The following is a 57,671-nucleotide window of genomic DNA, read 5'->3' on the forward strand; positions in this document are numbered from 1 at the left end:
GCGGTTTCAACCGCTGGAACACAAAGAGATTAACGGGCTATATTAAAAACTATAGAATTTAAACATGAATAAATTACCAGGCCAAGGAGGAATTACCAAAAAAATAACCATAGCAAAAGGAAAAGTAAATCGTAAAAAGTTTGCCAGACAAGTAGCAATAGGATTATATCATTTGGTAAACCAAGTCAGTAAAAAAAAAACTATTGAAATGGAGGTTGCCAGTTTCTCCTCATTCAATGATTTTCATGAGCAGGTCTTGTCTGTTTTATCTTTTATTCGCTACGTAGGAAAACCAATTAAATGGACACTTTATTCAGACGGTACACATACTCAGGCACAAATAAACCAACTCGAAAGCAATTTTGATTTCCTTAAAGTAGCCGAAGGACTCGACTGGAGCGAAATAGAATCCTTAAAAGGTTTATGCAAAGAAGAATTAGAACCTTATGAAAACTACCTAATCGATTATGCAAAAAAATATCCATTAGGAAAAAAACTGTTTTACTATTTAAATCATCCAATCGAAAAACCAACACTATTTATAGACTCAGATATTTTGTTTTATGAACACGCCAATGTTTTAAAACTGATACTAACAGAAAAACCCAAAGCAAACGGCTGGTATATGCCAGATGTAAGCTGGGGTTGTTTAGACAGCCGTTACAAAGCCCTAAATTCAGAACAAATATATCAGGTAAACTCCGGTTTTATTTTTGCCAATGAAGCTTTTAAGAACATAAAAGAATCCTTAGATTTTTTTAAAACCTATAATTTCACCTACGAATATTTTAGCGAACAAACTGTGTACCATCATTTGCTAAAAAATAATTCCTATATGCCTTTGACACCTAAAACCTTCATTTTAGACTCAGGCGATCAATTTGATTTTTCCTATTTATTCAGTCCAAAACAAATGGCCGTTCGGCATTATACAGGACCCGTTCGCCATAAAATGTGGCAGAAAAATTATAAATGGCATTTAAGCTTATAAACCGATATAGATGAAAAAAGGTATTGTTTTAGTGGCCAATTTAAAAAGTCAGTGGTACAGCGAAAACCTAATTTATTCCATTAGAAAAAGTGGCTGTACATTACCAATTCGGTTAATTCATTTTGGAGGAGAAAAAGTAAATTCTCAATACATCTTAAACGAAGTTGAATTTTTAACCGTAGAAGATTTTTCGGAAGAAGCCAGAAGTTTTATAAAAAACCTGAGAAGCGTTTTAACAGAATGCCCAATGGGATTTTTGTACCGCTTTTTAGCATTCTTTTCCGATTGGGACGAATTTATTTATACCGATAATGATATCGTGGCGCTAATGAATTGGGAACGTTTGTTTGAATTTGCAAACGGACATGATTTAGTTCACGCCGATACAGAATATACAACCTGCGGCATACACAATTATTTGCAGCCCGAAAAAGTAAAAGAAAATTTCGGAAAAGACAGTTTAAATTCAGCCATTACAGCCGGACACATATTAGTAAGAACAAGTTCAAAAATGATTGCCGATATGAACGCCGCTGTAGAATGGTTCAAGCAGCATCCAGAAATTCCAAAAAAACACGACCAATCTTTATTGCATATTGCTTCATTATTAGGAGATTGGAAATTACTCAATTTATGTAAACCTCCATACAATTGGCTCAGTTCATGGTCTGGAGATTATACCAATAGTTTAGATTTAATTCATGCCATTCAGGGCGGATACAAACAAAACACAGACTCGTACAAAATTTGGTATTCGCAATTGTCTGAAGAATCTAAAACAGTCGTTAACAAACAATCTTCTTTCCGAGCTTTAAATGTACCAATCAGTCATTTGCATTATTCCGGTAGAGGCCGTCTGGGAGCAGAATCAATCGACGAATTAATGTATTCCAGCCAGACGGATAAAGAGCGAATGATGAGTTTATACAAAGTACAAAGCTCTGATTTGTTTTGTATTACCTATATCAAACATCAATCAAAACGAGTTACAAGAAGACTTAAACGCATCTTAAATTTATAATACTATATGATGAATGCAGCAGTTTGCACTATTTTCGAGGGTCACTACCATTTTGGAGTAGCTGCACTTTCTAATTCACTATATCAAAATGGATTTAGAGGCAATATTTATGTAGGTTATCGAGGCAGATTACCCAAATGGGTATTAAGAGGCGAAAAGGAAACAATTGGCAAATGGAAAGAAGCCATTGTCCTAACTCCCGTGCAGGAAATAAAACTAATTTTTCTGCCAATTGTGACCAACTATAATATGGCAAACTACAAGCCGGATTTTATGCTCGAACTATGGGAAGGCCCGGCAAAAGAAGCAGATGCCATGTTTTATTTTGACCCCGATATTGTAATAAACGATTCATGGGCGTGCTATGAACAATGGATAAACTGCGGCGTTGCACTTTGCGAAGATGTTAATTCACCTTTGCAGGAATTTCATCCCCGGCGGCAAGGCTGGAAAAACTATTACAAACACTACCATATCGATTTACACTTTAAAAACGCCATTTATGTAAATGCCGGTTTTGTTGGACTTCTTAAAAAAAACAGCTCCTTTTTAAATCTATGGGTTCAGATGCAGGAACTTATGGGACCTGCAATTGGAGGTTTGGAGAATTCTATTTTTCTAAACCAATCCTATAATTCAACGGTTTTAAAAAGAGAAGGATTCCAGATTTTTGATAAACCAGATCAGGATGCTTTAAATGTAGCGATTGAAGTTTATAATGACCCTGTAAGTTATATTGGAAAAGAAGGAATGGGTTTTTCTGAAGGTGATTCAACAATGTCACACGGAATGGGAAGTCCAAAACCTTGGAAAGCACACCATTTATTAAGAGCCGCTCAGGGAAAAATCCCTAGAAATTTAGATGTTATTTATTGGAAATATTGCAGTGAACCCATATTGGCACATTCTAAATGGGAAATTACACGAAAATTAATAGGCATTAAAATAGCCAAAGTTATTGGAAGATTCTATAAAGTGTAAATTTTTTTAAAACGGATAAAAAATTATGATTCCAAAAACAATTCATATTTGCTGGTTTAGTGGTGAAGATTATACGCCATTTATAAAAGAATGTATGGCTACATGGAAAATTCACCTGCCTGAATTTGAGTTACGAATATGGAATAAAGATAGTTTTGATTTTGATTCGATTCCTTTTGTAAAAGAAGCTTTTCAGGCAAAGAAATGGGCCTTTGCAGCAGATTACGTTCGTTTATATGCCTTATATACCGAAGGCGGTTTATATTTAGATTCGGATGTTAAAATACTGAAACCATTTAAGGAAACTTGGTTTGATTATGATTTTTTCAGCGCGCACGAAATACATCCGGGTTTGTTTGAAGATGCAGGCGGACTTAAACAATTAAACGCTTCTTATTTACCTGTAAACGGGGAAACTATTACAGGATTTGCAGTTCAGGGAGCAATTTTTGCGTCGGTACCAAATCACCCGTATGTCAAAGATTGTTTAGAACAATATAAAAACCTGCAGTTATTTGGTGAGGACGGAACTATGAATTTAAAAAAAGTCATAATAGGTTCTGTAATAACTCCGGTTGCCGAAAAATACGGTTATACGTACCAAAATAAAGAACAGATTTTAAGAGAAAATATGCTGATTCTTCCGGCTAATATTCTAGTAGGAAATTCTATTTATTTAGACAGAAGATCCTACGCTATTCATTTAATAAACGGAAGCTGGCGCGGAAAAAAAGGCATTGAAAAATTCCTGCATTTAGTCCGGAACCATTACCCCAGATTATTTCCCGTCGTCAATTTTATTGATAAAAGCGTTAAAAAAACCTATCGTACATCAAAATATCTCAAAACAATTATAACAAAACATACATCCATCTGATTGACGAGAAACTAAAAAAACTCCCTATAAAATTCAATAATTAAATCACGAAATGGAAATACTCTTCATATGCGGCTCTGCAGAAATTGGTAACGATGGAGTAGGCGATTATACCCGCCGCTTATGTGGTAAACTTATAAAATCCGGCCACGATGCACAGATTTTATCTTTATGCGATCACGAAGCAGTTTCATTTACCAGTGAAACTCAGGTTGTAGAAGAAACTCCCGTAATCGTACATAGAATCCCAGTTGCTTCGCCAAACGACCAGCGTTTAATTTGGCTGCAAAAAATCCTGAAAGATTTTGAACCCGACTGGATTTCGCTGCAATACGTTCCGTACAGCTTCAACCCAAAAGGATTGCCGTTTTGGCTTCCTTCATACTTAAAAAAAATTAGAGGAAATCATAAATGGCATATTATGTTTCATGAATTATGGCTGGGAATTGATACCGAATCTTCCATTAAGCACAAATGCATTGGAAAATTACAGCAGGTAATTGCTAAAAAAATAGTTCACAATACAAAAACACATTCCATAAATACCCAAAATAAATTATACCAATTCTTTCTTCAATCTCAAAATATCAAAGCAGAAGTTTTGCCTATTTGCGGTAATATTCCGTTAACAGCGGTGAAAAAAGAACCAATAGAATTTGCTCAGTTTGTATTATTTGGCACCATTCATAACGGAGCTCCTTTTGAGGATTTTATCAAAGATTTAAGCAATAATGCTGATAAGTTTGAAAAACCTATAAAATTTGTTTTCATCGGCAAAAACGGCCCTGAACTTACAAATTACACAACGATATTAGAAAAATACAATATCACTTATGAAGTTCTGGGCATACAATCAGAAAATATAATATCTCAGGTTTTGAGAGACAGCGATTTTGGAATATCAACAACTCCGTATTTTCAAACAGAAAAAAGCGGTGTTTTTGCAGCGTACAAAGAACATCAAATCAATACGATTTGTGTTTCAAGAAATTGGACTCCAACAAAAGGACAATATGTGATTCCGCAGATTATTAAATACGAAAAAAACAATCTGAATATAACACCGCAAAATGTTGAGGTTTCAGACATAAATGGAATTGCTGCGCAGTTTATCAATTCAATTTCTGCAGTATGAAATTATTGGTTTCACATCCAACTTTAAACGCCAATTCAAAAAATCTCGTAACAGGTTTATTGAAAGAACAGCAGCTTTTTAAACTGTTTACTTCAATTGCTATATTTCCCGGACAGCTGTTATTTAAACTTGGAAATAATCCGAAATTAAAAGATTTAAAAAGAAGAAGTTTAGACGAAACCTGGCAGCCTTACACACGATCAAAATCCTTTTTTGAATTGGGACGTTTGCTGACTTCAAAATTCAAATTAGATTTTTTAATAACACACGAAAAAGGTTTTTTCTGTATTGACAAAGTCTACCAAAAACATGACAAATGGGTTGCAGATAATTTAGCCGAATTAAAAAAAGAAGGCCTTTTAGGCGTTTATGCATACGAAGACGGCGCTTTATCAACGTTTAAAGCAGCAAAACAATTAGGACTTTACTGCATTTACGATTTACCAATTGGGTATTGGAAAAGCGCCCGATTATTAATGCAGAAAGAATTTGACATTAATCCGGCTTGGTCAGATACGCTTATAGGCTTCAATGATTCACTAGGGAAACTGAGTAAAAAAGATGAAGAATTAGCTCTCGCAGATGTAATTTTTGTCGCCAGTAGTTTTACCAAAAAAACATTAGAAAACTACAAAGGAAACCTGCCCGAAATAAAAGTAATTCCATACGGATTTCCGGCAGTTACCAGAAAAAAATACTACGAACCTCTTTTCGATAGAAAGCTTAAAATTTTATTCATTGGCGGTTTATCACAGCGAAAAGGAATTTCCTATTTATTTGATGCAGTCGAAAAAATGGAAGACAAAGTTGAGCTGACCATTGTGGGACATAAAGCAGTATCAAATTGCGAAGCATTGAATCAGGCTTTAGAAAAACACAACTGGATTCCGTCATTATCTCACGATCAGGTTTTAGAGTGTATGTACGAACATGACGTATTTGTTTTTCCGTCTCTTTTTGAAGGTTTTGGACTCGTAATTACCGAAGCCATGTCGCAGGGAATTCCGGTTATTACAACCAATCGTACCGCTGGCCCGGATTTAATAGAACACGAAAAAGATGGATGGATTGTTCCCGCCGGATCTTCAAAAGCCATAAAAGAAGTTATTACTCAAATACTCGAAAAACCCGAAATATTGGAACAATTTGGATTTGCCGCTCAAAACAAAGCACAAACCAGACCGTGGTCAGTTTATGGAAAAGAAATGGCAGATGCACTTTCTTCATTAAAAGATTTTGTAAACAATTAGAAAAATGGACACCCCAAAAGAACAAGATTTAGAACAATCTTATAAAACCTTAAAAATCGCTATTTGGCTGTATTTTTTACTTTGGGTTTTTGAAGGCGCTCTCCGCAAATGGATTCTGCCAAGTCTGGCTACGCCGCTTTTAATTGTGCGTGACCCAATTGCAATTTTCATCATTATAAGAGCTTTTTATCTCGATGTAAAATTTATAAACGGCTATGTCGTTTTAAGCGCCATTTTTACCTTATTAGGTTTAGCAATTACGCTTACTTTCGGGCACGGAAATCTATTTGTAGGCCTTTATGGAGCAAGAATTATGTTGATTCATTTTCCGCTGATTTTTATAATTGGAGCTGTATTTAAAAAAGAAGATGTTCTTAAAATGGGACGTGTCATGCTGGCTACCAATATTTTAATGACCATCATTATTTATCTTCAGTTTACAAGTCCGCAGACTGCTTATATCAATACAGGTTTGGGCGGAGAAGGAAGCGCAGGTTTTGATGGCGCAATGGGATATTTCAGACCATCGGGAACATTTTCGTTTACCACAGGATTATCTGCTTATTATATTTTAGTTTCAGTATTTGTGTTTTATTTCTGGCTATCAAAAGAAGCCTGTTCTAAACTTTTACTTATTTCCAGTACTATCGCCTTAATAATTGCTTTACCGCTAACCGTGAGCAGAACAGCCGTATTAGGCGTTTTACTAGTTGGATTTTTTGCTTTTGCAGGATCTACAACCAGTGTGAAATCATTAATACGATTAATATCGACCGTTTTAGTAATTGTAGTTTTATTTATGGTTTTACAAAAAACAACTTCCATTTTCAATTTAGGAACTCAGGTTTTTATGAGCCGTGTTGATACTGCAAAAGGACAAGAAGGAGGATCTATTGTAATGCGAACCATAAGCGGATTTACAGAACCGATCACAACATTATTAAAAGCTCCTTTATTTGAAGGCAATTTAGGAATGGGAACCAATGCAGGCGCACAACTTTTAACAGGCCAAAGAAAATTTTTAGTTTCAGAAGGCGAATTAAATCGTGTGGGCGGAGAACAGGGACTTATTTTAGGCGGCGGTCTTGTCGTTTTGAGATTAGTTTTAGCCTTTGGACTTTTTTTTAGTTCTATAAAATTACCCGGAAACTATAAACTACTGCCTTTAACATTTTGCGGAACGGCTTTGTTTTTAATCACCCAAGGTCAGTGGGCACAGCCAAGTATGCTAGGCTGCGCGGTGCTTGCCACAGGTTTATTACTGGCTGGTATGAACATCAATTTGAAAACAGAATGATGAAAATTGTCCTTTTTACGCATCCTTCCTTTACAGCTCATCAAAGCATGCCGCGCTATGCCAATATGCTGCTGAACGGAATGAAAGAAAGAGGACATGAAGTAGCAGTCTGGAGTCCGAAAGCGAGATTTTACAAACTTCCTATAATGAAATCATTTAAAAAATGGCTGGGTTATGTGGATCAGTATTTTGTGTTTCCATTAGAAGTAAAAATAAAATTACGCAATTCATCAGAAGATACTCTATTTGTGTTTGCAGATCAGGCGCTTGGGCCATGGGTTCCGCTGGTAAAAAACAGAAAACATGTGGTACACTGCCATGATTTTTTAGCCTTAAAATCGGCATTAGGAATGGTGCCTGAAAACCCGACATCGTTTACCGGAAAGCTGTATCAAATTTATATTAGAAGAGGTTTTTCAAAAGGAAAAAATTTCATTTCCATTTCAAAAAAAACACGACAAGATTTACACCAATTGCATTTGGGAGAAATTACCAATTCAAAAGTATGTTACAACGGATTAAGCCGTCCGTTTTTTTCTCTGCCAAGAGAATCTTCACGAGATTTATTAGAGTCAAAGTTCAATATACTTTTATCTCAGGGTTATATCATGCATATTGGCGGCAACCAATATTATAAAAACCGACAAGGTGTTTTGGAGATTTACGAAACCTGGAGAAACTTGTACAATACAAATATACCTTTGGTTTTAATTGGTGAAGAACCATCAGAAGAATTAAATCTTCTGCACAAAAAATCACCATTCAAAAACGATATTCATTTCATCACAAACCTATCAGATGAACATGTTAATAATGCTTATTCCGGAGCAATTTGTTTATTGTTTCCGTCATTAGATGAAGGTTTTGGCTGGCCTATTATTGAAGCAATGGCTTCTGGATGTCCGGTAATCACAACCAATAAAGCTCCAATGAACGAAGTAGGCGGAATGGCTGCTTTTTACATTGAGAAAAAACCAGCAGATCCTGCACAATGGCAGCAATGGAAAGAGGAAGGCGCAAAAACAATCGAAAAAGTATTGAAATTAAGCCGGCCTCAGCAAACGGAAACAATTGAAAGATCATTTACCCAGTCGCAAAAATTTACTACTGAATATTTCCTTGATGCTGTCGAAGTTATTTACAAAGAAATAAATCAAATTGTATGAAAGTAATCCATTTTATTGCGGGGATTGATAAAGGCGGCGGAGGAACTACGGAATATATGCGATTATTAAGCACAGCTTTATCAAAACATATGGAAATAGTGGTGGCAACAAAAAAATCGGCTCATCCTATAGATATTCCGGGTATTCGAATCAAATTTTTTGAAGGCGGTATTTTGAGATGGTTTGATATGCTCGAAGATTTTAGAATTTTTTTACAAGCAGAAAAACCGGATATCGTTCATATCAACGGAATCTGGAGTCCGCAAAATTGGGGTTTTCAAAAAGTAGCTCAGGAAGAAGGCATCAAAATAGTACTTTCTCCACACGGAATGTTAGAACCCTGGATAATGGGGCATAACCCTTGGAAGAAAAGATTAGGATTGTTTTTATATCAAAAAAAAGCGATTCAAAGTGTTTCATTTTTACATACAACTGCCGAAATGGAAGCGCTCAATATTCAGTATTTAGGATTTAAACCGCCCATTTCTATAATTCCAAATGGTATTGATTTAAATGATATTAAAGGAATTAAAGAATGTTACGGAACAAAAAAAATGGTATTTATATCCAGAATTCATCCCAAAAAAGGAATTGAATTATTGCTTGAAGCCTGGCGTCATTGCAATACTAAAGATTGGTCTCTTGAAATTGCCGGAAATGGAGATAAAAATTATATAACACATTTAAGTAACAGTGCCAGAGATCTTAAAAATGTAAATTTTGTAGGCGCAAAATACGGTAACGAAAAATGGGATTTTTTACGATCTGCGGATGTTATGGTGCTGCCAACGCACAGCGAAAATTTTGGAATTGTAATTGCAGAAGCACTGGCTCTTGGAGTTCCGGTAATTACAACACAGGGCACGCCGTGGGAAGATTTAGAAATACACGAATGCGGCTGGTGGATAAATTTATCGGTTCCTAATCTCGAAAAAATCATTACGCAAGTATTGAATACAGCAGCTTACGAATTAGAAAGTATGGGCAGAAAAGGAAGAAGACTTGTGGCAGAAAAATATGAAATTAAAGCTGTTGCCAATCAAATGAACGACTTGTATAAAAAAATACTTAATTAATTACAGTTTTGGATTTATCTACTTATAGTCATTCTTTTAGCTTAAAAAACAAAATTTCAAGATTGATCTGGAATTTTGCACGACTGATTATATTTCGCCCATTTGCTTCCCGTTTTTTTAAAACATGGAGAGTTTTGGTGCTGAAATGTTTCGGTGCAAAAATAGATTGGTCGGCGCATGTGTATGCCTCCGTAAAAGTATGGGCTCCGTGGAATTTAGAATTGGGCAAAAATTCCAGTTTAGGCCCTAAAGTCGATTGTTATAATCAGGGGAAAATAAGTATTGGCGATAATACCATAATATCACAAAAAGCCTATTTATGCGCCTCTACCCATGATTATACTAAAAAAGATTTTCCTTTAATATTAAAACCAATCACAATAGGAAACGGCGTATGGATTGCTGCCGATGCTTTTATTGCGCCGGGAGTTTCTGTAGAAAATTATGCTGTTGTAGCCGCCCGTTCTGTAGTGATTAAAGATGTTGAGGAAAATTCCATAGTAGGAGGAAATCCTTCCAAATTAATAAAATTTAGAAGCTTTGAATAAAATTCCAATTTCCGTAATCGTTTCTGTCAAAAACGAAGCTCAGAATTTACCCTCATGTCTGGATAAATTAAAGCGATTTTCCCAACTAATTGTGGTCGATTCAGGAAGTACTGATGATACTATAATTATTGCAAAAGCAATGGGAGCCGAAGTATTGCAATTTCAATGGAATGGTAAATTTCCTAAAAAACGCAATTGGGCACTGCAAAATGCAAATCTTCTTAACGAATGGATTTTGTTTCTCGATGCTGATGAATTTGTTACCGATGAATTTGTCAACGAAATAGAACATAAAATCCAGGATCCCATTTATAACGGTTTCACGATTCGTTTTGAAAACTATTTTATGGGAAGAAAACTCAAGTACGGATACGGGTTTCAAAAATCGGCACTTTTTAAGAAATCAAAAGGAGCTTACGAAAAAATAGAAGAAGATTTATGGAGCCATCTAGATATGGAAGTACACGAACATCCTATTATCGAAGGCAAAGTAGGTGTTATCAAAGCAAAAGTGGTGCATAAAGATTTTAAAAATCTGGAACATTATATAGACAAACACAATGCTTATTCTAGTTGGGAAGCCCAGAGATATTTACAAATCAAGAAATCGAATAACACGCTTTTATCCTTAAATCAAAAAATTAAATACGGACTTCTTAATACAGGATTGCTTCCTGCGGTTTATTTTTTTGGAGCTTACTTTTTAAAGCTGGGTTTTTTAGATGGAAAAGAAGGATTTTATCTGGCACGTTTTAAGTCACATTACTTTTTTCAAATTCAAACAAAAATTGATTTAATCAAAAATAAATAGAATTATCATGAAAAGAATTTTGATAACGGGAGGAGCCGGATTTGTAGGTTCACATTTATGTAAAAGATTATTGAATGAAGGAAACGAAGTAATTTGTCTCGATAATTACTTTACCGGAACCAAATCGAATATTATTGATTTAATCGATAATCCGTATTTTGAAATGGTACGTCACGACATCACAGAACCTTATTATGCTGAGGTCGACGAGATTTACAATTTGGCTTGTCCGGCATCTCCGGTACATTATCAGTATAACCCAATAAAAACCATAAAAACATCGGTTATGGGCGCAATCAATGTATTGGGATTAGCAAAACGCGTTAAAGCCAAAGTTTTACAGGCGAGTACAAGTGAAGTTTACGGCGATCCTTTGGTACATCCGCAAACCGAAAGTTATTGGGGACACGTAAACCCAATTGGAATTCGCTCTTGTTATGATGAAGGAAAACGCTGTGCCGAGACTTTGTTTATGGATTATCACAACCAGAATAAAGTGGCCATTAAAATAATCAGAATTTTTAATACTTACGGCCCAAACATGAATCCCGCAGACGGCAGAGTGGTTTCTAACTTTATTGTTCAGGCTTTGCAGGGAAAAGATATTACCATTTTTGGAGACGGTTTGCAAACTCGTTCTTTTCAGTATGTCGATGATTTAGTCGAAGGTATGATTAGAATGATGGCTTCAGATCGTGATTTTTTAGGCCCGGTAAATCTCGGAAACCCAAACGAATTTACGATGCTTGAACTGGCGCAGGCCATTATTGAATTAACAGGTTCATCATCAAAAATCATTCATCTTGGTTTACCGCAGGACGATCCCAAACAAAGACAGCCGGATATTTCTCTAGCGCATAATAAATTAAATGGCTGGAAACCTCAAATAGAATTACGAGAAGGTTTGACTGCTACAATCGAATATTTTGACCAATTATTGCTAAATCAGGCAAAGCCTTCTTTTTCACAATTTCCTTATTAAGGAAATAATATAAATAATTTTCAACTTAAAACTTTGACTTTTAGGGGTTTTAACGACAATTGAGGCGGTTCATCGAGAACTTTTTTTAGTAGAAATCTTTTGTTTTAGTTTTATATGGAAATTATGTAACATTTTTATCCTAAAGTATAATTACTGATGAAAATTACCATAATTACAGTGTGTTACAATCGTAAAGGCACGATTGAAAAAGCGATTCAAAGTGTGCTTTCACAAAATTATCTTGATATCGAATACATCATTATCGATGGTAATTCTAAAGATGGAACGCAGGAGATTATAGAATCTTATAAAGATCGAATCTCCTACTATATTTCAGAACCTGATAAAGGTATGTACGATGCCATTAACAAAGGTTTTAAACTGGCAACTGGAGATGTAATTGGTTTAATGCATTCTGATGATGAGTTTTACGATCGAAAAGCGATTTCAAGAATTGCAGCTCGTTTTGAAAATGATAATACTATCGACGGAGTTTACGGTGACGGAATTTATGTTTCCAATGATAAAGAGGAACGTTTAATCCGCGATAGAATAGGAGGCGTTTTTAGTCTCAAAAGAGTGAAAAAAGGATGGCTGCCCCTTCATCCAACGGTTTATTTAAAAAAAACTGTAATTGATAAACACGGTTTATACAACCTTGATTTTAAAATAGCATCAGATACCGAGTTTCTGCTTCGCTATTTGTACAAGCACAAAATTAATATGAGTTACATCGATGCCTATATCGTAAAAATGAGAATGGGCGGCATGAGTACCAGTTTAAAACGTGCTTTTGAGGTTTTATACGAAGATTATAAGATTTATAAGTTTCACGGTCTGGCAGCAATATTTGTTGTCTTTCTTAAAAAAAGCATCGCTCTGAGGCAGTATATAGTTCATTAATAAAAAGATAAATATTGATTGGTCAGTATTTTCTTCATCATAGTGAACATAGGTCTTAAGCAGATTTATTTCAATAGAATTTAGAGTAATTAAAAACACTAAAATATACTACGATGAACATGAAGAAAATTTTACTTCCGATATTTTTATTGCTTTTATTAATGCTTCAGTCTTGTACCACAAAGAAAGAAATGCTGTATTTACAAGATTTAGACAGCTATGCAAACTCGACCTTAGTTTATACATCGACCAAAATACAGCCCAACGATATTTTAAAAATTGATGTAGGAGATCTTAATCCTGTGGTAGCGGCACCTTTTAATATGAATGTGGGAACTACCAACGGACAAACTTCTGTAGAAATGATGAAATTATCAGGTTATTTAGTGACTCCGCAGGGAAATATCATGATGCCTATTTTAAATGAAGTGAAAGTAGGCGGTTTAACGCCAACTAGTGTAGAACAAAAAATAAAAGAACGCTTAATAGGCGAAGGTTACTTAGTAAATCCTACCGTTCAGGTTAGAGTGCTCAATAATAAATTTACCATTTTGGGAGAAGTAAATTCACCCGGCGTAATTCCTTTTAGCGAAGAATCTATCAGCCTGCTCGATGCCATAGGACTGGCAAAAGATTTAACCTATTCAGCCGTTCGAAAAGATATAAAACTAATCAGGGAAGTGGACGGAAAACGTTTGGTTTTTCATATTGATCTAACCACAGCTTCCTGGATGAACAATCCAAATTTCAGAATCAGGCAGAATGATGTTATTGTGGTTGAGCCTAATAAATTAAAAGCAAACAGCGGCGGTTTAATCAAAGATCCTATACAGGTTTTGGGGATAACAGCTTCTCTTTTAGCTGTCGTTTTACTTATTGCGCAGTGATAAAGAAAAAAACAGCTTGAAATTATGTGTTATGAATACTGTTGTATAATTAATTGAATAATTATGGATTTTAAAAAAGAATTTTTAAAGTATCTCAAGTTTTGGCCTTGGTTCCTGCTTAGTTTAATTTTATGCGTAGGTGCAGCATTCATTTTTATCAAAATAGTGCCGCCAACGTACCAGACTTCGGCTATGATTTTTTTGGATAAAAAACAAGAAGACAAAACGAAAATAATAACGATTAGTACTGATCAAAAAAATAACGAAGATAATTTAGACGACGAAATCAGATTGATTACATCCAATGAGTTTTTGCTGGGTGTAGTAAAGAATTTGAAACTAAATGTGAGTTATTTTGAAAAAGTATATACGACACAAAATAATGCTGTAAACGAAGTTCCCTTTGTTTTAAAACTAACGGTTTCCAGAGATTCTTTACCTCAGGTTTCGTATGAAATTAAAGTAGATAAAGGCGGATTTATTATAACTGATCCTGTTGCAGAAAAAAAATTCCGCGTGAATGGATATGATGGAAAAGAAGCGGTAAACGGTCTGCCATTTAAAATTAGATTAGCCTCAAAAGCAAAGAAAAACGCATCGTATTATTTTGATAAAGAATATAAAGTAAATCTGGAACCCACAGATGCTGCTTTAAAAGAATTGAAATCATCGCTTATCGTTTTATCCGATGAAAAATCAAAAGGAACAATCGAACTAAACCATATTAGTTCTGATCCTGTACGTTCCAGAAAAATATTAAATGAAATTATCGTTTTGCTGGATAAAAGCATTGTAATCAACAAACAAAAAACGTTTACCAATACGGTTACTTATTTAAATCAAAGAATAAAAAGTTTTACCAGAGAAAAAGATTCTATCGAAAGTGTAAAAGAAAGATACCTGCAAAACAATGAAATAGGCGTAATGGACAATTATATTGCCGAAAAAACCGCCGACAGAAGCCAGAAAACGGAAAGTTCTTTACTCAACGAAAAACAAATTTCACTTGCCAATTATGCCATTAACGACATTAGAAAAAGAGACGCCGGCCAGACTTTAGGCACCAATTATAATTTAGAATCATCGATTGTCAATCAAATGCTTTTAAATTACAATACAAAGCTCATGGATAGTGAATTAATCTTGCAGAGAGCACAAAAAAACAATCCGGCCTATATTACTTTAATGACGCAGTTAAGGGTTTCAAAACAAGAAATATTGAATTCTTTAGAAGGCTATTTAAACTTTCTGAATCAAAATAATATTGTCAATAAAACTCAGGAAACTATTGCGGCTTCAAAAATCAAAAACATACCTACACAAGATAAAATATTGGGTAACATCAATAGCAATCTTAGTATGAAGGAAGAAACTTATGTGGCATTGTTACAAAAAAAGGAAGAAGCAGTTTTGAACGGAGCAATTCTGGAATCCAACTTAAAAACCTTAAACGCACCAGAAACGAATTATTCAGCCATTTTTCCTCAGCCTAAATCCTTTATGCTTGGAGCGTTTCTGTTTGGTTTACTGCTTCCTTTCGGGATAATATACGTTCGTTTATACCTTGATACCAAAGTACATAACGAAGAAGACATTCAAAAAGTCATTGCCAATATTCCTATTCTGGGACATATTCCTAAAATAAATACCACCGAAAAGTTAGAAAACACAGCGACTTCTCATTCCTTAATTGCAGAGGCAACGCGTACTTTAGTTTCAAATATTCGTTACCTGCTGCACAAAAAAAAGGAAGACAAAGGAAATATAATCTTGTTTACGTCTTGTATTCAGGGAGAAGGAAAATCCTTTTGTGCCTTTCATAATGCGGTAACCATTAGTAACCTTAATAAAAAAGTATTGCTGATTGGAGTTGATTTAAGAAATCCTCAATTGCATGAATATTTCAACATCAATAAAAATGTATCAGGTCTTACCAATTATCTGGCGAATAAAAATGATGACTGGAAAGAATTTCTGCAAAAAGACACTAATTATTCTAAAAACCTTGATATTCTGCTCGCCGGTGAAGTTCCTCCAAATCCCTCTCAATTAATAACCAATTCTAATTTTGAAGCCCTAATTGAAGAAGCAAAAGATCTCTATGACTTTATAATATTAGATACCGCCCCGGTACAAATAGTGTCTGATACGCTCAATTTTAGTCATTTGGCAGATGTTACCGTATTTGTTGTAAAATACGATTATACAGATAAGAGCAATTTAGTTCAGGTAAATAATTTTATTAAAAAAGAGCAACTAAAGAATGTTGGTATTTTGATCAATGCCGTAAATATGAAAACGGCATACGGATATGGTTATGGCCGAAACTACGGTTATCAGTATCAGGAATTGAAAATAAAGAGACCCTGGTACAAAAGAAGTCTTAGAATAAAAGAAGCCTAAGTTTATATTTTTCCCCGCCGCAAATTCACCCCAAATACTAAAAGCACATTTACTAAAAAATTAAAGAGTGAACAATGTTTCAAAAAATAGTTCTGTTGATATTGCTTTTCGTTATTGGTGTTGTTTTCTATTTTTCCTGGCTCCCCGATCCCAGTTTAAGAACCGAAAGTTATTTGCCAAGATGGCTTTTAAACTGGAGTAATCATTATTACAATCTGCGTACTGCTGTTCCTTTTTTAGCCGTTGGTTTTCTGTTAGAAGCATATGTACAGCAAAAGAGTTCAAATGAAATAAATCAAAGCAAAAATTTAAACTTTATACAAAACATAGGCATCGCCGCCATAATTGTTTGTATAGCCGAAGGAGGGCAGTTTATAGTTCAAAAAAGAAACCCCGATATCATGGATGTTTTTTATGGAATTATAGGAAGTATAGCAGGAGGATTGTTTTACAATTTATTCAAAAAATTTAAAAAATGCGAAACAGACATAAATTTACCTTCATAATTTGCTGTGCAATTGCAGACATGATCGCTATGATACTTGGTACTATAGTGTTTTTGAATTTTGCAAATGAAGAAAAGATTGGCTGGAATGCTTTGTTTCTGGATAAGATGATTCCAATTACAATTTTAAGCTGGTTATTCTCGGTAACTTATTTTCAATTGTATAGAATCGATGTTCTATTTAGTTTAGAATATTTTTTCCGCAACAGCTGGCGTGCCTTTTTTACACAAAGAATCTTGTGGCATAGTTATATTTTTATTTTTCAGGACAACGTTCTTTACTTTTTTGGAAGCCGGGCAAACCTGTTTCAATTGAGTTTTTTGCTGTTCTATTTTCTGCTGTCCAGAATTTTATTTACGCTGGTAATAGGAGAAATTAAAGGATGGGTTTTTAAACAATATACAGTTGCCATATGGGGATTTAATAAAACCAGTATTGAGTTAGCCTCACATCTGGAAACGAATTCTTTTTTTATTCAATTTGTGGGTATTATAAACGAAAATGCCCCCGCAGATTATAAAAGCAATGAAGAATTTAGCGAAGCGCTTTCTGAAGCCATTCATAACGCATCCAGAGATAATATTAATGAATTGTACATTGTATCGAAGCCTGATTTTATTTCAGATTTAAACTATTTTTTTGAGCTGGGTGACAAATATTGCATGCGTTTAAAATTTGTTCCTGACTTTTCATCCATATCAAAGAAACATTTTAACTCCAGCCATTTAAACAATTTTCATGTTATAAAGCCCCGCTTTGAACCGTTACAAAATGCTTATAATCGATTGATTAAAAGAATATTTGATATTATTTTCAGCCTTATGGTGATTGTTTTTATCATGTCTTGGCTTTATCCTTTATTAGCCATTTTGATTAAAAGACAAAGCAAAGGCCCAGTTTTATTCAGACAAATGCGAACAGGTAAAAAGAACGAACCCTTTTGGTGTTATAAATTCCGAAGTATGTATATGAATTGTGGTGACGAAAGCCAGCAGGCCAGAAAAGGAGATTCGAGAGTTACGCCAATTGGTAAGTTTCTACGAAGGACAAGCTTAGACGAAATGCCTCAGTTTTTTAATGTTTTGATGGGAAATATGAGCATTGTTGGGCCGCGCCCGCATATGATAAAACACACAACAGATTACAATTGTCATATCAATAATTTCATGGTTCGCCATTTTGTTAAACCAGGAATTACAGGATTAGCTCAGGTTTCGGGACTTAGGGGAGAAACCAAAAGGGTAGTCGACATGAAACGCCGCGTTACTACAGACATACAATACCTGCAGCGCTGGAGTTTAATTACAGATATTAAAATTTGCCTATTAACCGTTATTGTGACTCTGAAAGGAGATAAAAATGCTTTTTAACTTAAAAAATAGAAATTATGGATATTACTAATTACTTTATAGGTGTACTCACAGGAGTTTCTGTGACAACCTTTTTTATTGGAAAAGAATGGTATAAATACTATACTAAATACACCATTCAGCAAAAACAACTCGACCGGGTTTTAAAACTGAATGATAAAATAAAAAAGCTAAAAAGCTTAAGTACCGGAGAAACGCCAAAGCTTAACGCTGGTATTTAAGATTTTTTATAATTTACAATTTAACTCAAACACTTACTTACAGCATAAAAAGAAACCAACAAACCTGTTTTTTTCATAAAAACGAAAACGTTGATTTTTTTGATTCTTTACTAATATTTTCACCAAGAACACCTACAAATAAACTGCACTCAAAAGTTTACACGATTTATAACCAAATAAGATAAAAATGAGCTCGATATATATTGAGCTCATTTCCTTTTACATTTATCTTAATTCCTCATTGTTGTACTACCTTTAGACACTCTTTAATTTCTTGTTTTAAATATCCTTTATCTTTTAAATTTCATGATATAAAAAGGCTCTGATTTTATATTCCAAAGAAATTTTCTATCACTGTATTATTAAAATATAATTTATTTATAAGAAAAGTTAAATGCTAATTCTTAAGAGATGATCAGAAAAAAAAGAGTTTTAGTTAGGGACAATAAAGGGATTTTTTTAAAAATGTTTAAAAGAAAATTTAAAAATGACTTTGAATTTTCTGAAGACTCTTTTTTATTGAAAAACGAGAATAAATCAAACCAATACGATTATTCTGTATTTGTAATCTATGAGTATTCGGAACTCGTAGAATTTTTCAAATTAGAAAGTATAAAAGCAAATTTTATGGTTTGCCTATTTAGTAAACACCTTTACAACAGCATGTCGCTGATAGGCGAAATCAAAGGTTTATTTTTAATAGATGCCTCAAAAACCAAAATAGAAGTTTTGCAGGATTTAAAATTCAATTTTAAGAAATCCTCCAGCCTCATTCCAAAATTACCGGATAAGAAATTTGTAATATCCAGTATGATCGAAAAACAGCTCGAAATACTGCAAAGAGCCCTGTATTTTATGATGTAAATAAAACCACTAAAAGCTAAAAACCATCCGCCGACGCAGATGGTTTTTATTTTTTATAACAACAATTTTTAACTAATTATTTACGCTTCGCCATTTGCTATTGCAGTAAGTGCCGAAATAGAAGGAAGAAGCAAATATGCCGTTCCGCGTGTCACAACAAATTGAGGCAGTGGCCCATCAATAACAATGTTGTTTCCATCTTCCATAGGAATCGTAAAATCAGGATCAATATTGTCAGGTAAAGGCGTAATACGATTAGCAACTAAAGGATCTTGAGGCGTGTTTGCTGCAGGATCAAAAACATCACTAAAATTATTCTGGTTAATCCAGCTGTAAAGCGTTTCAAACTGACTGCTTATATCTCCGCAAAGAAATAAACCTATCAACCCGCGGTCTGCTTTAGGATCAAGTGAAAAAGGCGGACCATACGGCATTCCTCGTCTTATAATACGCGGCACAATACCTGAACTTGCGGCATCCACTCCTTCATCACGCGGATTTGCTACTCTGGTATGTGCAGAAAACGGACATTTAAGCCCTTGCATATCATCTTTTAAATAACCAAAATCAGTAGCTTTAGAAGTATCATGTTCTGGTTTGTCTGGCGAAAGTACCAGCGGAGAACCATTTCTCCATCTTCCGCACATTTTTGCCGCAAGCCATTCAGCTGCATACTCCGGCGTGTTTTTAATTTTTGGTGCAATTGCTTTAGACTGTGTATCAAGAAACTTATTAAATGCATCAACATCCTGATAAAGAATTCTAAACGCATTATAACAGCCGTTTTTAGCAAACGCAGCTTCAGGGCCGGAAAGAGGACCCGGAGTAGGATTTGGAAGCGTGCTGTAACCTATCAAAAAGTTGTTGAGGTCTTGCTGGTCATTGCCCGCAGGATTATCATTCAAATTAGGTTCATCAATCGAATCGCGGTAACTAAAATGAATATAATCTGACGGGACTAACAAATATTGCTCTAACCTCCCGCTTTTTGATTTTAATGGTTTTAGCTCCTTAACCATTCCGTTACTTTTCAAGGCAGCATCATTTACAATGCCTACAATTTTTTCCTGTGCAGTTGGGTTCATGGCATAAACATGCACAACACAATGGATATCATCATTGGTAAATTTTTTATTCCACCATTTATCAGGAGAACCCTTCGTACCCACATCTCCCAGAGATACCTGCGCACTATTTACATCTTGGGGACCTGTTTTAAATGTAGAAGGAAAACTGGAGTTTGGTACATCGAGATTTGGTTTTACAATACCAATTCCGTCAGCACTAAGACCAATATTCAGCATGATTTCCGGCTTTAAGGCGCCCCAGTCTTCTGCACTTTGCAGATACGGAAGCAAATCCTTAAAAAATCCCTGAATATACTTCAAATTAGAAATGCCCTTATCAAATTTAAAAAGCATATGTACAGAACACGGATGCGTATAACCATTTATAATAAGCCCTTGTATATCGCTTAATTCTGGTGTTGCAGTTTGAGGTGTTTGTGTATAATTCATAAGATTAAGTTTTTAATTAAAGAAAAAAACAGCCGAATCTAATGACACAGCTGTTATTGTTTATACTTTTTCTTATTTCTTATTTTTTAGAAAATTTAGCCACAATTTGCTTTACCGATTGTGGATAAGCAGCGTAAAGATCTTTAACCTGGCTTACATTACGCTCGTTAATGAAATTAGAGAAAATTGTAAACGTAATATCTTTAGGGTCAGTTGGAAAATCTTTTGGTTTATTAGCCCATAAACTAATAACACCAATAAAAGCAGCCTTAATAGTAGGCGAATTATCGTAAAAAGTCTTTAAGTACGAATTCATATTTCCGTCAAATTCTGTAATAACTAAAATTCCGGCAATACCTTTTCCGTCAGTATTTGGTACAAGAGCAATTCTGGCATAATGCACAATTGCCAATTTATCTAAAGCAGCCTTAGTCAATTTATTATTAAAATTTTGATAAGCTGCTTGTGCTGTTGCCTGTGCTTCATCAGTTTGATAAATAGGAACATACATGGTTAATGGATTTGCGGTTGGCATAATAGATTCTGTTTTTGGATTTTGCTTACTCTTTGTTCCCGTTTTCAGCATCGCGGGTAATTTAGTTGATTGAAACCGAAATTAATCGAGATATAAAACGCATTAGGAAAAAATGACACCAAGCGGAAATTATCAGTCATAAAAGAGGATAATTTTAAGAATATGTAAGAAGTTTAGAATAGTTTTTTAATCGAAAGTTATTGAGTTAACTCTTGTTTTGATTGCGTTAATATCATCCATTTGAGGAATGTACATTTAAGAATTAATTAAAGTAAAAGTTTAAAATAAGCCCCAACTTAAAATCTAAGAATGTATTCGAAATACCTATTCCTTTGGTTGATTTTATTTTCGATCAAAACCAATTCACAAATTGTAGAAGAAAAAAAGAATTTCCGCGCCGCAGATTCACTGTTGAAAGAATCCAGTTTTTCTGTTCACAGAGACAATTATTTTTTAACGGGAGTACCCGTAAATGAAGCAATTACCCGCAATTCTGCCGACGTAAAATACCAGATCAGTTTTAAACTGCGATTAACATCAAAACCCTGGGTAGGCGGTTTTTTTCCTTATTTGATGTACACTCAAAAAGCATTTTGGGATATTTACGCCAACTCAAAACCATTTTCTGAAATCAATTTTAATCCCGGTTTTGCCGTTGTACGTCCGTTTTATTTAAAAGGAGGAAGATTAACTTACGGAACAATTTCCTTAGAACACGAATCAAACGGAAGAGATTCTATTTATTCCAGAACCTGGAATATGCTTGCTTTTTCCTTAAAATCACAGGTTTCTCCACGATGGACAGTCGGAATCAGAGGTTGGATTCCGCTTGTTGATAAAGAAGATAATCCCGAACTGACCAAATATGTGGGTTACGGCGAAGCCAGCGCAACGTATCAAATACAACCCGGACGCTGGAGTGCCGATATTTTGTTTAGAAAAGGCAGCGGTCTTATCAATTACGGATCTTTGCAGACACAGGTAAACTGGAAACCATTTAAACATGAAAATTATTATCTCACGCTGCAATGGTTTGTAGGTTTTACCGAAAGTTTAATTGATTATCAGGAACACAAAAGTATGGTGCGTTTAGGCTTTACGATTAAACCTGAAAATATGGGAATTTTTTAAAGCAAAAGAATTATCATTTTTTACTCGCTGCCCAAAAAATAGAGTTTCTTAAAAGAGTAGTGTAAGCTTCATTTTCAAACAATTCAGGAGAATGTCCCATGAAAATATAAACATTTCGGGATTTAAAATGATCGTTTGTCCAGACAACCGGATGGTCTCCCATTTTTATTTTGGAATCAGGTTCATACGTAGTTTCATCTACCGAAGCCAATACATGAACATTTGGGCGAGGACTTTTATCATAAGTATACCATTCTTCTTTTTTGATCAAAAATTCAGATGAAATTCCTTTAGTTACCGGATGCGATTTATCTTCAATATTTACTTTCGCATTTGCAAAAGTGGCAATGTAATTTTCAAAACGTATTCCGCCCATAAAATCAGAAAACCATTTCCACATTGGGTAACCGTCAAATTCGCCCAGTAAAGTAGCGTGATGCAAACCAACCAATCCGCCTTTGCCATCGTTCATGTATTTTTCAAATGCTTTCATAGATTCCTCGCTCCAGGTATATGGAGGATAATCCAGCTGAATAAAAACCTTATATTGTTTTAAAAAAGCATCATTAATTTTTGTCGTGTTTTCAATGTAATCAATAGTAAAACTGCTGTCGGCTGCCAGTTTATTAAGCCAAGGTTTTGCAGCTTTAGAAAAGGCCAAATGATGCCCGCCGTTTTCATACAAAACCAAAACTTTGAATTTTGATTTTTTTGATTTCTGAGCGGTACAATCTACCTGAAAAACGAAGATTGTTATAAATAGGATTAGAATATTTTTCATCTAATAATTGAATTTTTTATCTAAATTTTATTTGTCTGCCAAAGCTGTAATGGCCTGTAAAAACCACGCTGAATGCGGAATCCATTGTTCTGTCCAGCGCCATTCATCATTGCCGTCAACATCCATTTTAAAATCAATTCCGGAGCCGTCTGGATTTCCTTCTTTACCCGTAATTCCGTTAGAAATGCCGCCCTTTTCAGATCCGTGACCATAATTAGAATGCATGTACGGAACATTGGTTTCTCCAAATTCATATAAAAAACATACTGAATACGGATTGCAGCCTAAAATCCATGATAATTGCTGCGAAGCATATAAATCAAGCGGTTTTTTCTCAGCCCCATTATTTTTTACAGCAACTACTTTTCCGCCTTCAATTGCCGCTGTAGCCAGCGATGCTAATCGGGCGTTTTCTCCCTGCCACCACCAGCCGGTTTCATTATCATGCGGAATAAAAAAGCCATCTTGAACTTTGCCATTAAACAAGAAACTTTGGCGTGCATAACCAAACGGATTTTCTACATTATTGGTAACGGCTAAATTATATTCTAAAGCCTTTTTGATAACATTTTTAGCCTTCTTTATCTCGTTGCTGTCGGTTTCTTTTTTCAGATATCTTGTCAGTGAAACTATTGGTAAACCTGCATCTGCAGCATGCCAAAACGGACGATTTCCGTCATTACTTCTAAACCAGCCTTGATCGGTCATTCGGTTTTCGAGATTGTGCGCCCATTTTCTGGCTTCGTCTTTATAGAAATTATCGTTGGTCGCAATCCATAATTCCGTTGCCGCCATTAAAGCGCAATAATCATCAATAATATTTTCTTTTCCGTCATCATCATATTTAGTATTATTTACTAAAAGATGCGCATAAGCACGTTTTGCTCCATCTAAATATTGTTGAGAGGTAAAATCACCGTTTTTTTTCCATTGTGAAATTCTGGCTAATGAAGCAATTGCCATTCCTGCGCCTTCGCGAAAAGCACTTTGATATTCGTCTGTAGTAACACTATTTGCCTTTAAACCTACAATTCTTCGGGCAGCAGGATTTTTATCAAAATAACTAAAAACAATCATGTAAAAATAGTCCTCATTTGATAAACAGCGCATCATATAATCTGCTCCCCAAATGGCTTCATTATCTAGCGAATCTTTTATTTTCCATTGCGTCAACTGTTTCGGAATTGTTTCAGAAGTATTAATAAGCGACCAAGTTACTAAAGCCGTTTGCTGCGGAGATACAAAATTAGCATAAGCCAAATGCGAAAAATATTTACTAACATCGCCAGAGGCGTCGCACCATCCGCCGCGAACATCTGCTGTTTTTGTACTGCCGTATAAAATTATGTTTTTGTCGGCTTCGAGTTCTTCGGGCGTATTGGCTCTTTGTTTATTGTAATAATGAACAATCGAAGAAATAACTCGTTTTGCCAGTATATTTTCTTCAATCGAAAAACTGGCAGAAGTATAAATTTGATCTGCAATTTGAAAAGTGATTTTATAAGTTCCCGGTTTTTGAAAAGAGGAGAAATCAGCCTTATAAAACTTTTCATCAAGCTTCCAGTCGTCCACATTTTGCGGTTTTCCTACTAATGCCGTAAATACGGTTTTACGCGTTTGAGTATCAACGATATTAAAAGATAGATTTTCAGGAGGATTACCAGGATATGCTATAATGGCTATTTTGGGGCTTTTCGGATCAAAACCAACCTGATTTACATAGATTATGGTTTTACTATAAGCCATTACAGAAAGAAACAGCACTATTATGAGATATCTTAGTTGTTGATTGCGTTTTAGCATAGTTTATTTTTTATAAAGCAAATTACAAAAAAGTGAAAGTTTATATGGCTTTTCTTTTCTTCTAAATTTCATTAATAAAGTCAAGAATACTTTGGTAAACTTATTTTTACTGCGATTGTAAGTAAAATCAAGATAAAAATGATGTGTATTTGATGTGCTTTTTATTACAAACAATAAACTGAGATATAATTTCTCATGGAAAAACTTCTGTCATTTATTTTGTTTGTAATGTTTTGAAATCGTGAGTTTTAACTTTTTTTATTAAATTTGATATGACAATTTCTAGCAATAGTGATTATGGAAAAATTAAAACGCCCGGTTTATCTTAGAGCTGGTACTGATGATTTTTTTAGAAAAATGCGCAACGAAGTCACCGAAACGGTATTGCAAAATTCATCATTGTACCTTTTAAATGTTGTAAAGTCCTTAGGTCTTTTGGTTTTGTTTTTTTTATTTTATGGCGGTATTTTGTTTTTTGGAAACAGCACGCCTTTACTTTTCCTTTTTTATATTCTGTGTGGTTTTACCATGATTGTGCTTTTTATAAATGCCTTTCATGACGCTGCACACGGAGCTTTATTTAAAAAAGCAAAACACAACGAATGGTTTTTGTATGTTTTAGAACTTTTTGGAAGCAATCATTGGCTCTGGATGCGCCGCCATATTAATCTGCATCATGCTTACCCAAACGTTCCCGATTGGGATATTGATATCAAGCAAAGCGATATTATCAGGATTTTTCCAAACAGTCCTGTGCTTAAATATCATAAATACCAGCACATTTATATGTGGTTCATTTATCCGTTTTATAGTTTAAACTGGATTTACATTCGGGATTTTAAAGATTTTTTTGGAACGAAAAACAATTATGTCAAAAAGATTGTGGACAACATTCCGCGAAAGCAGCTATTTTTATTATTTACTGCAAAAATCATTAACCTGTTTTATATCCTTTTTATTCCGATGATTTTGCTTAATCAGCCTTGGTATTTAGTTTTATCAGGATGGTTTGCCATGCATTTATCCGGAAGCGTTTTAGGAGTTGTAGCATTAGTTTCTACGCATGTTGATGAAGACGCTAATTTTCCAGGAACAGACGAAGACGGAAATCTCTCAGCGACCTGGGCTTTACATCAAATGATTGTAACCAAAGATTTTAGTACTAACAGCAAACTTGCCAATTTTTTATACGGAGGTTTTACGCATCATGTGGCGCATCATCTTTTTCCGGGTGTTGGTCATACTTATTACCCCTATATTACGCCAATCATAATAAAATATGCCGAAGAATATAATCTTCCGTATACTTCCTATCCTTTTTATCATGCGGTTCGCTCGCATTTCAGGATGCTGAAAAATAAAGGTGTTAAGGAAAATATTTTAATGACGGGAGAGATTTAAAAAAATAACCCCAAAAATGATTTTTTGGGGTTAAATAAAAATGAAGTATTATTATACTTGTTTGTAGTCACTATGCCATACAGCTTCTTCCGGACCATCTCCTTTATGTCCGTCTAATTGAATCACGAAACTTTTAGCCGGGAAATAAGGCGTAATATGAATATCTAATAAGATTCTGTCTTTTTGAGTTTTATCCTGCTCAATTTTCATCACAGTAAATTTTTCAATAAGATTTGAAGGCCCTTTAATTCCGTCTAAGAACTTAATAATCTGGCTTCTTAAATCAGCTTCTGTTCTTGTAGTCCAGTTTTCAAAAGCTCTTCTGTTTAAGAAATCAAAGAGTACTTTTGTAATATGGTCAAATACCCTAACTACAGAATATGTTTGTAAACCTAAGTTGTCTCCGTTAAATAATGTTTTAGCAGAGAAAGCCATAATTTTACTGTATTCGTTTACCATTGGTACAAGACCCATTTTTTCAAGTTCCGAAATTTCGCTTTTTTTCAAATCAAAACGAACATTTTCTACTTCATTTAGGCCTCCAAATTTTTTACCTGCTACAACCTGAGACATTAAAGTTCTGTATATTTTTCCTGCCAATGAAGTTGATGGCGGAACATATAAATTATCTTCTTCTCCAACTTCATCATATTTACTTCTTCCTAATAAATAATTACAAGTCATGATTGTATTTGATTTATATACATCACCGCCTGTGTGGTTGGCATTAAAGAAAATATCTATAACATCATCTGGTGTTTCAAGATCTTGAAAATCAGTCAATAAAACCGCTTTGTTATCGTGCGCTATTTTAGACCATTTATCTAAAACAGCATTAGATCCTAAATAGCCTGGTACAGAAAGGATAGAATAGTTTTTTCTTAAATCTAATCGGTCAAAATTCTGTTTTAATTCATTAGAAACATAATCAAAGAACAATGTGTTATCTAAATCTTTCAATTGCGATATATCGGCATTTAAGATGGTAACATTTTTAATTTTATCGCTTTCCGTATTCTTGTAGAATAAAGCAATACTTCTGTATGATGTTTCTAATTCTCTCGAAATATTAAGAGCATATTTTAAATTTCTGTTTAAAGTTTGATTTGCAGCAGTAGCTTTTGCATCGGCCACTTCAATCATTGATTCAACAGAATTATTGCCTTTTAATAACTCCAGCCACAAGTCGAGTTTGTTGGTAAGGTTTGTTCTTTCACTTTCCCATTGCACATCATTAAGAAAAATGTTTTTTCTGGCTTTTCTTGTAGGGTTTAAATTTGACAAACCATCAATAATGTTTTCTAAAAAGGCAAAACCTCCGTATTCGTTTAATACATTTATCTTACTAGCAGGAGATTGGTGCACCAATTGTTCTGTTGATGAAACTTGGTTTTTTTGTTCTTTAGTTTGAGAAGTAGCCATATTTATTGTTTGTTGTTATTGATTTCACTTTTTGCATTTTCAAGCAATTCTATAATTGCATCTTTAACAGCCGGATCCTGAATAGCTTTTATTAAAGCTCTGTTGCTGGAAAGCTGTCTTACAATTTTGTAAGCCTGATCTTTCTCTGTGCTTAATTTGTTTAAAAAAGGGCTGTTTTCTTTAATTGATTTTGCACCAAAATCTCCTAAATTTTTAAATGTCATCGATTCATTTAAATCTGAACCGTCTTCAGTCGTAAATTCTAAATCTACACTAGGCTTAAATTTTTCAAAAACCGCTTCTACCGTATGAAGATCATATACGGCTTCAGGAGCAACAGGCTGCTCATTTGTAAGTTTCTGAATTAATAATGTTCTGTTAGATGGAATTTCTAAAATTGCTTCATTAGCATCAACTTTTACTTCATTTCCACCAATACCGTAATTAAACATGCTCATAATTTTATAAGATTATTCGTTAATTTTGTAAAAATAGTAAAAAAATACTTTCAAATAATATTGTTTTGTAAGTTTTTTATTATGATTTTGTAATGACATGAAAAACGAGTTTTGAAGCGGCTCAGATGCCATTATAGAAATTTTAAGAATGAAATACCTAAAATATCCCATCAATTTTAAATCGCTGCTTAAAGGTTCGCAGGAGAATTTTTGTAAGATCGAAGAGTCTATTGCTTATAATATAATGATGATCGTGACAACTTCTTTTGGAGAAATACCCGAAACCCCAAAATACGGTACAATCATATGGGATTTAGAATTTAACCAGCATATTAGAAAAAGAGACTGGGAGAATTTGGTTCAAAAATCACTGCAGGAATCCATCTCTCAATATGAGAAAAGATTAATTCTGGAAGAAGTTGCAGTTTCTTTAGATGAAATCGATGATAAAGAGTTGCGTTCCAGCATCAGAAGAAAAGCAGATATCATCGTAAAAGGACAAATTATAGAAAGTTTAATGCCTTTTAACTTTCACACAAAATTAAATATAAGCCCAATTTCTCAATAATATAAGCCATGAATGATATCAAGTTTATCGAAATAAAAAACCGCATACAAAAGAAGTGTCTGGAAATTTGGGAAATTGAAGATATAAACAGAGCAGACCCATTAGTAATGATGCTGTTAGATGTTTTTATTCATGAAATTTATTATTTGTATCAGGAAGGAATAGAATCTGACGGAAAAATTATTGAACGTATTGCTCAGGAAGTTGTACCAAGTCAATGGAACCTGCCAATGCCGGCTCATGCTTTAGTAAGTACAACAGCTGCAAATGGCATTGCACAATTAAAAAACGACACTGAATTTGTAGTAAAAACAGGTGTGGTCAATACTCTTGATACTGATATTTATTTTACACCATTTACTAATGAAAATATTATTGAAGGTGAAATTAGTTTTCAAATACATGACTCATTTTTAAAAGATTCTTTAAAGAATGTCATATATCTTTCTCCAAAACATAAAATTGCTGAGCATCGCATATGCGTAGGGTTAGATATTTCTAAAGAAAATCTGGAAAAACTCAATTCGTTGAAATTTACATTTATAACGAACAATTCAGCATTAGATTCCTTTTTGAAGTTTGTAACGGTCAAAGATGCTGATGGAAATATTCTTGAAGTCGAAAATGAAACATTTAATGAAGTTGAGGATAATAAACATTATAGTGAAACCATAAAATCGTTTTATAAAAATTTTATTTATAAAGTAAAACTTCATGCAGAAAATTTAAAATATGAATCTCTGTTAGACAGATTTCAAATCGATAAAGAAGATATAAAATCAGGTACAAAAAACACTAAATTAATTTGGCTGGAATTTATATTTCCTGAAATTTTTTCTAAAGAAGAACTGGATAAAATCCAAATAAAGATTAACACTTTTCCAGTTATCAATAGAAAAATAAATCACCGCGTTCATAATGCTCAGATCGAAGGAAGACTCTTTCCAATGAAGGCTGAAAGAAATACTCATTTTCTAGACGTTATGAAGATTTATAACGAAAAAAATATACACTTTATCAATGGTATAAAGCAGCCTAATTTTCTCAGTTCAAACACTTTTACTCTTTTTTATGGCGGACTGGAAAATTATGACTCACGAAATGCTAAGTTTTTCCTTAAAAAACTAGCCCGTGCCTTAAGAGAGGATATTAGTACTTTTTCGAGTATCAATGCCGATTATATTGATGCAACCATGACTAAAATTAATGAAGAAATTAATTCAATTGAAAATAAAATCAGCAATAATTATAGTCAGATAAATCAAGAAGAAGATGTGTTTGCCTTAATTCATGAAACCGAAAAATCTAAAATTTTGTATTGTTCGTATTGGACGTCAAACGGGCAGAGTGCTAATAATATAAGAAAAGGAACCGTCTTAAAACCAGCCGTTTTATCAGAACTGGTTCAGGACGCTACTGCTTTTGTAACCAATTCGCTGGGAGGAATTTACAGAAACAATACTGCCGAAAAACTAATTAATCTTCGATATGGTTTTTTAGCCCGCGAACGGTTGGTAACCAAACAAGATATAAAAGCTGCGGTTCAATATCATTTAAGAAATATTACCAAAGAAATTTTAATAACGGATGGTGCAGGAATTAGTAATCAACGAAAACAAGGAGTATTTAGAACTATTGATATCAACATTATTTTACAGGAAAAATATGTGTTGGAAATTGAAAATAAGCAAAAAATAGGACTGTTTTTAAAAGAGACATTAGAAAAACAATCTGTTATGAATATTCCATTTCAAATTACAATTAACTAAACTTATGAACGAATTAGATTATAGTCCAAGCTTATTATCTGCAATTAAATCTGCAAAATCATTAGCTATACAAGATGGACACAGTACATATGGTGTTGCGCATTTGGCTTATGCATTATTATTTGAACCAACAGGATTAGCAGAAGTTTTAAAAACGCTTTCAAAAGATATTGATTATATAAGAGAATGGTTTGATGTGCGAAAAGAAGTTTATACTTCTTCTCAAAACAATGATAATAACCTAACAGCTGATACTGAAGTTGAACATGTTTTTACCGAATCAAATTTCAATAAAATTAGATTAGGCTCTGATTATATCGACGCATTTTGTGTATTTATAGCCATTATTAAACCCGGATTAGTTTATAGTGATAAACAAATCGAGGGACTAAACTTAAGCAATAAAGAGCTTTTAAAGCATTTTGGTCTGCGCAATACACAAAAAAGCTTTAGTCTGGTTGAGGATGGAGAAGAACAAACGATAGAAATTAATTACTGCGATACTTTATACAAAAAAAATATCATTGAAGAAGGAAGCAGTATTATAGGCAGAAATAAAGAAGTAAGGTTAATTCTTGAAAACATAGAGCGCTATGAAAATCATGGTATTTTACTGATTGGTGAGTCTGGTATTGGAAAAACCAGCATCATCAAAAATCTCATTTATCATTTGCATGAAACAGATCCTAACTTTTTTGAGCAGACACTTGTATTGTCTTTAAATTCAGCCAAACTTACAGCCAATTGTGCCAGCGAAAATGAAATTTCAAAAAAGCTGATTGAAATTTTTGAGAGTGTAGCCAAAAACGGAAAAAGCATTCTTTTTATTGATGATATACAAGTATTGTTAAATTCTTCAAACTCAAAATCAAATGCTGTAATCAATATTATAAACACACAGCTAACAGAAGGAAACATCAATATTATTGGCTCAATTGATTCTGATTCCTACAGAAAATCAATTGAAGGAACGGCTATTAATGGCAAGTTTGAAAATATTTTTATAGAAGAATTAGACCATACTTTATTACTCGAATGTTTGGATATCTATAAAAATAAATTAGAAAAACATTATAAAATTGCCATAAACAAAGAGGTAATCTATGAAGCGATGCATTTGTCAAAAAGGTTTTATAAAGAAAAAAAACTGCCTTATGGAGCTATTGATTTGTTAGACAGAACAGCTTCTTCTGTTGTTGTTTCTAATGCAAATTCGCTTGTTGAAATTGTAAAAATACAAGAAGAGATAAAAGAATGCGATCCTGTGGATGAATCAAAAATAAGTTTATTAAAAAAAGATATATACAACCGAATAAGCTGCATTGTAACTAGCAAAACTGAAACAGCCGAAAAGTCAAAAACTTCTAAAAATGAAGTAGTAACATATGCTGATATCGAAAAATTAGCTGCAAATATTGAAGCAATAGCCAAAGAAAAAATAACAGAAGTTACAAAATCAGAAATTTTAGCCGTTGTTTCTAATGCTACAGGAATTCCATTAGGAAAAATAAGTGCAGGCGAAAAAGAAAAATTGCTCACCATTGAAGACAAATTACAACAAAGAGTAAAAGGGCAGTCGCATGCCATAAAAACACTTTCAGAAGCCATTATTGAATCCCGAAGCGGTTTGAGCAATCCTAAACAGCCCATAGGGTCTTTCTTTTTTCTAGGTCCAACGGGAACCGGAAAAACAGAATTAACTAAATCATTAGCAGAACTTCTTTTTGATGATGAAAATGCTATGATCCGATTTGATATGTCAGAGTTTAAAGAAGAACATTCAGCCGCATTATTATACGGTGCTCCTCCAGGTTATGTAGGTTATGAAGAAGGAGGGATGCTGGTCAATAAAATCAGGCAGAAACCTTATTCTGTTGTACTATTTGATGAAATCGAAAAGGCACATGCCTCTGTTTATGATGTGTTTTTACAAATTATGGACGAAGGAAAAGTTCATGATAAACTAGGGAGAGAAGGTGATTTTTCTAATGCTATAATAATATTTACATCGAACATAGGCAGTCAATGGATTCAGGAGCAAATAGAAAGCGGTCATCTGCCAACTTCCAATCAATTGATTGAAATAATGAGTCAGCATTTTAGACCTGAATTTTTAGGACGTTTGACAGAAGTTGTGCCCTTTGCTCCTATCAATATAGAAGTGGCCAAAGCGATTTTTAAACTACACCTGAACCGTCTTCAGGAACAGTTAATAAACATAAAAAATATTTCATTTGATTTATCAGACAATGCTTTAGAATATTTAACGAATAAAGGATTTTCTAAAAAATACGGTGCAAGACCAATTGCAGGAACTCCTGAAGAAATAGAGGCGCTTAGCAGTTTTTTAGAAGCAATTGGTGTGGCGTACCAAATAATGGATGATGTACTGAATTTGCAAGGGTATGAAAATAATCTTAAAGATAAAGGAGAAGATATTACAGCCGGAAAAATAACCATGCCGGTGGCAAAAGCGATGGGTTTAATGCCTTTAAATCAGCGCGAATATGTATGGGAAACCATTCAGACACTGCCAACAGACAGAGCGGTAATAGCTTCTGTAATTCATTTACTGCAAGATTGCGGTGCCATTGAAGCCTGCAGACAAGAAGCCGACGAACTTGTAGAAGCCGCATGGGAAAAACTCGATAAACTCCTGCCAGATTCCTTTTTTAAAGTTAGATTACGGGCTTTTGGCTGGTATGCCTTAAAAAAGGAATAATTTTAAAATTTGATTCATTTCAAAACAGGAATTTTCACAAAACTATCATTATACCATTTTATTTGCAAAGGTACTTTTGCGTCCAGAATAGTTTCATCACTTACTTCTTTTCCAGTTCCATAATTTAACTGTGAAAAAGGATTTTTATTTACATTCACAGAAACCAATAAACGGCTTCCTTTACTTAGTTGTTTACTCACGAAATGCGTATTGGTAAAGGAAATTGTTTCTATTTTATTAGGCTCTAAAAGCTGTCTTTTTTCAATATCTTTTGCATAACTGGCGCGGCCTATGTAATACGATAAATGAAAATATTCGCCATTTGGAGTAACCTCATAAAGTGTTACGCCCAGATCCATATCTTTTTTGTTGATGTTGCATTTGATTTCTCCCCAAAAAGACCCATTTACAATTAAAGGTTCTTTTAATGGTTCACTTATAAAAAAGTAGCCATCATATTTGCTGACTTCTTTTTGAATAATCGGGCTGGGATAATAATTGTTATTGCTCGTTTGTCGGTCTGCAAAATCAACTTCCTGCGATAGGAATTCTTTTTTTTTAGGTTTTTGAGAATCGGCTAAGTGGAAATCTCCGGATTTATTTGCTGTTAAATAGAAAGTCAGGAAACCATTGTGCATTTTTTCAAATGAGGGAGCACTTTTCCATTCATTCGCACCCATAACTTCGTAATTGATTTTATCTTTTAAAATTTCAGGTTTAGTGCCTTTTTTCAAAATAAAATCAAACCATTGATAGGTAATTTTTTTAATATCGATTAAAGCATTGGAGTCAACTTTGTAATCATTTAAAATGGCTTCGCCGCCTATTTGAGTTCCAAAATGTCCATAAGGTCCAATTACAAGATAAAAAGGCGTTTTCGGACTGTACTTTTGAAGTTCTTTCAAATAATATAAACTAGAGTTTTGAGAATCATTATAATAACCATCAAAAGCTAAAACAGGAATATTAATTTGCGAAAAATCATTTTTATAAGGCGCCATTTTTTGCCAATAATCATCAAATGACGGATGTTTTATCCATTTTTGAAACCATCGGTTTGGCTCACCGTCAATACTGTCTAATGTTTTATATGCTGTTCCGGCTTCCCACCATCTAAACTTTAATCCTCTAAAACGAGGCCTGTTATTATTGGTAACCGTATCAAGATATTTATTGTTTCCCACATAAAACGCCCATTCATAGTTTGGGTTTACAAAAACATTATTTTCCATTGGCAATCCCATTCCGGGTCTGTTGGCAACGTAAGGAACAATTGTTTTAAGCGCCGGATGCATCTTTTTACAAGCCGCCCATTGTGTAAAACCGTTATAACTTCCGCCATACATTCCAACGCTTCCGTTACACCATTTTTGTTTGCTGATCCAGTCTATTGCGTCATAAGCATCGCTGGCTTCATTTTCATACGGATCAATTTCGTTTGGGCTGAAACGCTTTCCACGCGAATAAACAATAACGCCTGTATATCCCTTATCAACAGATTCTTTTATCGTTTTAAGATCTCTGCCTTTGTCCCGAACATAAATAGTGTATTGTAGAATTACAGGTTTTGCATCGGTATCATTCTTTTTTCTGGCAACCATTGCAGATAATATCGCACCGTCTCGTGTTGTAACCGAAACACTGTCCTGAATATCGTAATCACTTTCGTTACTTGCTAATTTTGTGGCTTTTGTCTGTTGGGCAGAAACCCCGCAGATTGTAAAAAATAAACTCAGAAATAAAAACAATGCTTTCCTACTCATCATTTTGTAAGTTTTTTAGTTAAACGAATTTAATTATAAATTTATATATTTACTTCAATAATGACTCAAATTATAACTTCATGTTACATTTCATTAAATCTTCGATCTTTTTAATGTTCTTTCTGGGAATAATTTCTGCGAAAGCACAAAATGAATCGTATGCAGAACCTGTGCAGCATACAATTGAAGATACGAGTTTTGTAAACCTAAAAGATTACAGCAAAGATTTTATTTATGATATGAAATATGCCACAGAAGATAATTTCCTGAAGGCAAAAGTATACGATTGTGCAGAATGTTTCCTGCGATTAAAAACAGTTAAGGCTTTAGTCGCGGCCAATAAAGATTTTATCAAAAAAGGGTATAAAATAAAGCTGTACGATTGTTACAGACCTTTATCAATTCAGCAGAAAATGTGGGCGATTGTTTCGAATCCGGAGTATGTGGCAGATCCAAAAAAAGGCTCCATCCACAATAGAGGAGGAGCCGTAGATATTTCTTTAGTCGATGCAAACGGAAAAGAAATTGAAATGGGAACTGCTTTTGACTTTTTTGGTCCTGAAGCGGGTCACAATTACACTAAATTTTCTAAAAAAGTTTTAGCAAATCGAAAATTTCTTAAAAAAATAATGATCCAAAACGGTTTCAATTCGTTTGATTCAGAATGGTGGCATTATAATTTAAAAACCGGATTAAAAGACCCGGTTGCGAATCAAAAATGGAATTGCGAATAATTATTCAACGCATCTAATATTCTGCATGAAATACGTATTCGGCTGATACGTTTTTTTATTCATTTCAGAAACTAATTCTCTTTTTACAATATAATCTTCTGTATCCGTAAGATATTTAATTCGCATAATCAAAACAGGCGAAGTTTTTAAATCTTCATAATTGTCTTTCATAAACATAAAAATCCCGGTATTTACGCGGTTGTCAAAACCTTTGTCGTCGCGAATTAAAGTACCGCAGTTTTCCTGATTAATATGGAGCAGCGTAACAATTTTTCCGTTTTCTAATTGTAAATAAACTTTAGAATTTTTATCAAAACAATTCGCTTTTATAAAATCTTTGCTTTTTTGAATAAGCTGTAAATTTAAAGTTGGTAAACCGTCTGTCTGCGCAAGCGAAAAGAAAACATAACTAAAAGTACCGCCAAAGTTTTTCTCACTTATCAAATATTCATTAGTTACTTTATAAGTTCCAATCGAGTCCGTTACATTGGCACTGTATTCACAAGGTTTTTGGGCAAATGCGGTAAAGGTTAATAAAAAAAGAGTTAGAGTAATTAGTTGTTTCATTTTTAGATTTAGATTATTTTTCTGCAAATTAAAACTATTTTGCTTTCATTTTTATCTGTTGTAAAAAAACAATAAATATTTCCTCCATTTTTTATTTTCCATTTCTTTCGAATGTTTTCTACAGTTTCAGGAAAGTTGCGGGTTGTAACGTTTGCCTGCTGATTTAAGAGCTCGGTTTTCATCTCATTTTTGCTGTATGAAATTACTTTCTCAATCTCAAAACGGCGTCCCGGAAAATCAATTAAATCTTCAGATGTATATAAATGGGAATGTTTGTGCAGTTTATTGATTTGGAATATCGTACTTACTTCATCAAATCCGCCCGATTTCATAATTGCGGAATTAGCTTCGTAAAGATATTTTTGAGGAAGATGATAAGTTGGAAATGGAATATCATCGCCTAAAACAAATTCAAACGTTTCAATTTTATCTTTTAAAATATTGGCCGTTTTTAAAGTTATTTCTCCCGAATAATTTTTATGTATTTCAAAAAGCAATTCTTTAACTTCATTTTCGAGTGCGATAATATGAATGTTTTTTACAAATTTCAATTCAGATAAACCTGCCGAAATATCTAATAAAGGCGCGGTTTTAATTAAAATAGAATCCGCCTTTTCAAAATAAAAATCTAAAGATTCGGGTACATTTGGCAGACAATCCTTCAGCATAAAAACCTTGCCTTTTGCATCATTTCTTCTCGAAGGATCAATATAAATCCAGTCGAATTTCTGATTTGAATTATTTAAAACACTAGCAGAATCCTCTGCATAAAAACTACAATTTTCAACGCCCAATTGCTTGAAATTGTGTTTTACAATTGCAGATAAATCTTCGTTTATTTCGCAATGCGTAATAGTTTTAAATTGTTTGGAAAAATAATAATCATCAACGCCAAAACCTCCGGTAAGATCAATTAAACTTTCTCCCGAAATTAAAGAAGCTTTATAAGCTGCCGTTTTTTCAGAAGAAGTCTGCTCGACAGAAATTTTACTCGGATAAATAATATTTTCCGTCGAAAACCAGGTTGGTAATTTGTCTTTTGCTTTTGACTTAGCTTCAATTTGGTTTAAAATTAAAATCCATTCCACCTCAGGAAAAGGATTTTTTTGAAGCGCTAATTTTGTTATGGATTCACTGCTATTGAGCGTTATAAAATCTTGAATATTTTTACTTAAAATAGAAGTGTTCAAAGCTAAATTCTTTCGGTTAAAACAGATATAATTTTGTTATCCGGAAAAAATTCTTTTAAAATTACTTTTATCATGGTAAAAAGCGGAACTGCGATAATCATTCCCACGATTCCAAAGGTAATGCCGCTAATTAAAGTAATCAGGAATATTTCCAGCGGATGCGAATTTACGCTTTTTGAAGAAATTATTGGCTGGCTGATGTTATTATCAATGGCCTGAACCAATAAAAATCCAATAACCACATAAATAGTAGTTGGTAAAATTTCAGATCTAAAATCCTGACCAATTAAACTAATCATCGTTAAAAGCGCAGCCAGAATAGTTCCAATAATTGGCCCGATGTACGGTATGATATTTAAAACAGCACATAAAAACGCAATTACAAAAGCATTTTTGTTTCCAAAAATGACCAATACAATAAGATAAAGAATAAATACAACCGTTAATTGAAGCAAAAGTCCAATAAAATAACGAGTTAACATATGGTTTATCTTAGTGATAGAATTTAAGATTTTGTCTTCGTTTGAATCCGGAAGTAATTTTCTTGCTGTAGATTTAAACTGATCCTGATCTTTAATAAAGAAAAAAGTAATAAAGAATACCGAAACTAATCCCATTCCCATATCAGCCAGAAAGTTTAAAATCGAATTGATAAAACCGGTAAAGTAGCTGAAATCCAACATCGAAGTGACTTTAGAATCTTTCAGTACTTTATTAAGGTCAAAATGCGGAATATTAAAATAGGTTTCGATAGTGTGTTCCGTTTCCATAAACTGCGTTTGCAGCTGATTGGTATCTAAAAGTGATAAATTGTTTGCCTGAGAAATGATTAACGGAACAAACAAAAAGATAAAGCCAACCATTAATAAAATAAAAATGATAATTGCGGATGTCGCAGCAAGCGAATCTTTGAATTTTAATTTATTCTTTAAAAACAAAACCAGCGGATTTGATATTAAGCACAATATCAAAGAAATACATAAGTAAACAATTACTGTTTGTATTTCGTACAGAAAGTATAAAACAATACCAATTATTAATATGGTAGCTAATGCTCTTAAGATTCCGTTAGAAATAGTTTTTGATGTTATCATATTTAAATTTTAGACTATAAAAATAGGAAAAACCTTTTAATATTCTAGTGTTAAAATAAAAAAGCGAGATGTTTCCATCTCGCTTTAATAGGGTATTTTTTAAGACTGTCTAAAAAATTATGGCTGTCCAAAAGAATATCTTGCACCTCCGCTTACGAAGATAGCAGCAATTCTGTTTTTCTGCCCGTTAGAGAACATATACATTCCAGCATCGTCAGTGTAATCCATGTAGTTCATTGTCATTTCTACCGGAGTACCAGAACAAGTACTGTAGTGTGGATAAGCAGGAACACCATAGTTTGCAGTGTTGTGAGTTGGTGTATCTGAAACTAAATCGCTTCCGCAAGTTGCATCTCCCCAAATGTGACGTAAGTTCATCCAGTGTCCAACTTCGTGAGTACCAGTTCTTCCTAAGTTGTAAGGAGCATTTGCAGCACCAGACAATCCGAAATATTTAGAATCAATTACAACTCCATCTGTAGAAGAAGCTCCTCCAGGAAATTGTGCATAACCTAAAATTCCGCCGCCAATAGTACAAGCCCATAAATTAAGCTTTGTAGTTGGAGAAGTTGGTGCTAAACCACCCTGAGCTGTTTTTTTCATAGCATCATTAGTTCCCCAAGAAGTTTTAGTTGTAGATTTTCTAATAACCTGATCTAAAACAAATGAAATTCCAACGTTAGCTTTAACACCTGCAAAAAGAGCTGGTACGCTGTTAAAGTCAGAGTTTTGCGCATTGAAATCTTTGTTTAGAACATCAATTTGAGTTTGAATCTGAGCATTTGAGATATTCTCTGCAGTTGTTCTGTACAAAACGTTTACTACAACAGGAATCTGAATTTTACCATTTACAAGTTTCCCTGTAAGTAAAGCTTTGTTTGTAAAGGCTTCAATTTCGTTCATTCTGATCGCTAATGTAGGATCAGCTTTTAATTGAGCTTCTAAAACATCCTGAGTTGCGCAAGAACGAAGTGTTGTTTTTGCAGCAGCAGCTTCAGATCCGCTTGCGTCAGCAGATTGATCGTTTTGACAAGAAAACAGCACTAGTGCTGTAAATGCAGTAATAATAACTTTTTTCATAATAACGGGGTTTTTTGTTATAAAATATTAGTTTTGGTTAACCAGATCGCAATTTTATAACAAAATCATTTTGTAGCCAAATTTTTATATGAAATAATTTTTGAGAAATTTCATGATCCCTTGTATAGTCTAGTTCTTACAAAAATGTTAAAGTTATTTTTGTGATGTAAATTCTTATTTATGAATATTTTAGGAGTAAAAAAACTATAATTAGATTAAAATTTAACCTTTTACTAAAACGTTTATCTAAATTTTAACGTTTTTCCTACGTATTTCTACGTTTTTCAAAAAAGTGTTTTTTTTTATGTTAAAGACGGAAAGAAGTAATCTCATAGAGGGCAATACTGGCAGCTTGCACAACATTCATACTGGAATTTTTCCCAAACATATTAATGTGCACAATTTGATCGCAGATTTTTAAAAGTTCATCTGAAATGCCATCAATTTCACTTCCAATTATAAGTGCCGTTTTTTTGTTTGGAACAACAACTTCTCTTAAAGGTTTGCTATTGCTTGTAATTTCTAACGCAATAACTTCGAAATTGTTTTGCTGTAAATAAGTAATTAATTCTGAAGTTTCCTCCATAATTTGATGCGGTACATGAAGATGTGTACTGCGGGAAGTTTTGTTGATTTTTCTTGGCGTAAGCGGAATATCTTTCCCCAGAAAAATAATATTTTCGACACCAAAAGCCTCAGAAATTCTAAAGAGTGAACCTATGTTTTGCTGAAAATAAATATGATCGCAAACCAAAGTTATAGGAAATGTTTTTCTCTCAAATTGATTTTCTTCGTGAGTAAGCTGCACTTTTAAAAAGTTTAATTGGTAAAAATATAATTGATAATGTTAGCGCCCATTTTTAGAGCTTTGTCGCGAACATTTGCAGGATCATTATGTACTTCCGGATCTTCCCAGCCGTCGCCTAAATCGCATTCGTAAGTATAGAGTAAAACCAATTTGTTTTCTACAAAAATTCCAAACGCCTGCGGACGAGTTCCGTCGTGTTCGTGAATTTTAGGCAATCCGTTTGGGAACGGAAATGGTTTTTGAAAAATGGCATGATTTGCAGGAAGTTCTACTAAATTATTATTCGGAAATATTTTTTTGATTTCTTTTCGAATGTATTGATCCATTCCGTAATTATCATCAATATGAAGAAAACCGCCTCCGTATAAATAATTTCTAAGATTGGTTATGTCCGAATCGCTGAAAACAACGTTTCCGTGTCCGGTCATATGCACAAACGGATACGAAAGCAAATCAGGATTACTTGGTTCAACTGTCGATGGTTTTGCTTTTATTCTGGTATTAATAGTCGAATTGCAAAAACGAATTAAATTAGGCAATGATGTTGGGTTTGCATACCAATCGCCGCCGCCGCTATATTTAAGCAAAGCAATTTCCTGAGAAAAGGATGAGATTGAAAAAAGTAATAAGAGATAAAATATTTTTTTCATGTAATTGTATGTTTTTTTATCGTTTCCTTTTTTGTTATGAGTTCTTTTTGTCATTTCGACGAAGGAGAAATCGCACTAGAAACTCTATAAAGAATGGCGACAATCTGTGTCGATCAACTAGTGCGATCCCTCGTTCCTCGGGATGACAAGATTGTCTTTAATTCGGCGTTTCATTAAAAAACACAACACTATGACAAGCCACAACCGCGGCAGTTTCTGTTCGCAAACGTGTATTTCCTAAAGTTACCGGCTGATATTTATTTTCGATGGCCAAAGCTATTTCTTTTTCAGAGAAATCTCCTTCGGGACCAATTAATAAAGTGACATCTTCATTTGGCTTTAAAGTTTCCTTCAAAGATTTTTTGCCTGTTTCTTCGCAATGTGCAATAAATTGTAAACCCTGATTTTTTTGTTTAACGAATTCTTTAAACGAAATTGCGTCATTCAGTTTTGGAAGAAACATTTCATTGGATTGTTTCATTGCCGATAAAATGATCTTTTCAAAACGCTCTAAATTAATCACTTTTCGCTCAGAACGATCACAAATAATTGGCGTAATTTCCTGAATTCCAATTTCTGTAGCTTTTTCTAAAAACCATTCAAAACGATCGTTCATTTTGGTTGGCGCAACAGCTAAATGCAAACGAAATTTGGGTTCTGGAGATTTTGTTATCGAACGAACGGCAACAATACATTTATTGTCTGAAGCCAGCGTAATTTCGGTTTCAAACAATAAACCGAAACCGTTTGTAACATGCAGAATATCTGAATCTTTTTTTCGTAAAACTTTTATAATGTGCTTGCTTTCTTCTTTATCAAAAGAAAAACTTTCGGTTGTTTCGTCAATATCCGGATTGTAAAATAACTGCATAATTAAAATTGAATTCGCGCTTTTGAAACTACCGCAGAAGTTTCAAAACGACTTGATAAATATTTTTGATAGCCCACAATTCCAATCATTGCTGCATTATCTGTAGTGTATTCAAATTTCGGAATAAAAGTTTTCCAGCCGTATTTGGCTTCGCTTTCTTTCAAAGTAGTTCTGATTCCTGAATTGGCAGAAACTCCTCCGCCAATCGCAATTTGTTTAATTCTGGTTTCTTTGACAGCCAGTTTTAGTTTGTCCATTAAAATTTCGATAATAGTATGCTGAATAGAAGCACAGATATCATTTAGGTTTTCATCCACAAAATTGGGGTTCGCCAGTTTGTTCTTCTGTATAAAATATAAAATAGCTGTTTTCAATCCGGAAAAGCTAAAATCTAATCCCGGAACTTTTGGTTTTGTAAAAGTAAAAGCTTTTGGATTTCCTTCTTTGGCATATTTGTCAATCAAAGGTCCGCCCGGATAGGGAAGTCCTAAAATTTTTGCGCTTTTATCAAAAGCTTCTCCAACAGCGTCATCAGTCGTTTCGCCAATGATTTCCATATCAAAAAAGCTGTTTACTTTTACAATCTGCGTATGTCCTCCGCTAATGGTTAAAGCTAAAAAAGGAAACTCAGGTTTATCGTAGCCTTCTTCATCAATAAAATGGGCTAAAATATGGGCATGCATATGATTTACAGCTATTAACGGAATGTTTAATGCTAATGATAATGATTTACTGAAAGAGCTTCCTACTAATAAGGAACCCATTAAGCCAGGACCTTGCGTAAAGGCAATGGCAGTTAGCTGTTCTTTTTGTACATTTGCTTTACGAAGCGCTGCGTCGATAACAGGAACTATATTTTGTTGATGTGCTCTTGAGGCTAGCTCAGGAACCACACCGCCATATTGATTGTGAATTAATTGATTAGCCACAACATTTGAGAGAACTTTATCGTTATGTAGAACTGCGGCAGCAGTATCATCGCATGAACTTTCGATGGCTAGAATAAAAACCTCTGAATTTTGCATATAAAGGCACGAATTTTGAATTATATTTGACAAATCAAATTTTGAATTGCTTTGATTTGAAGCAGAGCCCCAAAATTAAAGAATTTTTATCAAAACAGCCGACCTTTGTCTGTTCAAATTAAATTAAAACAAAATCTATAATAATACCAGTTATCAAAAGAGTCAAGAAAATAGTATCCAGAACCCTGATTGGCTTAATTTTACTTTTGCTGATACTTGCTATCACTCTTTCTCTGCCTGTCGTACAGACAAAAATTGCTGACTATATTACCGAAACTTTAAATACAGATTTTAAAACCAACATTAGTGTTGATAAAGTAGCCATTAATATTTTTGGCGGTGTAAAACTTAAAAAAGTCCTGATTCTAGATCATCATAAAAAAACGATGATTTATTCTGATATTATTACTACCGATATTTTAAGCATCAAACGACTTGTCGACGGCGATTTACTTTTTGGCGACCTTCGTTTAACGGGTTTGATTTTTAATATCAAAACCTATAAAAACGAAGACGAAAACAATATTAATAAGTTTATTAAATTGTTTGAAACCAAAGAAGAAAAGAAACAATCAGGCAAGCATTTTCTTTTTACGGCCAAAAATGCTTATATAGAAAAAGGAAACTTTTCTGTTGTAGATGAAAATAAAAGAACGCCTCAGTTTTTAGATTTTAAAAAACTAAACGCTTATATCAGTGATTTTAAATTATATGGCCCTGATGTAACGACTATAATTCACAGGTTTTCATTTCAGGATCATCGCGGTTTGTACGTTTCGAACTTTACAGGAAAATTCAGTTATACCAAAAAAAGGATTCAGGTCGACAATTTAACGATTAAAACCAAAAGATCTTCAATTTACGGAAAAGCAATTTTAAATTATAAACCAGGGGATTTTCTTGAATTTACAGATAAAGTTCAGTTTAATGTTGCGTTAGATTCGTCTTCAATCGCTTCAAATGATATTCGTTACTTTTATGACGGATTAGGTAAAAACCAGCATTTTAAAGTTAGGACTAAAATAAAAGGAACTTTAAATAACCTAAATTTAAACCGCCTTAGATTGACCGATACAAACGGTTCGAAAATTTTTGGAACAATCAATTTTAGAAATCTTTTAGGCTCAAAAGAGCAGAAGTTTTCTATGGACGGAAAGTTCGATAAATTGATTTCAAGTTATGATAATCTGGTGGTTTTGCTTCCGGGTGTTTTAGGTAAAAAACTTCCAAAAGAATTGAAAAGAATTGGGAAATTCAATATTGTTGGAAAGGCAAAAGTCTCCACAACTGATTTGGAAGCCGATTTTAAAATGGCAACTGATTTAGGAAATGGTAAAGTCGATCTTCATATGAATAATATGGATTTTATCGATAAAGCTTCTTATGCAGGAAATATAGTTTTAGATAATTTTAATGTTGGTGCCTTATTAGATCGAAAAGATATTGGGAGAACAACTTTAGATATTGATGTTGACGGTGTTGGTTTTACAGAAAAATACCTGAACACGATTGTAAAAGGAGATATTGCAAAATTAGATTACAATAAATATACGTACAGTAATATTGTTGTAAATGGTAATTTCAAGCTTCCTTATTATAAAGGACAAATTTCTGTAAATGATCCAAATCTAAGCCTGACATTTGACGGTTTGGTTGATTTAAGCAAAAGAGAAAGCCGTTACGATTTTCATATCAATGTCGAAAATTCTGATTTGCGAAAGCTGAAATTTATAAGCGATTCAATCTCTCATTTTAAAGGTGATGCCGTTGTGCAGTTAACCGGAAATTCGATCGAAAATCTTCAGGGAAATATTTATATTAAAGATGCTGTATATCAAAACCCAAAAGCGACTTATGCTTTTGATGAAGTTACGGTAAGTTCCAATTTTGATGCAGACAGACTCCGTACTATAACCGTTAATTCATCGGATATTGTTGAAGGTAAAATTGTGGGTAAATTTCAGTTTGCACAATTAGATAAATTGGTAATGAATTCTGTTGGAAGTCTTTATACCAATTATAAACCATTTAAAGTTAAAAAAGGACAGTTTCTGCGTTTCAACTTTCATGTATATAATAAGGTTGTCGAAATGCTGTATCCAGAAATGAAAATTGATTCGAGTACAGTTGTTCGCGGAAAAATAGATTCAGATTTACAGGAATTTAAATTCGGGTTCCGATCAAAACAAATCAGCGCGGCCAAAAATACTTTTGATAATATCAGAATCAGCATTGATAATAAAAACCCGCTTTATAATGCTTTCATTGAGTTAGATAGTATTAAAACACCTTATTATAAAATACGTGATTTCAACTTAATCAATGTAACCGCAAAAGATACTTTATTTGTTCGTTCTGAGTTTAAGGGCGGCGACAAAGGGCAGGATTATTTCAATCTCGATTTGTATCATACTATTGATAAAAACAAAAACAATATAGTCGGTATCAAGAAATCTGAAATGAAGTTTAAAGACTATTTATGGTATTTAAATGAAGATGCAAAAAAAGACAATCAAATTGTTTTTGATCAGTATTTTAAAAACTTCTCGATAGATAATATTGTATTATCGCATGAAAATCAGAAAATTGATTTAAACGGAGTCATTAAAGGAAAAGATTATAAAGATCTCGTCCTCAATTTTGAAGATGTTGATATTAATAAAATCACGCCTTTTAACTCCAAGTTTGTTTTCAACGGAAACTTAAACGGAAATATAAATTATAAGCAGAATAAAGATGTTTTTCAGCCCACGGCAAGTATTGTGGTCGATCATCTTAATTTAAATAAAGTCGATCTGGGAACTCTGAATTTTGATATTTCAGGAGATCAGAGTTTTAAAAAGTTTACTATAAATTCCTCAATTGTAAATGGTTTTGCCGAGTCGTTTAGGGCAAACGGAACTATTGCTGTCGAAAATAAAGAGACATTCTTAGATTTAAATTTAAAACTCGAAGGGTTTAATCTGGCAACTTTAGGAACTGTCGGCGGCGATGTATTATCAAATATAAGAGGTTCAGTTTCAGGAAATGCCGCTGTTGTGGGGAATTTGAAAAAACCGGAAATCAACGGACGTTTGTATGTAGAGAAAGCAGGAATGACAATTCCATACCTTAATACAGATTATGCATTGAGCGACAGAACGGTTATTGATTTAACGGATGAAAAATTCCTGTTTAGAAATAATCAGTTAACCGATACTAAATACGGAACAAAAGGATTGCTGAACGGAACAATTGAGCATCATAATTTTGGAGACTGGAAATTAGATTTAACCATAACTTCAAAACGATTATTGGCACTTGATACTAAAGACAGTGAAGATGCAGCGTATTTTGGAACGGCATTTATAAATGGAACTGCCAGTATAAAAGGTCCAACACAAAGTCTGTTTATTAAGGTAGATGCTAAATCTGAAAAAGGAACAGAGGTTAAAATTCCGATTAGTAACGTTCAAAATTCGAGTGAAAGTAACTGGATTCATTTTGTAACGCCAAAAGAAAAATACAATTTATCTAAAGGTATTGTAGAGAAAACCAGAGATTATAACGGACTTGAATTAGAGTTTGATTTTGATATTACACCAGATGCGGAGGTTGAAGTAATTCTCGATCGAAATTCCGGTCACGGTATGAAAGGAAAAGGATACGGATCGTTATTGTTTAAAATCAATACACTGGGTAAATTCAATATGTGGGGAGATTTCCAGGCTTACGAAGGAACGTATAACTTTAAATACGGAGGTTTAATTGATAAAAAGTTTGCAGTTAAAAAAGGAGGTTCGATTATTTGGGAAGGAAACCCAATGAAAGCACAGCTGAATTTAGAAGCGGTTTACAGAACTACGGCAAATCCTGCGGTATTATTAGATAATTCCTCTTTCAATAAAAAAGTTCCTGTAGAAGTTGTAATTGGTTTAAGAGGAGATTTAACGAGTCCTGAACCTAATTTTGATATTCAGTTTCCATCGGTAAGTAATGTTTTAAAATCGGAAATACAATATAAGTTAGATGATAAAGATGTGCGCCAGACGCAAGCTTTGTATTTGTTATCGACAGGTTCCTTTATGAGTCAGGACGGATTTAATCAAAGTGATTTATCTGGAACATTTGCAGAGACGGCTGCAAGTTTATTAGGTGGCATTATAAAATCAGATAATGACCTTATTAATATAGATTTGAATTTCGTATCGGCAGACAGAAGAATAGGGCAGGAAGCCGACGGACAGTTTGTAGCCAATATTTCATCGCAGATTAATGAACGAATTTCGATAAATGGAAAAGTAGGTGTTCCCGTTGGAGGAGTAAACGAATCGGCGATTGTTGGAGATATTGAAATTTTATATAGAGTAAATGAAGACGGATCTATGAACCTTCGTTTATTTAATAAAGAAAATGATATTAATTATATAGGACAAGGAATTGGGTATACGCAAGGAGTTGGTATTTCGTATGAAGTCGATTTTGATACATTCAGCGAACTGGTCAATAAGCTGTTTAAAAGCCACAAACTCGAAAAAGCCATAAAAAATTCAGATGAATTTCAGGATTCTAATTTAAATCCGGATTTTGTTAATTTCAACAACAATAAAAAAGAAGCTGAAAAGAATAAAAAGAAATCAGAAAAAGAAAAAGAGGAGGAAAGCAAACCGAAACCTCAAAACAATAATGAAGGTCTGATTCCTGACAACGATTTCTAACACATTGTTAAAAAAGAGTATAAAAAAACCATTCGCCGCAACGAATGGTTTTTTTATGCCTAACTTTAGCGCTTTTAGTAAATTTTTGCTAAAGTACTGTTCTTAATATTTTTATAACACTTCATTTAGGTATTGTTATTTTTAAAGAATTAATTAAAAAATGGGGTATTTATTATTTTAAATGAAATTTTTGGTATCAAAAAACTTATTAACGAAAACGTTTGAATTTAACATATTTTACTAATTTATTATAAACAGAACCCGAAAAGTGCTGAATGTTTGCTAAATTTACAACTTTAATACTTAAATAATGTCAAAAACAATAAAAAAAGTAGGTGTTCTTACCTCAGGAGGAGACTCACCAGGAATGAATGCTGCAATACGATCTGTTGTTCGAACATGTGCTTATCATAATATAGAATGCATAGGAATTTATAGAGGGTATCAAGGAATGATAGAAGGCGATTTTAAAGAAATGGGCCCTCGAAGCGTTAATAATATTGTAAATAAAGGAGGAACGATCTTAAAATCAGCTCGTTCTGTTGATTTTAGAACTCCGGAAGGAAGAAAAAAAGCGCACGAAAACCTTTTAAAAGCCGGAATTGATGCTTTAGTAGTTATTGGTGGAGACGGAAGTTTTACCGGAGGTTTAATTTTCAACTCAGAATATAATTTCCCGGTAATGGGAATTCCTGGTACAATCGATAATGATATTTATGGTACAAGTTTTACTCTAGGTTACGATACTGCTTTAAATACTGTTGTTGACTGTATTGATAAAATTAGAGATACTGCAAGTTCACATAACCGTTTATTCTTTGTAGAAGTTATGGGTAGAGATGCAGGTCACATCGCACTTAACGCCGGAATTGGTGCAGGTGCAGAAGAAATCCTTATTCCTGAAGAAGATTTAGGTCTTGACAGATTATTAGACTCTCTTCAAAAAAGTAAAGCTTCAGGAAAATCATCAAGTATAGTAGTTATTGCCGAAGGTGATAAAATTGGTAAAAACGTATTCGAATTAAAAGATTATGTTGAAGCTAATTTACCTGAATATGATGTACGTGTTTCTGTTTTAGGACACATGCAGCGTGGTGGTTCACCATCTTGCTTTGACCGTGTTTTAGCAAGCCGTCTTGGTGTAAAAGCAGTAGAATCTTTAATTGAAGGAAAATCAAATTATATGGTTGGTCTTAAGGAAGATAAAGTTATTTTAACTCCGCTTGAACAGGCAATTAAAGGTAAATCTGAAATTGATAGAGAATTATTGAGAGTGTCAGACATTATGTCGACATAATTATATATAATAAAGTTTAAAAGAGAAGAAGTTTATTGTGAGGAAATTAGACTTTGAATTAGTATAATAAAAACAAAAGCAAAAATTTAGTAAAATGTCAAAAGTAAAATTAGGAATAAACGGATTTGGACGTATCGGAAGAATCGTTTTTAGAGAGTCTTTCAATAGAGATAATGTAGAAGTAGTAGCGATCAACGATTTATTAGATGTAGATCACTTAGCTTACTTATTAAAATATGATTCAGTTCACGGTCGTTTCAACGGAACTGTAGAAGTTAAAGAAGGAAAATTGTATGTAAACGGAAGAAATATCCGTATCACTGCAGAAAGAAATCCTGCTGACTTAAAATGGAATGAAGTTGATGTTGATGTAGTAGCAGAATGTACTGGTATCTTCACAACTATCGAAACTGCAAATGAGCACATTAAAGGTGGTGCTAAAAAAGTTATCATTTCTGCTCCATCTGCAGATGCTCCAATGTTTGTAATGGGAGTTAACCACGAAACTGCAAAAGCTTCTGATTTAGTAGTTTCTAACGCTTCTTGTACTACAAACTGTTTAGCTCCATTAGCTAAAGTTATCCACGATAATTTTGAAATCGTTGAAGGTTTAATGACAACTGTTCACGCAACTACTTCAACTCAAATGACTGCTGACGGACCTTCTAGAAAAGACTGGAGAGGTGGACGTGCTGCTGCAATTAACATCATTCCTTCTTCAACTGGAGCTGCAAAAGCGGTTGGAAAAGTAATTCCATCTTTAAATGGAAAATTAACTGGAATGTCTTTCCGTGTACCTACTGCTGACGTTTCTGTAGTTGATTTAACTGTAAAAGTTGCTAAAGAAACTTCTTATGAAGAAATTATGGCAGTTTTGAAAAAATCTTCTGAAACTGATTTAAAAGGTATCTTAGGATTTACTGAAGATGCAGTTGTATCTCAGGATTTCATTTCTGACAAAAGAACTTCAATCATTGATTCTACTGCAGGAATTGGTTTAAATTCAACTTTCTTCAAATTAGTATCTTGGTATGATAATGAGTACGGATACTCAAGCAAATTGATCGATTTATCTGTACATATTGCAGGTTTAAAATAATATTATATATTTTTACAAAATCCCGTTATCACCAAGTAACGGGATTTTCTTATTTTGTTCTGTCTTTAATTAATGTAAAAAACACACTTATTTGAAGAAAAACTAATTCAAAAAACAAAAAAAATGAAATTAATAGTTGATAGTGGATCTACTAAAGCCGATTGGATTGCAATTGATGATAATGGAAAAGTATTATTCACGACACAAACCTTAGGATTAAATCCTGAAATTCTTGACGAGCCGGAAATCATTTCAAGATTAAACGACCGTTTTGATATTTTACAAAATAAAAAAAATGCAACACATTTGTTCTTTTACGGAGCAGGTTGTGGAACAGACAGAATGAAAGAATGGTTAAAGCAAATCTTTCAGGAGTATTTTACTAACGCAATTGTTGATGTTCAGGAAGATACTTATGCTGCTGTTTATGCAACAACTCCAAAAGGAGAAGAAGCAATCGTATCGATCTTAGGAACTGGTTCAAACTGCAGTTATTTTGATGGAAAAGTATTGCACCAAAAAGTTCAGTCATTAGGATATATCGTAATGGATGACTGCAGCGGAAACGTTTTTGGAAAAGAATTAATTAGAAAATACTATTTTAATAAAATGCCTAAGGAATTAGCAGTTGAACTTGAAAAAGAATACGACGTTGATCCTGACTTTATTAAAAACAAATTATATAAAGAAGCTAACCCAAATGCTTATTTAGCAACTTTTGCTAAGTTTTTAATCAAACATAAAGACACAGAATTCTGCAGAAAAATCATTTTCAAAGGAATGAAATCTTTCGTTAAAAACTACATCAAACAGTTTGATAACTGTAAAGAAGTTCCTGTGCATTTTGTAGGTTCTATTGCTTTTTATCTGAAAGATGAATTACAAGAAACTTTCGATAAATACGAGCTTAAATTAGGAAACGTGTTAAGAAGACCAATTGACGGTTTAATTGCTTACCATGTTGCTAACCAATAGTTCTGGATTTATGGAAATTGCAATTATTGCGCACGACGGTAAAAAAGCAGATTTGATTGATTTTTTGATTAAAAATGAAGCCATTCTTCATAATGAAAAAATCAGACTTATAGGTACCGGAACAACTGGAGGAAAAGCCGAAGCAGCGGGATTTAAAACGCAAAGAATGCTTTCTGGACCTTTAGGCGGTGATGCGCAGATTGCAGGCAGAGTAGCGGAAGGAATTACACAAATGGTTTTCTTTTTTAAAGATCCATTATCAAGTCATCCGCATGAAGCTGATATTAATATGTTAATTCGTGTTTGCGATGTACATAATGTGCCGCTGGCAACAAATGAAGCAACGGCACAATTATTATTAGATGCTATTGCACTGCAATTATAGAGATCTCAACATTTACATTTTTTGGCAGACATGCCACTTGAACCGTTTCACGTGCTGGAGCGGTTTTTTCGTTAAAATAAGAACCGTAAATAGTGTTAATAGCACCAAAATTGTTCATATCCATAATGAAGATCGTTGCTTTTACAACATTTTCAAAAGTCATATCAGCCGCTTCTAAAATAGCTGCAATATTCTCCATTACTTGTTTAGTTTCATCATTGATGTTATCAGTAACAAGTTCTCCCGAAGCCGGATTTATAGCAATCTGACCAGAAGCATAAAGTGTATTTCCGGATAATACGGCTTGATTATATGGTCCAATAGGAGCCGGAGCCTTTTCTGTAAAGATTATTTTTTTCATGATAAATTTATTTTAAGTCGACGAATTATCGATTAGAAGTACTGCGTTTGTTCCATTTAATGTCACTCAGCATACCCGATTTAATTCCAATAAAGAAGTTCCAGTTGGCATTTGGTCCCATCGGATTCCAGTTAAAAGCCATTCTCCAGCTTAACAAATCTCTTTCAAAACGGAATTGAGTAAAAGTAACCCCTTTTTGAACAAAATCATAACCGGTAGAAACCCCGCCTTTCCATTTAGGCGTAATATCCATATTGGCAGAAATCATAATAGAATTTCCGGATATTTTATTTTCTCTGGCCGTATTAGAGTAAGTAAGCGAATACGCCATTGTCATATCCCAAGGAATTTTTGAACTGAAAAACTCGCTTACAACATCTTCATCGCGTTCCGGCTCATTAGCAAACTGACTATTTCGGCTGTCATTTAAGTCCGTGTTTGTTCCAAATAAGTCGTCATTACGACCACCATTTCGCTGGCTTTGCGTATTTTTTTCTTTTCCGGTTCCTTTATTCGAGAAAGAATAGTTCATGGTAAGGTTTGCACTAGTCATTCTAAACAAACTTCCACCATTATCAATATTATACTTGTTTATAACATTTCCTGCGTTGTCGATCGCATAAGGATTTAAAACAGCCCCAAAATTGACATTCATTTTATTGTCAAAAAACTGTGTTCCTCCGCTTACTACAATTGGCTGCCAGGCTAAAGTCTTTTTACCGTCTGCACTAAAATTATAGCTCGTATTGAAGTTTAAATTGTTCAGCAGCATTATTTTCTTAGGTTCTGTTTTCGTACTGTCCTTGTCCCTTACTTTGGCTTCAAAAGTGTTGCTTAATGAAAAACCTACAATGTTCGAATTACTTTGCCCAGGCGCGCCATAAATACCATTGGCAAATCGCGAGTATTCATCGGTAGAAATTTTACCAGACGCATCAACCGTATAATGCTCGTAATATTGATCAAAACTTGGCGTATACGAATATGTAATACTCGGCCTCATAACGTGGCGAATCGATTGAATTCTTTTGTCTTCTCCGAAATTAAACGTACCGTAAATAGTAGTACCTAAATTGGTACTTAAATTATACGTTCTGTACGAATCAAAACCATTTACTGTTTTATCCTCCACTTTTCCTGCGCTGTCGTCAAAACCTTTTTTAATAGTTTTGGTTACCCAGGTTTCCTGATAGTTTGTCGATGCTCCGGCACTAAAATACTTGAATACTTTAAAGTTAGTACTTATCGGAATAGAATGCTGCATACCAATTTGTGCATCTCTAAACATTTGAGGTTTAAAAAACAAGGAATCGTAAGTGGTGATATTGTTTTTACCTGTTACGTTATACTGTAAGTTTATGTTTTTGATAAATCCTTTTTTAACCCCGTCTTTTCCAACAAAAGGATAAACACGATCAATACTTCCCTGAAGGTTAGGAAGACTCATTTGGATCTGTTCTGTCTGTGTATTTTGCTGATGCGTAGCAGACAACGAAATACGAGAACCCGGAATGGTATTAAAAGTTTTGTTATATGAAATAGATGAACTTAAGGTATTATTCAAATTTGAACCAACGTTAGCCTGATTAATAGACTGTTTAAAGTACTTACTGCTACCCATGTTCACAGATGCACTAAAACTTGAGTTAGGATTCGATTTCGTGTCTTTTGAATGTGACCACTGAATATTGTAAATATTTTGTTTAGAATAATCAGGATAACCTCTTTCGCTGCTAATTAAATTCTCAAATCGGATATTGACATTTCCTCTATATTTATATCGGGTTGCATAAGCAGATTCAAAACGCATGGCGTAACTACCATTGGTATAATAATCTCCCAAAACAGTTAAGTCATAATTATCGCTTAAAGCAAAATAATACCCTCCATTTTGTAAAGAGAAACCTCTGGTGTTCGAATCGTTATAACTTGGAATAATAATACCCGAAACACTTTTTTCCTGACTCAATGGGAAATAACCATAAGGCAAAGCCAGTGGCGTAGGCACATCAGCAATAACCATTTGCGTTAAACCGGTAACGATTTTTTTTCCGGGAACAAATTTAATTTTGCTTGTTCTAAAGTAGTATTCCGGATTGTCAATATCCTGCGCCGTTGTGATACGTGCACCTTTTAGATAATAAACAGAGTCATTTTCTTTTTTAGTAACTGCAGCTTTAATATTTAATTCGCCTTGTTTGGTTCTCGAATTATAAATTAATGCCTTTTTTGTTTTAAAATTAAAACGGATAGAATCAGGCTGTACTTCACTTGCACCTTGTTTAAAGTTAGGGTACTGCACTAAAACTCCGGCAGAATCTTTAATTCTTCCGGCATAAACTTCATCCTTTTCATAATTCAAAACAATTATACCAGATTTTAGTTCAACATCTTTATAGTATAATTCAGCTTCGTTATATAAAGTAATCAGTTTTTTCTTCTGATCGATTTTTGCGTAATCTTTTGCCTTGTATCTAACCTTACCATCCAGGAAAGTCTTGGTTGGTCTGACAGTATCTAATTTTATAGTGTCACTTTGAGTTATTTGAGGCTTATCTGTTTGTTTTGCAGCTGGTAAAGGCTTTTTTTTAGATTTTATCTCTTGCGAATATAAATTACCACATCCCATTGTTAGGAAAAATGATATTAAAACGATATTAAATAAGTTTGTCTGCAAAGGTTTAAATGCTATTTTTGTAAAATTATGGCTTGTTTTTTGACATGTCAAACTTACATATAATTTTTTGGCAAAAATAATCAATTGTAAAAATTATAACAGCTGCGTTTTATTAAAATTAACTTTAGGATTTATGAATAGATTAAATAAAATTAAGGTAATCTTTACCTTTTTTCTAACAATAGCGTCATTTTGCACATATAGTCAGTCAAATGTTTTTAAGGTAACACTTGATGCCGGACACGGAGATCACGACTTTGGTGCAGTTTACAGCGGGCGGATTGAAAAAAATATTGCCTTGGCTATTGTCTTGAAAGTAGGGAAAATTTTAGAGCTTAATCCAAATATTAATGTAATCTATACTCGTAAAACAGATGTCTTTATTGATTTGGTCGAAAGAGCCAATATCGCGAATAGAGCCAACTCTAATATTTTTGTTTCTATACATTGTAACGCCAATAAAAATACAGCAGCAGATGGTACCGAAACGTATGTAATGGGTTTAAGTAAAGTTGCATCAAATCTTGAAGCGGCGAAAAAAGAGAACTCGGTAATTACTTTAGAGAAAGATTATAAACGTAAATACGATGGTTTTGATCCAAATTCTCCAGAACAGATGGTCGGAATTACTTTAATGCAGGAAGAATATTTAGATAATAGTATTTCGTTAGCAAGTAAAATTGAAGATAATTTTGAAAGACTTGGAAAAAAAATCAGACAAGGCGGTGTAAAACAAGCGCCATTTATGGTACTTCATAAAGCATACATGCCAAGAGTTTTAGTTGAAACCGGATTTGTATCTAATCCAACAGAAGGAAATATTTTAAATTCGGAAGAAGGGCAGGATGATATCGCAAAAGCAATTGCAGAAGCTATTTTGAGTTATAAAAGAGAATATTTTGGTTCAGGAACTTCAGAAGCAGTTGAAGCTAAACCTGTAAAAGATACGTCGACTCCAAAAAAAGTGGTACAAACACCTGCGCCTGCAGCCCCAAAAGGAACATTCTTTAAAGTACAGCTTATTGCAAGTATCAAAAAAACACCTTTAGAACCTAAAAACTTTAAAGGATTAAAAAATGTAACAATGATCTACGAAAACAATATTTATAAATATTTCTATCAGGAAACTTCCGATTATGAAGCTGCGAAAAAATATCTGGAAGAAGCTAAGAATAAAGGATATGGCGCAGCATATTTGATAGCAACAAAAGACGGAGAAAAAATCAATATTCAGGATGCGATTAAATAATCGTCACAAGTTCGAAATATTTATACTAATTTTGTAACAAAACACTTAGAATTTTGAAACTAACAAGAGAAATTAAAACGGCTGTATTAGTCATAGCGTCTATTTTATTATTTATCTGGGGCTACAGTTTTTTAAAAGGAAAAGACCTTTTTACCAATTATAAAACATATTATGCTGAATATGACAATGTAGAAGAATTGACACAATCAGCGCCGGTTACCATAAACGGACTAATAGTAGGAAAAGTAACTAAAATTACAATTAATGAAACAACAGGAAAATTATTAGTTGAACTTCAATTAAAAACAGATTTTCCTATTTCTAAAACAAGTAAAGCATCTTTATATTCCGGAAGCTTAATTGGAGGAAAGCAAATTGCGATCATTCCAAATTTAGCAGATAAAGAACTTGCAGAAGACGGACAGACACTTGAGTCTGTTGTTAAACTGGGATTAACGGAATCTTTAGGAGGTAAAATCGAACCAATTACAATTAAATTGGATAAGATGCTCTTAAATATTGATAATCTGGTTACGGGATTGAACAATGTTTTAGATCAAAGAACACAACAGGATTTAAAGAAAACTTTAGCAGAATTGAGCCAGACAATGGAGCAGTTTCATAAAGCTTCAGGAAGTATCAACAATATCTTAGATACTAACAAAGGCCAGATAAACGGAGTGGTGACAAACTTTAATAAAATGTCAAGCAACTTTAATAAGATATCTGATTCTTTAAATAAAGCCGATCTTGGAAAAACAGTTCGTAACCTAAACCAGACTTTAGCAAAAGTAGATGGTATTATGGCTAATTTAAATTCTGGAAAAGGTACAGCAGGTAAATTGTTAAGCGACGATGCGCTTTATAACAACCTTGCAAAAACTTCAAAAGAACTTGAATTGTTATTACAAGATGTTCGACTTTATCCAACACGTTACGTAAACGTTTCTCTTTTTGGAAAGAAAAACAAACCTTATGTAGCACCAGCCGGAGAAACAAATTCAACTGATAAAAAATAATTGTAATGAGTTATTTAGATAATATTTTATTCGCCATACTTCTTGTCGTAGGTTTTGGTTTTTTTGCAGCGAGCGTAAAAAAAATCATCCGCAACATTAATTTAGGAGTTGACGTAGATAGAAAAGATAATCCTAAAGCTCGTTGGAAAAACATGGCTTTGATTGCTCTTGGGCAGTCAAAAATGGTGAGACGCCCTGTTGCCGGAATACTTCATATCTTGGTATATGTAGGTTTCGTAATTATTAATATTGAATTACTTGAAATTATAATCGATGGATTAGTAGGAACTCATAGAATTTTTGCGCCTTATTTAGGTGTAGTTTATGATGTTTTAATTGCTTCATTTGAAATATTAGCCATACTTGTAATCTTTGCTGTTACCGTTTTCTGGATCAGAAGAAATGTTATAAGATTAAAACGATTTATAAATCCGGATTTAAACGGATTCCCTAAAAGCGATGCAAATTACATTTTGTATTTCGAAACCGTTTTAATGATCTTGTTTTTATTAATGAACGCTTCTGACCTGCATTTACAATATGTTCCGGGAGAAGTTTTTCATAAAGCAGGAACTTTTCCGGTAAGTCAGTTTATTGCTCCAATTTTTAATGGACTTTCAAACGAATTAGTGATATTATTGTTTGAAGTATTTTGGTGGCTGCATATCGTTGGTATTTTGATTTTTATGAACTATTTATATTTCTCAAAACACTTACACATACTTTTAGCATTC

50 protein-coding genes (1 of these 50 running past the window's edge) are annotated in these 57,671 nt (G+C 33.7%); 33 read left to right on the top strand and 17 right to left on the bottom strand.

Annotated features, from left to right (window positions below; genetic code table 11):
* The first annotated feature begins 64 nt into the window (after positions 1-64).
* From B3C18_RS25450 to B3C18_RS25540, 19 genes are all read left to right on the top strand, one after another.
* On the top strand, positions 65-991 hold the full coding sequence (locus B3C18_RS25450; RefSeq protein ID WP_291153570.1) for a hypothetical protein: 927 nt from the start codon (positions 65-67) through the stop codon (positions 989-991).
* 10 nt (positions 992-1,001) lie between these two features.
* Positions 1,002-2,012 carry a hypothetical protein gene (locus tag B3C18_RS25455; RefSeq protein ID WP_291153572.1) on the top strand — a complete coding sequence of 337 codons (1,011 nt, stop codon included), beginning with the start codon at positions 1,002-1,004 and terminating at the stop codon, positions 2,010-2,012.
* A 6-nt stretch (positions 2,013-2,018) separates the two neighbouring features.
* Positions 2,019-2,993: a hypothetical protein gene (locus B3C18_RS25460; RefSeq protein ID WP_291153574.1), complete on the top strand. Its 975-nt coding sequence runs from the start codon at positions 2,019-2,021 to the stop codon at positions 2,991-2,993.
* 25 nt (positions 2,994-3,018) lie between these two features.
* Positions 3,019-3,870 (top strand): glycosyltransferase family 32 protein, encoded by an 852-nt coding sequence (locus B3C18_RS25465; RefSeq protein ID WP_291153576.1) that lies wholly within the window; start codon positions 3,019-3,021, stop codon positions 3,868-3,870.
* Between the two features lie 52 nt (positions 3,871-3,922).
* On the top strand, positions 3,923-5,005 hold the full coding sequence (locus B3C18_RS25470) for a hypothetical protein (protein ID WP_291153578.1): 1,083 nt from the start codon (positions 3,923-3,925) through the stop codon (positions 5,003-5,005).
* Positions 5,002-6,255 (top strand): glycosyltransferase family 4 protein, encoded by a 1,254-nt coding sequence (locus B3C18_RS25475; RefSeq protein WP_291153581.1) that lies wholly within the window; start codon positions 5,002-5,004, stop codon positions 6,253-6,255. Before B3C18_RS25470 ends, B3C18_RS25475 begins: the two co-directional genes overlap by 4 nt.
* Before the next feature lie 4 nt (positions 6,256-6,259).
* Entirely contained in the window at positions 6,260-7,552 is a 1,293-nt protein-coding gene (locus tag B3C18_RS25480) for a hypothetical protein (protein ID WP_291153584.1), read from the top strand.
* Positions 7,549-8,718 carry a glycosyltransferase family 4 protein gene (locus tag B3C18_RS25485; protein ID WP_291153587.1) on the top strand — a complete coding sequence of 390 codons (1,170 nt, stop codon included), beginning with the start codon at positions 7,549-7,551 and terminating at the stop codon, positions 8,716-8,718. Before B3C18_RS25480 ends, B3C18_RS25485 begins: the two co-directional genes overlap by 4 nt.
* Entirely contained in the window at positions 8,715-9,794 is a 1,080-nt protein-coding gene (locus B3C18_RS25490; protein ID WP_291153590.1) for a glycosyltransferase, read from the top strand. The genes B3C18_RS25485 and B3C18_RS25490 overlap by 4 nt, the downstream gene beginning before the upstream one ends.
* 137 nt (positions 9,795-9,931) lie before the next feature.
* A complete protein-coding gene (locus tag B3C18_RS25495; protein WP_291153592.1) occupies positions 9,932-10,342 on the top strand; it encodes a putative colanic acid biosynthesis acetyltransferase in 411 nt (136 codons plus the stop codon).
* The gene (locus B3C18_RS25500) at positions 10,335-11,153 is read left to right on the top strand and encodes a glycosyltransferase family 2 protein (RefSeq protein ID WP_291153595.1); all 819 of its coding nucleotides are present in this window, start codon (positions 10,335-10,337) and stop codon (positions 11,151-11,153) included. Before B3C18_RS25495 ends, B3C18_RS25500 begins: the two co-directional genes overlap by 8 nt.
* A gap of 7 nt (positions 11,154-11,160) precedes the next feature.
* Positions 11,161-12,135, top strand: a complete 975-nt coding sequence (locus B3C18_RS25505; protein ID WP_177178035.1) for a UDP-glucuronic acid decarboxylase family protein — start codon at positions 11,161-11,163, stop codon at positions 12,133-12,135.
* Between the two features lie 156 nt (positions 12,136-12,291).
* Positions 12,292-13,038 (top strand): glycosyltransferase family 2 protein, encoded by a 747-nt coding sequence (locus B3C18_RS25510; RefSeq protein ID WP_291153598.1) that lies wholly within the window; start codon positions 12,292-12,294, stop codon positions 13,036-13,038.
* Between the two features lie 113 nt (positions 13,039-13,151).
* Positions 13,152-13,925 carry a polysaccharide biosynthesis/export family protein gene (locus B3C18_RS25515; RefSeq protein WP_291153601.1) on the top strand — a complete coding sequence of 258 codons (774 nt, stop codon included), beginning with the start codon at positions 13,152-13,154 and terminating at the stop codon, positions 13,923-13,925.
* A gap of 63 nt (positions 13,926-13,988) precedes the next feature.
* Positions 13,989-16,328: a polysaccharide biosynthesis tyrosine autokinase gene (locus B3C18_RS25520; RefSeq protein WP_291153605.1), complete on the top strand. Its 2,340-nt coding sequence runs from the start codon at positions 13,989-13,991 to the stop codon at positions 16,326-16,328.
* Between the two features lie 74 nt (positions 16,329-16,402).
* Positions 16,403-16,834, top strand: a complete 432-nt coding sequence (locus B3C18_RS25525; RefSeq protein WP_291153608.1) for a VanZ family protein — start codon at positions 16,403-16,405, stop codon at positions 16,832-16,834.
* Positions 16,804-18,204, top strand: coding sequence for an exopolysaccharide biosynthesis polyprenyl glycosylphosphotransferase (locus B3C18_RS25530; RefSeq protein ID WP_291153611.1), 1,401 nt, complete (start codon positions 16,804-16,806; stop codon positions 18,202-18,204). Before B3C18_RS25525 ends, B3C18_RS25530 begins: the two co-directional genes overlap by 31 nt.
* Positions 18,205-18,221: 17 nt before the next feature.
* Positions 18,222-18,425: a hypothetical protein gene (locus B3C18_RS25535; protein WP_291153614.1), complete on the top strand. Its 204-nt coding sequence runs from the start codon at positions 18,222-18,224 to the stop codon at positions 18,423-18,425.
* 465 nt (positions 18,426-18,890) lie between these two features.
* Positions 18,891-19,289 (top strand): hypothetical protein, encoded by a 399-nt coding sequence (locus tag B3C18_RS25540; protein WP_291153617.1) that lies wholly within the window; start codon positions 18,891-18,893, stop codon positions 19,287-19,289.
* Between the two features lie 80 nt (positions 19,290-19,369).
* On the opposite strand, the gene B3C18_RS25545 is transcribed toward B3C18_RS25540, so the two are convergent.
* Both B3C18_RS25545 and B3C18_RS25550 read right to left on the bottom strand, forming a co-directional pair.
* Positions 19,370-20,806: a Dyp-type peroxidase gene (locus B3C18_RS25545; protein WP_291153621.1), complete on the bottom strand. Its 1,437-nt coding sequence runs from the start codon at positions 20,804-20,806 to the stop codon at positions 19,370-19,372.
* A 79-nt stretch (positions 20,807-20,885) separates the two neighbouring features.
* Positions 20,886-21,392, bottom strand: a complete 507-nt coding sequence (locus B3C18_RS25550; protein ID WP_291153624.1) for a hypothetical protein — start codon at positions 21,390-21,392, stop codon at positions 20,886-20,888.
* A gap of 258 nt (positions 21,393-21,650) precedes the next feature.
* On the opposite strand from B3C18_RS25550, the gene B3C18_RS25555 reads away from it, so the two are divergent.
* Positions 21,651-22,472, top strand: a complete 822-nt coding sequence (locus tag B3C18_RS25555) for a phospholipase A (RefSeq protein WP_291153626.1) — start codon at positions 21,651-21,653, stop codon at positions 22,470-22,472.
* Between the two features lie 13 nt (positions 22,473-22,485).
* Here B3C18_RS25555 and B3C18_RS25560 read toward each other — a convergent pair whose 3' ends face one another.
* Together B3C18_RS25560 and B3C18_RS25565 are read right to left on the bottom strand one after the other, a co-directional pair.
* On the bottom strand, positions 22,486-23,253 hold the full coding sequence (locus B3C18_RS25560) for a ThuA domain-containing protein (protein ID WP_291153629.1): 768 nt from the start codon (positions 23,251-23,253) through the stop codon (positions 22,486-22,488).
* A 27-nt stretch (positions 23,254-23,280) separates the two neighbouring features.
* The gene (locus B3C18_RS25565) at positions 23,281-25,056 is read right to left on the bottom strand and encodes a glycoside hydrolase family 9 protein (protein WP_291153632.1); all 1,776 of its coding nucleotides are present in this window, start codon (positions 25,054-25,056) and stop codon (positions 23,281-23,283) included.
* 297 nt (positions 25,057-25,353) lie between these two features.
* On the opposite strand from B3C18_RS25565, the gene B3C18_RS25570 reads away from it, so the two are divergent.
* Positions 25,354-26,457, top strand: coding sequence for a fatty acid desaturase family protein (locus tag B3C18_RS25570; RefSeq protein ID WP_291153635.1), 1,104 nt, complete (start codon positions 25,354-25,356; stop codon positions 26,455-26,457).
* Between the two features lie 51 nt (positions 26,458-26,508).
* Here B3C18_RS25570 and B3C18_RS25575 read toward each other — a convergent pair whose 3' ends face one another.
* Together B3C18_RS25575 and B3C18_RS25580 are read right to left on the bottom strand one after the other, a co-directional pair.
* Complete coding sequence (locus tag B3C18_RS25575; RefSeq protein WP_291153638.1) at positions 26,509-27,879, bottom strand: DUF5458 family protein; 1,371 nt, start codon at positions 27,877-27,879, stop codon at positions 26,509-26,511.
* Positions 27,880-27,881: 2 nt separating this feature from the next.
* Positions 27,882-28,337: a type VI secretion system contractile sheath small subunit gene (locus B3C18_RS25580; RefSeq protein WP_291153642.1), complete on the bottom strand. Its 456-nt coding sequence runs from the start codon at positions 28,335-28,337 to the stop codon at positions 27,882-27,884.
* Positions 28,338-28,485: 148 nt separating this feature from the next.
* On the opposite strand from B3C18_RS25580, the gene B3C18_RS25585 reads away from it, so the two are divergent.
* The 3 genes from B3C18_RS25585 to B3C18_RS25595 are packed head-to-tail and all read left to right on the top strand — an operon-like array spanning position 28,486 to position 33,396.
* Positions 28,486-28,905 (top strand): GPW/gp25 family protein, encoded by a 420-nt coding sequence (locus B3C18_RS25585; protein ID WP_291153645.1) that lies wholly within the window; start codon positions 28,486-28,488, stop codon positions 28,903-28,905.
* An 8-nt stretch (positions 28,906-28,913) separates the two neighbouring features.
* Entirely contained in the window at positions 28,914-30,674 is a 1,761-nt protein-coding gene (locus B3C18_RS25590) for a hypothetical protein (RefSeq protein ID WP_291153648.1), read from the top strand.
* A 4-nt stretch (positions 30,675-30,678) separates the two neighbouring features.
* Entirely contained in the window at positions 30,679-33,396 is a 2,718-nt protein-coding gene (locus B3C18_RS25595; RefSeq protein WP_291153652.1) for an AAA family ATPase, read from the top strand.
* 14 nt (positions 33,397-33,410) lie between these two features.
* Here the strand turns inward: B3C18_RS25595 and B3C18_RS25600 are convergent, their stop codons facing one another.
* The gene (locus B3C18_RS25600; protein ID WP_291153655.1) at positions 33,411-35,162 is read right to left on the bottom strand and encodes a CocE/NonD family hydrolase; all 1,752 of its coding nucleotides are present in this window, start codon (positions 35,160-35,162) and stop codon (positions 33,411-33,413) included.
* A 77-nt stretch (positions 35,163-35,239) separates the two neighbouring features.
* Here B3C18_RS25600 and B3C18_RS25605 point away from each other — a divergent pair, with 77 nt between their 5' ends.
* A complete protein-coding gene (locus B3C18_RS25605; protein ID WP_291153658.1) occupies positions 35,240-35,893 on the top strand; it encodes a M15 family metallopeptidase in 654 nt (217 codons plus the stop codon).
* On the opposite strand, the gene B3C18_RS25610 is transcribed toward B3C18_RS25605, so the two are convergent.
* The 8 genes from B3C18_RS25610 to tsaD all read right to left on the bottom strand — a co-directional run bounded on the left by B3C18_RS25610 (position 35,894) and on the right by tsaD (position 43,178).
* Positions 35,894-36,460 carry a hypothetical protein gene (locus tag B3C18_RS25610; RefSeq protein WP_180858693.1) on the bottom strand — a complete coding sequence of 189 codons (567 nt, stop codon included), beginning with the start codon at positions 36,458-36,460 and terminating at the stop codon, positions 35,894-35,896.
* Between the two features lie 8 nt (positions 36,461-36,468).
* Complete coding sequence (locus B3C18_RS25615; RefSeq protein WP_291153663.1) at positions 36,469-37,650, bottom strand: THUMP-like domain-containing protein; 1,182 nt, start codon at positions 37,648-37,650, stop codon at positions 36,469-36,471.
* A 2-nt stretch (positions 37,651-37,652) separates the two neighbouring features.
* Positions 37,653-38,744 (bottom strand): AI-2E family transporter, encoded by a 1,092-nt coding sequence (locus B3C18_RS25620; RefSeq protein WP_291153665.1) that lies wholly within the window; start codon positions 38,742-38,744, stop codon positions 37,653-37,655.
* A 117-nt stretch (positions 38,745-38,861) separates the two neighbouring features.
* Positions 38,862-39,824, bottom strand: coding sequence for a zinc metalloprotease (locus B3C18_RS25625; RefSeq protein ID WP_291153668.1), 963 nt, complete (start codon positions 39,822-39,824; stop codon positions 38,862-38,864).
* Positions 39,825-40,131: 307 nt separating this feature from the next.
* Complete coding sequence (locus B3C18_RS25630; protein WP_291153671.1) at positions 40,132-40,632, bottom strand: TrmH family RNA methyltransferase; 501 nt, start codon at positions 40,630-40,632, stop codon at positions 40,132-40,134.
* Between the two features lie 11 nt (positions 40,633-40,643).
* The gene (locus B3C18_RS25635) at positions 40,644-41,282 is read right to left on the bottom strand and encodes a DUF4159 domain-containing protein (protein ID WP_291153673.1); all 639 of its coding nucleotides are present in this window, start codon (positions 41,280-41,282) and stop codon (positions 40,644-40,646) included.
* Between the two features lie 157 nt (positions 41,283-41,439).
* The gene (locus tag B3C18_RS25640; protein WP_291153675.1) at positions 41,440-42,153 is read right to left on the bottom strand and encodes a 16S rRNA (uracil(1498)-N(3))-methyltransferase; all 714 of its coding nucleotides are present in this window, start codon (positions 42,151-42,153) and stop codon (positions 41,440-41,442) included.
* Between the two features lie 2 nt (positions 42,154-42,155).
* Positions 42,156-43,178, bottom strand: a complete 1,023-nt coding sequence (tsaD, locus tag B3C18_RS25645; RefSeq protein ID WP_291153678.1) for a tRNA (adenosine(37)-N6)-threonylcarbamoyltransferase complex transferase subunit TsaD — start codon at positions 43,176-43,178, stop codon at positions 42,156-42,158.
* A 206-nt stretch (positions 43,179-43,384) separates the two neighbouring features.
* Between tsaD and B3C18_RS25650 the strand changes: the two genes are divergently transcribed.
* The 5 genes from B3C18_RS25650 (at position 43,385) to B3C18_RS25670 (ending at position 51,631) form a co-directional block, all read left to right on the top strand.
* Positions 43,385-47,875, top strand: a complete 4,491-nt coding sequence (locus B3C18_RS25650; RefSeq protein WP_291153679.1) for a translocation/assembly module TamB domain-containing protein — start codon at positions 43,385-43,387, stop codon at positions 47,873-47,875.
* 310 nt (positions 47,876-48,185) lie between these two features.
* On the top strand, positions 48,186-49,172 hold the full coding sequence (pfkA, locus tag B3C18_RS25655) for a 6-phosphofructokinase (RefSeq protein WP_053470187.1): 987 nt from the start codon (positions 48,186-48,188) through the stop codon (positions 49,170-49,172).
* A gap of 94 nt (positions 49,173-49,266) precedes the next feature.
* Positions 49,267-50,271 carry a type I glyceraldehyde-3-phosphate dehydrogenase gene (gene gap, locus B3C18_RS25660; RefSeq protein WP_053470186.1) on the top strand — a complete coding sequence of 335 codons (1,005 nt, stop codon included), beginning with the start codon at positions 49,267-49,269 and terminating at the stop codon, positions 50,269-50,271.
* A gap of 123 nt (positions 50,272-50,394) precedes the next feature.
* The gene (locus B3C18_RS25665; protein WP_291153683.1) at positions 50,395-51,246 is read left to right on the top strand and encodes an N-acetylglucosamine kinase; all 852 of its coding nucleotides are present in this window, start codon (positions 50,395-50,397) and stop codon (positions 51,244-51,246) included.
* A 10-nt stretch (positions 51,247-51,256) separates the two neighbouring features.
* Complete coding sequence (locus B3C18_RS25670) at positions 51,257-51,631, top strand: methylglyoxal synthase (protein ID WP_111285588.1); 375 nt, start codon at positions 51,257-51,259, stop codon at positions 51,629-51,631.
* Here B3C18_RS25670 and B3C18_RS25675 read toward each other — a convergent pair.
* Positions 51,612-51,992: a RidA family protein gene (locus B3C18_RS25675; protein ID WP_056202992.1), complete on the bottom strand. Its 381-nt coding sequence runs from the start codon at positions 51,990-51,992 to the stop codon at positions 51,612-51,614. The genes B3C18_RS25670 and B3C18_RS25675 overlap by 20 nt on opposite strands.
* A gap of 25 nt (positions 51,993-52,017) precedes the next feature.
* Complete coding sequence (locus B3C18_RS25680; protein ID WP_291153689.1) at positions 52,018-54,720, bottom strand: putative LPS assembly protein LptD; 2,703 nt, start codon at positions 54,718-54,720, stop codon at positions 52,018-52,020.
* An 82-nt stretch (positions 54,721-54,802) separates the two neighbouring features.
* Here B3C18_RS25680 and B3C18_RS25685 point away from each other — a divergent pair, with 82 nt between their 5' ends.
* The 3 genes in view from B3C18_RS25685 to B3C18_RS25695 are tightly spaced (at most 53 nt apart) and all read left to right on the top strand, a layout consistent with a single transcriptional unit that may run on beyond the window.
* Complete coding sequence (locus B3C18_RS25685; protein ID WP_291153692.1) at positions 54,803-55,918, top strand: N-acetylmuramoyl-L-alanine amidase family protein; 1,116 nt, start codon at positions 54,803-54,805, stop codon at positions 55,916-55,918.
* A 53-nt stretch (positions 55,919-55,971) separates the two neighbouring features.
* Positions 55,972-56,937, top strand: coding sequence for an MlaD family protein (locus B3C18_RS25690; RefSeq protein WP_291153695.1), 966 nt, complete (start codon positions 55,972-55,974; stop codon positions 56,935-56,937).
* A gap of 5 nt (positions 56,938-56,942) precedes the next feature.
* Positions 56,943-57,671 carry the 5' portion of a (Fe-S)-binding protein gene (locus tag B3C18_RS25695; RefSeq protein ID WP_291153697.1) on the top strand. It continues 603 nt past the right edge of the window, so only the first 729 of its 1,332 coding nucleotides appear in the window; the start codon lies at positions 56,943-56,945; its stop codon lies beyond the right edge, outside the window.

It is taken from the genome of Flavobacterium sp. UBA7680, from assembly GCF_002482975.1.
GTDB lineage: Bacteria > Bacteroidota > Bacteroidia > Flavobacteriales > Flavobacteriaceae > Flavobacterium.

Bases quoted from the DNA above. Each gene is read 5' to 3' on its own strand.
- B3C18_RS25450 (WP_291153570.1), top strand. From the start codon at position 65: ATGAATAAATTACCAGGCCAAGGAGGAATTACCAAAAAAATAACCATA.
- B3C18_RS25455 (WP_291153572.1), top strand. From the start codon at position 1,002: ATGAAAAAAGGTATTGTTTTAGTGGCCAATTTAAAAAGTCAGTGGTAC.
- B3C18_RS25460 (WP_291153574.1), top strand. From the start codon at position 2,019: ATGATGAATGCAGCAGTTTGCACTATTTTCGAGGGTCACTACCATTTT.
- B3C18_RS25465 (WP_291153576.1), top strand. From the start codon at position 3,019: ATGATTCCAAAAACAATTCATATTTGCTGGTTTAGTGGTGAAGATTAT.
- B3C18_RS25470 (WP_291153578.1), top strand. From the start codon at position 3,923: ATGGAAATACTCTTCATATGCGGCTCTGCAGAAATTGGTAACGATGGA.
- B3C18_RS25475 (WP_291153581.1), top strand. From the start codon at position 5,002: ATGAAATTATTGGTTTCACATCCAACTTTAAACGCCAATTCAAAAAAT.
- B3C18_RS25480 (WP_291153584.1), top strand. From the start codon at position 6,260: ATGGACACCCCAAAAGAACAAGATTTAGAACAATCTTATAAAACCTTA.
- B3C18_RS25485 (WP_291153587.1), top strand. From the start codon at position 7,549: ATGATGAAAATTGTCCTTTTTACGCATCCTTCCTTTACAGCTCATCAA.
- B3C18_RS25490 (WP_291153590.1), top strand. From the start codon at position 8,715: ATGAAAGTAATCCATTTTATTGCGGGGATTGATAAAGGCGGCGGAGGA.
- B3C18_RS25505 (WP_177178035.1), top strand. From the start codon at position 11,161: ATGAAAAGAATTTTGATAACGGGAGGAGCCGGATTTGTAGGTTCACAT.
- B3C18_RS25510 (WP_291153598.1), top strand. From the start codon at position 12,292: ATGAAAATTACCATAATTACAGTGTGTTACAATCGTAAAGGCACGATT.
- B3C18_RS25515 (WP_291153601.1), top strand. From the start codon at position 13,152: ATGAACATGAAGAAAATTTTACTTCCGATATTTTTATTGCTTTTATTA.
- B3C18_RS25520 (WP_291153605.1), top strand. From the start codon at position 13,989: ATGGATTTTAAAAAAGAATTTTTAAAGTATCTCAAGTTTTGGCCTTGG.
- B3C18_RS25525 (WP_291153608.1), top strand. From the start codon at position 16,403: ATGTTTCAAAAAATAGTTCTGTTGATATTGCTTTTCGTTATTGGTGTT.
- B3C18_RS25530 (WP_291153611.1), top strand. From the start codon at position 16,804: ATGCGAAACAGACATAAATTTACCTTCATAATTTGCTGTGCAATTGCA.
- B3C18_RS25535 (WP_291153614.1), top strand. From the start codon at position 18,222: ATGGATATTACTAATTACTTTATAGGTGTACTCACAGGAGTTTCTGTG.
- B3C18_RS25540 (WP_291153617.1), top strand. From the start codon at position 18,891: ATGTTTAAAAGAAAATTTAAAAATGACTTTGAATTTTCTGAAGACTCT.
- B3C18_RS25545 (WP_291153621.1), bottom strand. From the start codon at position 20,806: ATGAATTATACACAAACACCTCAAACTGCAACACCAGAATTAAGCGAT.
- B3C18_RS25550 (WP_291153624.1), bottom strand. From the start codon at position 21,392: ATGCTGAAAACGGGAACAAAGAGTAAGCAAAATCCAAAAACAGAATCT.
- B3C18_RS25555 (WP_291153626.1), top strand. From the start codon at position 21,651: ATGTATTCGAAATACCTATTCCTTTGGTTGATTTTATTTTCGATCAAA.
- B3C18_RS25560 (WP_291153629.1), bottom strand. From the start codon at position 23,253: ATGAAAAATATTCTAATCCTATTTATAACAATCTTCGTTTTTCAGGTA.
- B3C18_RS25565 (WP_291153632.1), bottom strand. From the start codon at position 25,056: ATGCTAAAACGCAATCAACAACTAAGATATCTCATAATAGTGCTGTTT.
- B3C18_RS25570 (WP_291153635.1), top strand. From the start codon at position 25,354: ATGGAAAAATTAAAACGCCCGGTTTATCTTAGAGCTGGTACTGATGAT.
- B3C18_RS25575 (WP_291153638.1), bottom strand. From the start codon at position 27,879: ATGGCTACTTCTCAAACTAAAGAACAAAAAAACCAAGTTTCATCAACA.
- B3C18_RS25580 (WP_291153642.1), bottom strand. From the start codon at position 28,337: ATGAGCATGTTTAATTACGGTATTGGTGGAAATGAAGTAAAAGTTGAT.
- B3C18_RS25585 (WP_291153645.1), top strand. From the start codon at position 28,486: ATGAAATACCTAAAATATCCCATCAATTTTAAATCGCTGCTTAAAGGT.
- B3C18_RS25590 (WP_291153648.1), top strand. From the start codon at position 28,914: ATGAATGATATCAAGTTTATCGAAATAAAAAACCGCATACAAAAGAAG.
- B3C18_RS25595 (WP_291153652.1), top strand. From the start codon at position 30,679: ATGAACGAATTAGATTATAGTCCAAGCTTATTATCTGCAATTAAATCT.
- B3C18_RS25600 (WP_291153655.1), bottom strand. From the start codon at position 35,162: ATGATGAGTAGGAAAGCATTGTTTTTATTTCTGAGTTTATTTTTTACA.
- B3C18_RS25605 (WP_291153658.1), top strand. From the start codon at position 35,240: ATGTTACATTTCATTAAATCTTCGATCTTTTTAATGTTCTTTCTGGGA.
- B3C18_RS25610 (WP_180858693.1), bottom strand. From the start codon at position 36,460: ATGAAACAACTAATTACTCTAACTCTTTTTTTATTAACCTTTACCGCA.
- B3C18_RS25620 (WP_291153665.1), bottom strand. From the start codon at position 38,744: ATGATAACATCAAAAACTATTTCTAACGGAATCTTAAGAGCATTAGCT.
- B3C18_RS25625 (WP_291153668.1), bottom strand. From the start codon at position 39,824: ATGAAAAAAGTTATTATTACTGCATTTACAGCACTAGTGCTGTTTTCT.
- B3C18_RS25635 (WP_291153673.1), bottom strand. From the start codon at position 41,282: ATGAAAAAAATATTTTATCTCTTATTACTTTTTTCAATCTCATCCTTT.
- B3C18_RS25640 (WP_291153675.1), bottom strand. From the start codon at position 42,153: ATGCAGTTATTTTACAATCCGGATATTGACGAAACAACCGAAAGTTTT.
- tsaD (WP_291153678.1), bottom strand. From the start codon at position 43,178: ATGCAAAATTCAGAGGTTTTTATTCTAGCCATCGAAAGTTCATGCGAT.
- pfkA (WP_053470187.1), top strand. From the start codon at position 48,186: ATGTCAAAAACAATAAAAAAAGTAGGTGTTCTTACCTCAGGAGGAGAC.
- gap (WP_053470186.1), top strand. From the start codon at position 49,267: ATGTCAAAAGTAAAATTAGGAATAAACGGATTTGGACGTATCGGAAGA.
- B3C18_RS25665 (WP_291153683.1), top strand. From the start codon at position 50,395: ATGAAATTAATAGTTGATAGTGGATCTACTAAAGCCGATTGGATTGCA.
- B3C18_RS25670 (WP_111285588.1), top strand. From the start codon at position 51,257: ATGGAAATTGCAATTATTGCGCACGACGGTAAAAAAGCAGATTTGATT.
- B3C18_RS25675 (WP_056202992.1), bottom strand. From the start codon at position 51,992: ATGAAAAAAATAATCTTTACAGAAAAGGCTCCGGCTCCTATTGGACCA.
- B3C18_RS25685 (WP_291153692.1), top strand. From the start codon at position 54,803: ATGAATAGATTAAATAAAATTAAGGTAATCTTTACCTTTTTTCTAACA.